Source organism: Nocardiopsis sp. N85 (assembly GCF_028882275.1).
Lineage (GTDB): Bacteria > Actinomycetota > Actinomycetes > Streptosporangiales > Streptosporangiaceae > Nocardiopsis > Nocardiopsis lambiniae.
This window is the reverse complement of the sequence record NZ_JARBUT010000030.1, coordinates 1-54,838: the sequence shown is the minus strand read 5'-3', so window position 1 is coordinate 54,838 and position 54,838 is coordinate 1. Positions and strand designations below refer to the sequence as shown.

General features: G+C 70.9%; 57 protein-coding genes and 2 pseudogenes (1 of these 59 cut by a window edge). 32 read left to right on the top strand and 27 right to left on the bottom strand.

Annotation, left to right across the window (positions count from 1 at the left end; translation table 11 throughout):
• A protein-coding gene (locus tag PWG71_RS27600) for a hypothetical protein (RefSeq protein ID WP_274812971.1) crosses the window boundary here: on the bottom strand, positions 1 to 415 show its 5' portion. Its footprint begins 350 nt before the window's first position; only the first 415 of its 765 coding nucleotides appear in the window; its start codon is at positions 413 to 415; its stop codon lies off the left edge, out of view.
• Between the two features lie 59 nt (positions 416 to 474).
• Between PWG71_RS27600 and PWG71_RS27595 the strand changes: the two genes are divergently transcribed.
• The 3 genes from PWG71_RS27595 to PWG71_RS27585 all read left to right on the top strand — a co-directional run bounded on the left by PWG71_RS27595 (position 475) and on the right by PWG71_RS27585 (position 3,491).
• The gene (locus tag PWG71_RS27595) at positions 475 to 1,260 is read left to right on the top strand and encodes an ABC transporter ATP-binding protein (protein WP_274812970.1); all 786 of its coding nucleotides are present in this window, start codon (positions 475 to 477) and stop codon (positions 1,258 to 1,260) included.
• 387 nt (positions 1,261 to 1,647) lie between these two features.
• On the top strand, positions 1,648 to 2,571 hold the full coding sequence (locus PWG71_RS27590; protein ID WP_274812969.1) for an SPFH domain-containing protein: 924 nt from the start codon (positions 1,648 to 1,650) through the stop codon (positions 2,569 to 2,571).
• 161 nt (positions 2,572 to 2,732) lie between these two features.
• A complete protein-coding gene (locus PWG71_RS27585; RefSeq protein WP_274812968.1) occupies positions 2,733 to 3,491 on the top strand; it encodes a sulfite exporter TauE/SafE family protein in 759 nt (252 codons plus the stop codon).
• Positions 3,492 to 3,581: 90 nt separating this feature from the next.
• Here PWG71_RS27585 and PWG71_RS27580 read toward each other — a convergent pair whose 3' ends face one another.
• The 3 genes from PWG71_RS27580 to PWG71_RS27570 form a co-directional block, all read right to left on the bottom strand.
• Positions 3,582 to 4,205 (bottom strand): HD domain-containing protein, encoded by a 624-nt coding sequence (locus PWG71_RS27580; protein ID WP_274812967.1) that lies wholly within the window; start codon positions 4,203 to 4,205, stop codon positions 3,582 to 3,584.
• 158 nt (positions 4,206 to 4,363) lie between these two features.
• Positions 4,364 to 5,392, bottom strand: coding sequence for an alpha/beta hydrolase family protein (locus PWG71_RS27575; protein WP_274812979.1), 1,029 nt, complete (start codon positions 5,390 to 5,392; stop codon positions 4,364 to 4,366).
• 41 nt (positions 5,393 to 5,433) lie between these two features.
• A complete protein-coding gene (locus PWG71_RS27570) occupies positions 5,434 to 6,024 on the bottom strand; it encodes a TetR/AcrR family transcriptional regulator (protein ID WP_274812966.1) in 591 nt (196 codons plus the stop codon).
• A gap of 325 nt (positions 6,025 to 6,349) precedes the next feature.
• Here PWG71_RS27570 and PWG71_RS27565 point away from each other — a divergent pair, with 325 nt between their 5' ends.
• Positions 6,350 to 7,837: an aldehyde dehydrogenase (NADP(+)) gene (locus tag PWG71_RS27565; protein ID WP_274812965.1), complete on the top strand. Its 1,488-nt coding sequence runs from the start codon at positions 6,350 to 6,352 to the stop codon at positions 7,835 to 7,837.
• A gap of 238 nt (positions 7,838 to 8,075) precedes the next feature.
• On the opposite strand, the gene PWG71_RS27560 is transcribed toward PWG71_RS27565, so the two are convergent.
• Positions 8,076 to 8,714: a hypothetical protein gene (locus PWG71_RS27560; protein WP_274812964.1), complete on the bottom strand. Its 639-nt coding sequence runs from the start codon at positions 8,712 to 8,714 to the stop codon at positions 8,076 to 8,078.
• Between the two features lie 95 nt (positions 8,715 to 8,809).
• Between PWG71_RS27560 and add the strand changes: the two genes are divergently transcribed.
• The gene (gene add / locus PWG71_RS27555; protein ID WP_274812963.1) at positions 8,810 to 9,865 is read left to right on the top strand and encodes an adenosine deaminase; all 1,056 of its coding nucleotides are present in this window, start codon (positions 8,810 to 8,812) and stop codon (positions 9,863 to 9,865) included.
• A gap of 76 nt (positions 9,866 to 9,941) precedes the next feature.
• On the opposite strand, the gene PWG71_RS27550 is transcribed toward add, so the two are convergent.
• Entirely contained in the window at positions 9,942 to 11,066 is a 1,125-nt protein-coding gene (locus PWG71_RS27550) for a CapA family protein (RefSeq protein ID WP_274812962.1), read from the bottom strand.
• A gap of 878 nt (positions 11,067 to 11,944) precedes the next feature.
• Between PWG71_RS27550 and PWG71_RS27545 the strand changes: the two genes are divergently transcribed.
• The 3 genes from PWG71_RS27545 (at position 11,945) to PWG71_RS27535 (ending at position 14,856) form a co-directional block, all read left to right on the top strand.
• Entirely contained in the window at positions 11,945 to 13,000 is a 1,056-nt protein-coding gene (locus tag PWG71_RS27545; protein ID WP_274812961.1) for a chaplin, read from the top strand.
• A gap of 161 nt (positions 13,001 to 13,161) precedes the next feature.
• Positions 13,162 to 13,998 (top strand): SURF1 family cytochrome oxidase biogenesis protein, encoded by an 837-nt coding sequence (locus PWG71_RS27540; protein ID WP_274812960.1) that lies wholly within the window; start codon positions 13,162 to 13,164, stop codon positions 13,996 to 13,998.
• A gap of 63 nt (positions 13,999 to 14,061) precedes the next feature.
• Positions 14,062 to 14,856, top strand: coding sequence for a class I SAM-dependent methyltransferase (locus PWG71_RS27535; protein ID WP_446725108.1), 795 nt, complete (start codon positions 14,062 to 14,064; stop codon positions 14,854 to 14,856).
• On the opposite strand, the gene PWG71_RS27530 is transcribed toward PWG71_RS27535, so the two are convergent.
• The gene (locus PWG71_RS27530; protein ID WP_274812958.1) at positions 14,846 to 15,406 is read right to left on the bottom strand and encodes an RNA 2'-phosphotransferase; all 561 of its coding nucleotides are present in this window, start codon (positions 15,404 to 15,406) and stop codon (positions 14,846 to 14,848) included. The genes PWG71_RS27535 and PWG71_RS27530 overlap by 11 nt on opposite strands.
• A gap of 109 nt (positions 15,407 to 15,515) precedes the next feature.
• Here PWG71_RS27530 and PWG71_RS27525 point away from each other — a divergent pair, with 109 nt between their 5' ends.
• On the top strand, positions 15,516 to 16,319 hold the full coding sequence (locus PWG71_RS27525; protein ID WP_274812957.1) for a TIGR02452 family protein: 804 nt from the start codon (positions 15,516 to 15,518) through the stop codon (positions 16,317 to 16,319).
• A 158-nt stretch (positions 16,320 to 16,477) separates the two neighbouring features.
• Here the strand turns inward: PWG71_RS27525 and PWG71_RS27520 are convergent, their stop codons facing one another.
• A complete protein-coding gene (locus PWG71_RS27520; protein WP_274812955.1) occupies positions 16,478 to 17,128 on the bottom strand; it encodes a MerR family transcriptional regulator in 651 nt (216 codons plus the stop codon).
• A 101-nt stretch (positions 17,129 to 17,229) separates the two neighbouring features.
• Here PWG71_RS27520 and PWG71_RS27515 point away from each other — a divergent pair, with 101 nt between their 5' ends.
• Positions 17,230 to 18,189, top strand: coding sequence for a hypothetical protein (locus tag PWG71_RS27515; protein ID WP_274812954.1), 960 nt, complete (start codon positions 17,230 to 17,232; stop codon positions 18,187 to 18,189).
• Between the two features lie 26 nt (positions 18,190 to 18,215).
• Entirely contained in the window at positions 18,216 to 18,467 is a 252-nt protein-coding gene (locus tag PWG71_RS27510) for a Smr/MutS family protein (protein WP_274812953.1), read from the top strand.
• A gap of 9 nt (positions 18,468 to 18,476) precedes the next feature.
• On the opposite strand, the gene PWG71_RS27505 is transcribed toward PWG71_RS27510, so the two are convergent.
• A complete protein-coding gene (locus PWG71_RS27505; RefSeq protein ID WP_274812952.1) occupies positions 18,477 to 18,911 on the bottom strand; it encodes a DUF5946 family protein in 435 nt (144 codons plus the stop codon).
• Positions 18,912 to 18,960: 49 nt separating this feature from the next.
• Here PWG71_RS27505 and PWG71_RS27500 point away from each other — a divergent pair, with 49 nt between their 5' ends.
• The 4 genes and pseudogenes from PWG71_RS27500 to PWG71_RS27485 all read left to right on the top strand — a co-directional run.
• Complete coding sequence (locus PWG71_RS27500; protein ID WP_274812951.1) at positions 18,961 to 19,197, top strand: antitoxin of toxin-antitoxin stability system; 237 nt, start codon at positions 18,961 to 18,963, stop codon at positions 19,195 to 19,197.
• Complete coding sequence (locus tag PWG71_RS27495) at positions 19,194 to 19,490, top strand: type II toxin-antitoxin system RelE family toxin (protein WP_342456010.1); 297 nt, start codon at positions 19,194 to 19,196, stop codon at positions 19,488 to 19,490. Before PWG71_RS27500 ends, PWG71_RS27495 begins: the two co-directional genes overlap by 4 nt.
• A 48-nt stretch (positions 19,491 to 19,538) precedes the next feature.
• Positions 19,539 to 19,868 carry a plasmid mobilization protein gene (locus PWG71_RS27490; protein WP_274812950.1) on the top strand — a complete coding sequence of 110 codons (330 nt, stop codon included), beginning with the start codon at positions 19,539 to 19,541 and terminating at the stop codon, positions 19,866 to 19,868.
• Positions 19,865 to 20,056: pseudogene (locus PWG71_RS27485) on the top strand (hypothetical protein); the annotation flags it as partial. The gene PWG71_RS27490 and the pseudogene PWG71_RS27485, both read left to right, overlap by 4 nt.
• A gap of 164 nt (positions 20,057 to 20,220) precedes the next feature.
• Here the strand turns inward: PWG71_RS27485 and PWG71_RS27480 are convergent.
• Together PWG71_RS27480 and PWG71_RS27475 are read right to left on the bottom strand one after the other, a co-directional pair.
• A complete protein-coding gene (locus PWG71_RS27480; RefSeq protein WP_274812949.1) occupies positions 20,221 to 20,481 on the bottom strand; it encodes a Txe/YoeB family addiction module toxin in 261 nt (86 codons plus the stop codon).
• Positions 20,478 to 20,729, bottom strand: a complete 252-nt coding sequence (locus PWG71_RS27475) for a type II toxin-antitoxin system Phd/YefM family antitoxin (protein ID WP_274812948.1) — start codon at positions 20,727 to 20,729, stop codon at positions 20,478 to 20,480. The genes PWG71_RS27480 and PWG71_RS27475 overlap by 4 nt, the downstream gene beginning before the upstream one ends.
• A gap of 317 nt (positions 20,730 to 21,046) precedes the next feature.
• On the opposite strand from PWG71_RS27475, the gene PWG71_RS27470 reads away from it, so the two are divergent.
• Positions 21,047 to 21,844: a VOC family protein gene (locus PWG71_RS27470; RefSeq protein ID WP_274812947.1), complete on the top strand. Its 798-nt coding sequence runs from the start codon at positions 21,047 to 21,049 to the stop codon at positions 21,842 to 21,844.
• A gap of 52 nt (positions 21,845 to 21,896) precedes the next feature.
• Here the strand turns inward: PWG71_RS27470 and PWG71_RS27465 are convergent, their stop codons facing one another.
• The 4 genes and pseudogenes from PWG71_RS27465 to PWG71_RS27450 form a co-directional block, all read right to left on the bottom strand.
• Positions 21,897 to 23,468 carry a long-chain-fatty-acid--CoA ligase gene (locus PWG71_RS27465; protein ID WP_274812946.1) on the bottom strand — a complete coding sequence of 524 codons (1,572 nt, stop codon included), beginning with the start codon at positions 23,466 to 23,468 and terminating at the stop codon, positions 21,897 to 21,899.
• A 38-nt stretch (positions 23,469 to 23,506) separates the two neighbouring features.
• A complete protein-coding gene (locus PWG71_RS27460) occupies positions 23,507 to 24,379 on the bottom strand; it encodes an amidohydrolase family protein (protein ID WP_274812945.1) in 873 nt (290 codons plus the stop codon).
• A gap of 61 nt (positions 24,380 to 24,440) precedes the next feature.
• Positions 24,441 to 24,680, bottom strand: a pseudogene (locus PWG71_RS27455) (hypothetical protein); the annotation flags it as partial.
• A gap of 40 nt (positions 24,681 to 24,720) precedes the next feature.
• Positions 24,721 to 25,206 carry an Lrp/AsnC family transcriptional regulator gene (locus PWG71_RS27450; RefSeq protein ID WP_274812943.1) on the bottom strand — a complete coding sequence of 162 codons (486 nt, stop codon included), beginning with the start codon at positions 25,204 to 25,206 and terminating at the stop codon, positions 24,721 to 24,723.
• Positions 25,207 to 25,397: 191 nt separating this feature from the next.
• Between PWG71_RS27450 and PWG71_RS27445 the strand changes: the two genes are divergently transcribed.
• Positions 25,398 to 26,678, top strand: coding sequence for an MFS transporter (locus PWG71_RS27445; RefSeq protein ID WP_274812942.1), 1,281 nt, complete (start codon positions 25,398 to 25,400; stop codon positions 26,676 to 26,678).
• A 524-nt stretch (positions 26,679 to 27,202) separates the two neighbouring features.
• Complete coding sequence (locus PWG71_RS27440; protein ID WP_274812941.1) at positions 27,203 to 28,543, top strand: MFS transporter; 1,341 nt, start codon at positions 27,203 to 27,205, stop codon at positions 28,541 to 28,543.
• 21 nt (positions 28,544 to 28,564) lie between these two features.
• On the opposite strand, the gene PWG71_RS27435 is transcribed toward PWG71_RS27440, so the two are convergent.
• From PWG71_RS27435 to PWG71_RS27415, 5 genes are all read right to left on the bottom strand, one after another.
• Positions 28,565 to 29,305 (bottom strand): anti-sigma factor, encoded by a 741-nt coding sequence (locus PWG71_RS27435; protein WP_274812940.1) that lies wholly within the window; start codon positions 29,303 to 29,305, stop codon positions 28,565 to 28,567.
• The gene (locus PWG71_RS27430) at positions 29,302 to 29,913 is read right to left on the bottom strand and encodes a sigma-70 family RNA polymerase sigma factor (protein ID WP_274812939.1); all 612 of its coding nucleotides are present in this window, start codon (positions 29,911 to 29,913) and stop codon (positions 29,302 to 29,304) included. The genes PWG71_RS27435 and PWG71_RS27430 overlap by 4 nt, the downstream gene beginning before the upstream one ends.
• Positions 29,914 to 30,024: 111 nt before the next feature.
• On the bottom strand, positions 30,025 to 30,663 hold the full coding sequence (locus tag PWG71_RS27425) for a fasciclin domain-containing protein (RefSeq protein WP_274812937.1): 639 nt from the start codon (positions 30,661 to 30,663) through the stop codon (positions 30,025 to 30,027).
• Positions 30,664 to 30,723: 60 nt separating this feature from the next.
• The gene (locus PWG71_RS27420; protein WP_274812977.1) at positions 30,724 to 32,295 is read right to left on the bottom strand and encodes a molybdopterin-dependent oxidoreductase; all 1,572 of its coding nucleotides are present in this window, start codon (positions 32,293 to 32,295) and stop codon (positions 30,724 to 30,726) included.
• Positions 32,283 to 32,582, bottom strand: a complete 300-nt coding sequence (locus tag PWG71_RS27415; RefSeq protein ID WP_274812936.1) for a hypothetical protein — start codon at positions 32,580 to 32,582, stop codon at positions 32,283 to 32,285. The genes PWG71_RS27420 and PWG71_RS27415 overlap by 13 nt, the downstream gene beginning before the upstream one ends.
• 270 nt (positions 32,583 to 32,852) lie before the next feature.
• Here PWG71_RS27415 and PWG71_RS27410 point away from each other — a divergent pair, with 270 nt between their 5' ends.
• From PWG71_RS27410 to PWG71_RS27395, 4 genes are all read left to right on the top strand, one after another.
• Entirely contained in the window at positions 32,853 to 34,454 is a 1,602-nt protein-coding gene (locus tag PWG71_RS27410) for an OmpA family protein (protein ID WP_274812935.1), read from the top strand.
• 179 nt (positions 34,455 to 34,633) lie between these two features.
• Complete coding sequence (locus PWG71_RS27405; protein WP_274812934.1) at positions 34,634 to 34,975, top strand: hypothetical protein; 342 nt, start codon at positions 34,634 to 34,636, stop codon at positions 34,973 to 34,975.
• A gap of 33 nt (positions 34,976 to 35,008) precedes the next feature.
• Positions 35,009 to 37,621, top strand: a complete 2,613-nt coding sequence (locus PWG71_RS27400) for a TPR repeat region-containing protein (protein WP_274812933.1) — start codon at positions 35,009 to 35,011, stop codon at positions 37,619 to 37,621.
• A gap of 160 nt (positions 37,622 to 37,781) precedes the next feature.
• Positions 37,782 to 38,153, top strand: a complete 372-nt coding sequence (locus PWG71_RS27395) for a hypothetical protein (RefSeq protein WP_274812931.1) — start codon at positions 37,782 to 37,784, stop codon at positions 38,151 to 38,153.
• 71 nt (positions 38,154 to 38,224) lie between these two features.
• Here PWG71_RS27395 and PWG71_RS27390 read toward each other — a convergent pair whose 3' ends face one another.
• From PWG71_RS27390 to PWG71_RS27365, 5 genes are all read right to left on the bottom strand, one after another.
• The gene (locus tag PWG71_RS27390; RefSeq protein ID WP_274812930.1) at positions 38,225 to 38,395 is read right to left on the bottom strand and encodes a hypothetical protein; all 171 of its coding nucleotides are present in this window, start codon (positions 38,393 to 38,395) and stop codon (positions 38,225 to 38,227) included.
• Between the two features lie 325 nt (positions 38,396 to 38,720).
• Positions 38,721 to 39,341: a hypothetical protein gene (locus PWG71_RS27385; protein ID WP_274812929.1), complete on the bottom strand. Its 621-nt coding sequence runs from the start codon at positions 39,339 to 39,341 to the stop codon at positions 38,721 to 38,723.
• A gap of 81 nt (positions 39,342 to 39,422) precedes the next feature.
• Entirely contained in the window at positions 39,423 to 39,692 is a 270-nt protein-coding gene (locus PWG71_RS27380; RefSeq protein WP_274812928.1) for a hypothetical protein, read from the bottom strand.
• 1,341 nt (positions 39,693 to 41,033) lie between these two features.
• Positions 41,034 to 41,150, bottom strand: coding sequence for a DUF397 domain-containing protein (locus PWG71_RS27370; protein ID WP_446725107.1), 117 nt, complete (start codon positions 41,148 to 41,150; stop codon positions 41,034 to 41,036).
• Entirely contained in the window at positions 41,119 to 42,000 is an 882-nt protein-coding gene (locus PWG71_RS27365; RefSeq protein ID WP_274812927.1) for a helix-turn-helix domain-containing protein, read from the bottom strand. The genes PWG71_RS27370 and PWG71_RS27365 overlap by 32 nt, the downstream gene beginning before the upstream one ends.
• 284 nt (positions 42,001 to 42,284) lie before the next feature.
• Between PWG71_RS27365 and PWG71_RS27360 the strand changes: the two genes are divergently transcribed.
• From PWG71_RS27360 to PWG71_RS27350, 3 genes are read left to right on the top strand one after another with little or no spacing between them, the layout of a single operon-like run.
• Positions 42,285 to 42,857 (top strand): ATP-binding protein, encoded by a 573-nt coding sequence (locus PWG71_RS27360; RefSeq protein ID WP_274812926.1) that lies wholly within the window; start codon positions 42,285 to 42,287, stop codon positions 42,855 to 42,857.
• 8 nt (positions 42,858 to 42,865) lie between these two features.
• Positions 42,866 to 43,396, top strand: a complete 531-nt coding sequence (locus PWG71_RS27355; RefSeq protein ID WP_274812925.1) for a hypothetical protein — start codon at positions 42,866 to 42,868, stop codon at positions 43,394 to 43,396.
• Positions 43,393 to 43,647 carry a hypothetical protein gene (locus PWG71_RS27350; protein ID WP_274812924.1) on the top strand — a complete coding sequence of 85 codons (255 nt, stop codon included), beginning with the start codon at positions 43,393 to 43,395 and terminating at the stop codon, positions 43,645 to 43,647. Before PWG71_RS27355 ends, PWG71_RS27350 begins: the two co-directional genes overlap by 4 nt.
• 127 nt (positions 43,648 to 43,774) lie before the next feature.
• Here the strand turns inward: PWG71_RS27350 and PWG71_RS27345 are convergent, their stop codons facing one another.
• The gene (locus PWG71_RS27345; protein WP_274812923.1) at positions 43,775 to 44,602 is read right to left on the bottom strand and encodes an alpha/beta fold hydrolase; all 828 of its coding nucleotides are present in this window, start codon (positions 44,600 to 44,602) and stop codon (positions 43,775 to 43,777) included.
• Between the two features lie 359 nt (positions 44,603 to 44,961).
• On the opposite strand from PWG71_RS27345, the gene PWG71_RS27340 reads away from it, so the two are divergent.
• The 4 genes from PWG71_RS27340 (at position 44,962) to PWG71_RS27325 (ending at position 50,103) form a co-directional block, all read left to right on the top strand.
• Positions 44,962 to 46,152 carry a Cmx/CmrA family chloramphenicol efflux MFS transporter gene (locus PWG71_RS27340; protein WP_274812922.1) on the top strand — a complete coding sequence of 397 codons (1,191 nt, stop codon included), beginning with the start codon at positions 44,962 to 44,964 and terminating at the stop codon, positions 46,150 to 46,152.
• A 428-nt stretch (positions 46,153 to 46,580) separates the two neighbouring features.
• Positions 46,581 to 47,684, top strand: coding sequence for a winged helix DNA-binding domain-containing protein (locus PWG71_RS27335; protein ID WP_274812921.1), 1,104 nt, complete (start codon positions 46,581 to 46,583; stop codon positions 47,682 to 47,684).
• Positions 47,685 to 47,780: 96 nt separating this feature from the next.
• On the top strand, positions 47,781 to 49,370 hold the full coding sequence (locus PWG71_RS27330) for a hypothetical protein (RefSeq protein ID WP_274812920.1): 1,590 nt from the start codon (positions 47,781 to 47,783) through the stop codon (positions 49,368 to 49,370).
• A 175-nt stretch (positions 49,371 to 49,545) separates the two neighbouring features.
• Positions 49,546 to 50,103 (top strand): hypothetical protein, encoded by a 558-nt coding sequence (locus PWG71_RS27325; RefSeq protein ID WP_274812919.1) that lies wholly within the window; start codon positions 49,546 to 49,548, stop codon positions 50,101 to 50,103.
• A 240-nt stretch (positions 50,104 to 50,343) separates the two neighbouring features.
• Here PWG71_RS27325 and PWG71_RS27320 read toward each other — a convergent pair whose 3' ends face one another.
• Complete coding sequence (locus PWG71_RS27320) at positions 50,344 to 51,042, bottom strand: DUF998 domain-containing protein (protein ID WP_274812918.1); 699 nt, start codon at positions 51,040 to 51,042, stop codon at positions 50,344 to 50,346.
• A gap of 116 nt (positions 51,043 to 51,158) precedes the next feature.
• On the opposite strand from PWG71_RS27320, the gene PWG71_RS27315 reads away from it, so the two are divergent.
• The 3 genes from PWG71_RS27315 (at position 51,159) to PWG71_RS27305 (ending at position 54,428) form a co-directional block, all read left to right on the top strand.
• Complete coding sequence (locus tag PWG71_RS27315; protein ID WP_274812917.1) at positions 51,159 to 51,830, top strand: TetR/AcrR family transcriptional regulator; 672 nt, start codon at positions 51,159 to 51,161, stop codon at positions 51,828 to 51,830.
• Positions 51,831 to 52,156: 326 nt separating this feature from the next.
• Positions 52,157 to 53,563 (top strand): dihydrolipoyl dehydrogenase, encoded by a 1,407-nt coding sequence (gene lpdA, locus PWG71_RS27310; RefSeq protein ID WP_274812916.1) that lies wholly within the window; start codon positions 52,157 to 52,159, stop codon positions 53,561 to 53,563.
• Between the two features lie 166 nt (positions 53,564 to 53,729).
• A complete protein-coding gene (locus PWG71_RS27305) occupies positions 53,730 to 54,428 on the top strand; it encodes a hypothetical protein (protein ID WP_274812915.1) in 699 nt (232 codons plus the stop codon).
• The last annotated feature ends 410 nt before the right edge of the window (positions 54,429 to 54,838 follow it).

Sequence of the window (54,838 nt, the reverse complement as noted above, 5' to 3'; positions counted from 1 at the left end):
GGATCGTGTCGTTGGCCGGATACGGGGTCCAGGAGACCCCCACATAGGATGAGCCACGCCGGTCGGTCGTGGGGACCAGCCCCACCTGACGGTCGGCGAGTCGGAGCAGGACCCCTTCCCGCGCTTCCAACGCGGCCTGGTTGAACTCCCCGGGGCCGACCAGGCCGAGCGGATCCCCTTGCGCGGGCAGCGCCAACCGGAACATCGACGGTCCCCCGCCGGGAAGGCCACGAAGTCGTACCAGTGCGGTCCGCAGCGGTACGCCCTCCTCGAAGGGCAGGTCGCCCGGCGGTACCGTCCCGATGAGGCCGGGACCGTCGCGCCGTTCGACGGCGTCCACGGCGTCGTCAAGGCCGACGTGCCCGGACAGCCAGGCGTTGCCCCAGGCGACGAGTGAGGCGGACGTGGAGTGCATGGATCCAGGGTAGGTCGGGCCTGCGCCGGCTCGGGACGTGAGCGACGTGAGGGAGAACGATGGACGGTCGGGTTCTGGGCCTGGGCGGGGTCACCGTACGGCGGGGCGACTCGCTCCTGTTGAACGGTGTCGACTGGTCGGTGCTGGAGGGTGAGCGCTGGGTGGTCCTGGGCCCCAACGGCGCGGGTAAGACCACGTTGTTGAGCGTGGCCTTCAGCCAACTCCATCCGACCTCGGGAGAGGTGGAGATCCTGGGCGAGAGCCTGGGCAAGGTGGACGTGTTCGAGTTGCGACCGCTCATCGGTTACGCGGGCGCCGCGGTGGCCGGCCGTATTGAAGAGGGCACCCCCGTTCTGGACCTGGTGCTGAGCGCCGCCTACGGGTACCTGGGCCGGTTCCGTGAGGAGTACGGCGTCCCGGACCTGGGTCGGGCCCGGGCGCTGCTGGGGCACTGGGGCGTGGGGGACCTGGCCGACCGGGAGTTCCAGACCCTGTCGGAGGGCGAGCGCAAACGGGTGCTGATCGCCCGGGCGTTGATGTCCGACCCCGAGCTCCTGCTGTTGGACGAGCCGGCGGCCGGGCTGGACCTGGGCGGCCGTGAGGACCTGTTGCGCCGGTTGGGGGCGTTGGCCCGCAACGAGGCGGCGCCCGCTCTGGTGGTGGTGTCGCACCACGTCGAGGAGATCCCGGTGGGGTTCACGCACGCGTTGCTGCTGCGCGAAGGCGGTGTGGTCGTCGCGGGTCCGCTGGACGAGGTGATGACGGCCGAGAACCTGTCGGAGACGTTCGGGCTCCCCCTGAAGGTGGAGCGGGACGGCGAGCGTTGGAGTGCCCGAGCGGTCTGATCCCCTTCCCACCAGGACCTCCCCTTTCTCCCTCCCCGGCCGGCGGTGTCTCCGCCGGCCGTCGTCTTGTTCCCGCATCCGCCGCACACGCCCCTTGCCCGATTGTTCGGCCCTGGGCAAGGCGGGATAAGGGGCACGAAAACCGAGCCATCATATTGTCCTTAAATACTGTTTCTGTCCGGATATGGCTCGTCGGATGCGCATCGGGTAGCGTCTTCGGCGGTGAGCGGATCGCTCCATTTCGGCGCGCTTTATGATCATCGGGTGGGCGGGATCGTGCGGTGCGCGGTCCGCGCCCGCGTTGCCTGCCACCCCAGCCAGGAGATCCGGAGCTGCTCTGATGTCGATGTCGAATACCACCTCGGTGCGGAACAAAGGGGTGGTCGCATGACCATGATCCTCATCGTCGCGCTTTTCGTCGCCGTTCTCCTGCTCATCTTCTGGCGGAGTGTGCGCATCGTTCCGCACTCCATGCAGGACGTCGTCGAACGGTTCGGTAAGTTCCACCGCACCCTGGACTCGGGTTTCAACGTCGTCATTCCCGGTGTCGACCAGATCCGCGAGCGCATCGACCGCCGTGTCCAGGTGGTGAGCTTCCCCCCGCAGTCCGCGATCACCGAGGACAACCTCGCGGTGGAGGTCGACTCGGCGGTCTACATACGGGTCAGGGACGCCTACAAGGCCACGTACGAGGTCGCCAACTTCATCCAGGCGGTCGAGCAGCTCACCCTGGCGACGCTGCGCAACGTCATCGGCGGCATGAACCTGGAGGGCACGCTCACCTCCCGCGACCAGATCAACCGCGAGCTCAAGACGGTGCTGGACGAGGCCACCAGCGACTGGGGCATCGAGATCAGCCGCATCGAGCTCAAGGGCATCGAACCGCCGTCCTCCGTGCAGGAGGCGATGGAGATGCAGATGCGCGCGGACCGGGAGAAGCGCGCGCAACTGCTCAGCGCCGAGGGTGAGAAGCAGTCCGCGGTGCTGCGCGCCGAGGGTGAGCGCGCCGCGGCGGTGCTGCGCGCCCAAGGTCAGGCCGAGGCGCAGATGCTCACGGCCAGGGCCGACGCGGACGCCCAGACGCTGCGCGCCCGAGGTGAGGCCGACGCCATCCACATGGTGTTCAAGGCTTTGCACACCAGCCGGGTCGACCCGGAGGTGCTGGCCTACCAGTACCTCCAGAAGCTGCCGGAGATCGCCAAGGGGGACGCCAACAAGGTGTGGATCGTCCCCTCGGAGATGGGTCAGGCCCTCCAAGGGGTCGGCGCAGCCTTCCAGCGGTTGCGCGACGATGTCGTCCGGATGCCCTGAGGCCCCGCTCCGCTCGTTCCCGGCCCCGGTGCGCTCCCGCGTCCCGGGGCCTTCGCGTTCCCCGTTCCCACTCGGCCCCCAGGCGATGATCCGACCATCCGATCTCGTAGTCTGTTGTCGCCCTCGACGGTGGGGGAGTGGCGGAGCACGAAGGACGGACCATGGAACTCTGGCAGGCCGCGGTCGTTCTCCTCGCCGGAATCGCCGCCGGTGGGATCAACTCGATCGCCGGCTCGGGGACCCTCTTCACCTTCCCCGTACTCCTGGCCCTGGGATACCCGCCGATCACCGCCACCATCTCCAACAGCATCGGTCTGGCGCCGGGCAGTGTCAGCAGTGCGATCGCCTACCGTCGGGAACTGGTCGGCCAGCGCTCCCGGATACTCCGGTTGGGCACGATGTCCCTCTTCGGCGCTATCACCGGCGCCCTGCTGCTGATCTACCTGCCCGCCGGGGTGTTCGAATCGGTCGTGCCGTTCATGATCGGCGCGGCCTGCCTGCTCATCGTCCTCCAGCCCCGCATCACCCGCTGGGCCAGGTCGCGCAAGCCCGCCCGCGAGGACGGCGGCCCCCTGCTCCCGGTGGGCGCCTACCTGACGGGCACCTACGGCGGCTATTTCGCCGCCGCGCAGGGGATCATCCTCATGAGCGTCCTCGGAACGGCCCTGGACGAGGACCTTCAGCGGCTCAACGCCCTGAAGAACCTGCTCGCCGGCATCGTCAACGCCACGGCTGCCGTGTTCTACGTCGTGCTGGCCTCGCCGTCCTGGCCGGTGGTCGGCCTCATCGCGGTGGGCTCGATCGTCGGCGGATACCTGGGCGCCCGGTTCGGGCGCCGGCTGAGCGCGGCCGCGCTGCGCGTCGTCCTGGTCGTGGTGGGGCTGTCCGCCGCGATCCAGCTGCTCATGGGTCGGGTCTGACCGACCCGCGCCCCCGCGCGCGTCCGCGCCGGTGCGCTCTCCGTACCCGCCCTGCCGGGCGCGGTCCCACCGGCCCGGGGGCTCCCCGGCTCAGGTGCGGAAGTAGCCCCGCCGGTCGGCGTCGTCGATGAGCGCGGTCGCGTACGCCCCCAGCGCCTCGGACCCCTCGGCGATCGCCTTCACCTTCTCCATGACCTGGGCCCGGGTGATCCCGAACCGCACCCAGGTGCCGCCCTCGTTGTGCCAGTTGGCCAGCATCGGCGACAACCGGTTCACGGCCCGGGCGAAACGGGCCTCCGGGGTGGACCGGGTCTCGAACTCCTCCCACAGGGTCCGGGCCCGTTCGGCCTGGTCCTCGGGGAGCAGGGGGAAGATGCGGTCGGCGGCGGCGCGGTCGCGCGCGGCCCGGGTCGCGGAGTCGGTCTGGTCGAACAGGAAGGTGTCGCCCGCGTCGATCTCGACGATGTCGTGGAGCACCAGCATCTCGACGACCTTGTCGATGTCGGTGCCCTCGGGCGCGTATTCGGCGAAGGTCCGCGCGCTCAGCGCCAGATGCCAGGAGTGCTCGGCCGCGTTCTCCCTGCGGGATCCGTCCACCAGTAGGTTCTGCCGCAGGATGCGCTTGAGTTTGTCCACCTCCAGAAGGAAGCGGAGCTGTGCGCTCAACCGCTCGTTGTCGACCCCGCTGGCAAAGACCGGTGCCGGTTCCGTCACGTGGTTCGCCCTCCTGAAGGATGAGTCGAAACGGTCAGGCGGACCGCTGGGGTGCGGTCGCCCCTGGATGATCCCATGGAACGCGCACCGACTGTCGCGGTGGCGTCCGTTAAGGGGACGGCCGGAGATGCGGTGGGGTGCACACGGTGAACGCCGTGTCACGGCGACGGGACGAACGCCCGCGGGCTCCCCCCGGTGCTCCATCCGTCCCCGGCCCCGGCCCGGACCTGGGCGGAAGCGGTGACGTGCCGGTGGAACCATTCGGTCAGGGCGCGGTCGACGAGCACACCGGCGGGAGTGAGGGGGCCGGGCTCCAGTCCCGGCTCGGTGCCGATGGCGTGGGCCAGATCCGGGATCACGATGTGACGGAGCACATGGTTCGTCCCCTCGGGGGAGACGGGTACACCCTCTCGCCCGTCCCGCCCCCCTTCTCCTTCGGAGCCCTCGAATCCCCTGACGCCCCCGTGCCCGCCGCGCGCCTCGGAAGCCGCCGGTCCCGTGCCCAGGAACGCGGCGCGCAACGCCTCGTGCAGACCCCGCCCGTGCTCCGGCGGCACCACCTCGTCCCGGCCGCCGCTGACGACGAGCATCGGCGTGCGCCCACGGGCGACCTCTCCCGCACGGGCGATGAAGTCGAACCGTTCGCGGGCCGCGAGGGAGCGGTCGTTCCAGGCGTAGGGGGAGCCGTGGTGGCGTTCCCGGGCGGCGATGACCGGCGCCGGATCGGCGACCGGGTTCACGACGGCGGCCGCGCCGACCGCGAGGTCGCCCTCGGCGAGGGCCAGCAGGGCGGCCGTGGCTCCCGCGCCCACCCCCACCAGGCCGATCGGGCCGTCGGTGATGGGGAACCGGGTGCGCAGTTCGGCGACCAGGCGGGGCAGTTCGGCGGCGGCCTCCTCGACCACCGGGCCGAACAGCTCGACCAGGTAGTCCTGTTCGCCGCGTCGGCCGATCTCACGTACACCGCCCTCGGGCAGGCGGGCCCCGAACAGCGGCAACCCGGGGTAGACCCGCCATGCGGGCAGGGACGCCATGGGTACGGTCCCGGCCAGGGCCGACTCGCCGCGCGGCGGCTCGAACGCGTGCAGGCCCAGGACGAGTGGCGCGGGGTGGGGTCCGGTGGCGGGGGGCAGGGCCAGGAAGGGGATCCCCGCCGCGGTCCCGGTGACGGGGCCGGCGGTCCGCAAGGCCGTGGGGGCCGCCCCGGGGGCGGTGTCGTCTCTGTCGTCTACCACCGGGCCTCGCCTTCGGTGCGTCGGGAGAAGTCGGTGAGGTAACTGCTCACCACCCGCTTCGCCTCGTTGATGAGATCGGGATCGCCCTCGGGGTCGTCGCGGAACGCCAGTTTGAGCACCGCGTCGGCCGACTCGACGGCCACGTGGATCGCCCGGTCGAGTTCGTCGCTGTCGGGGACGCCCGACACGGACACGACGATCTTGCGCAGTCGGATCGAGATGACCCGGTTGTTGTCGGTGCCGCCGTTGAGCAGTCGCGGGTCGACGATGTCACCGAAGTGCAGGCTGCGAAAGCCCGGCACGTTGCGGTGCATGTCGATGTACTCGTCGACGATGGTGTCGACCGCCGCGGTCCAGTGCGTGAACGAGGTGCCGGCCAGCCGCTCGGTGATGCGGGCCCCGAACTGGTCGAGGAAACGCAGGCCGAGTGCCTGGGTGATGGCCTTCTTGTCCGGGAAGAACTGGTACACCGAACCGATGGCCACGCCCGCGCGCTCGGCGATCCGGGTGGTGGAGAGGTTGTCGTAGCCGACCTCGTCGAGGATCTCGGCACAGCAGTCCAGCATGCGCTGGACACGGAGCATGCTGCGTTGTTGGGCGGGGAGCCGACGGAGCGGTGCCTGGGCGAAGGCGAGCTCGTCCGCGGAGGCGCGGGTCGTCCCGCGGCTCTCGTGCGATGCGTGACCGGACCCGTTCTTGCCTGCGGGGGTCCTCCGCGACCGCGGGGGCGTTGAGCTTCGGGAATTAGTCGTCACCTCACCTATGATGCCGTTCCGGAATCACCTGGTTCCGGGGAAATTCCAGTTTCGTTCTGCGGATTCTTCCTTCCGCGTCACCGGTGAAGGTTCCGTCATGGGATGGTGGGAGCGTGCCCGAGGCCTCGAACCCATCCCTCTTGGAGGTTGAGCCATGACCACCGACACCCCCGAACCGACGATCGAGGACCGGCGGGACACCACGCCCGAGGAACTCGACGTCCTCATGGAGCGCGCGGCCGCTGCCGCGCCGCTGCTGGCGGCGCTCCCCCCGGCGGAACGCGCCCGACTGCTGCGGGCCGTCGCCGAGGCGCTGGACGCCGCCGCCGACGAACTCGTCCCCATCGCGCAGGCCGAGGCGCACTATCCGGAGGCCCGCTGCCGGGGTGAGCTGGGACGCACCACCTTCCAGTTGCGGCTGTTCGCCGACGTGCTGGAAGAGGGCTCCCACCTGGAGGCCATGATCGACCCCGCCGACCCGGACTGGGGCACCCCGCGTCCGGACGTGCGTCGTCTGCTGGTGCCGTTGGGTCCGGTGGTGGTGTTCGGGGCGAGCAACTTCCCGTTCGCCTTCGCCACCGCCGGCGGCGACACCGCGTCGGCCCTGGCCGCCGGCTGCCCGGTGATCGTCAAGGCCCATCCGGGGCATCTGCGCCTGGCCCGGCGCACCACCGAGATCGTCATCGACGCACTCGACGCGGCCGGCGCCCCGGAAGGGGTGTTCGGCCTGGTGGAGGGTGTCGAGGTGGGGCGCCTCGCGGTACTCCACCCGCTGACCCGGGCGGTCGGCTTCACCGGGTCGATCCCGGGCGGCCGCGCACTGTTCGACCTGGCGGTGTCGCGTCCGGACCCGATCCCGTTCTACGGCGAACTCGGCAGCGTGAACCCGGTCTTCGTGACCCGGGCGGCGATGGAGGCGCGCGGGGGGGACATCCTCTCGGGGTACGCCGACTCCGCGACCCTCGGAGCGGGACAGTTCTGCACCAAGCCGGGTGTGGTGTTCGTCCCGGAGGACGCCGCGTTGGACGCGCTCGTCACCGACTTCGCGGGGCGGGCGGCCGCGCCGCTGCTCAACGAGCGGGTGGCCGACGGGTTCGCCCGAGGGCTGGACACCCTGGCCGGCCACCCGGCCACGAAGGTCCTGGTCCAAGGGGCCGAGGGCGAGGACGGCGCCTGGTCGCCCTCGTTGTTGCGCACCGACCTGGACTCGCTGTTGGAGCACTCCGAGACCCTGTTGGAGGAGTGCTTCGGGCCGTGCACGCTCGTGGTGACCTACGCCGACGAGCGTCGGTTGCTGGAGGCGGCGGGCGTGCTCCACGGTCAGCTCACCGTCACCGTGCACGGTGAGGAGGACGACGCGATCGCGCCGGCGCTGCTGGCCCTGGGCGCGTCGTTGGCGGGCCGGGTCGTCTGGAACGGATGGCCGACGGGGGTGGCGGTCACCCACGCCATGACCCACGGTGGTCCGTACCCGGCGACGACCGCGCCGCTGCACACGTCGGTGGGGACCACGGCGATCCAGCGGTTCCTGCGTCCGGTGACCTACCAGTCGGTGCCGCAGTCGCTGCTGCCCGAGGCGCTGCGCGATGACAACCCGCTGGGTGTTCCGCGTCGTGTCGACGGCGCGGCTCCGACGGTCTGACCCACGTCGCCCCGGGCGCACCGTGCGCCCGGGGCGTCCTTCGGTCCCGCTCCACCGCACGCCGGCGAACCCGGAGGAGGGCGGACCCCCGCCGTGTCCATCGGCCCGTTCCCGGCCGACCGGGGCGGATACGGGGACGCGAGCGGCCGAACGAGGCGGAGCCGGCGGGGAACGTCCGGTCCCGGGCCCACCGCACCCGCGCGCGGTGGCTTCGCGAGCGGGGCCGGTCGCGGAGGGATCAGGCGGCGCCCCGGTCGTAGGCGGTGACGAACGCCCCGATACGGCGCCGCCGCCACAGGGCCGCCAGGAACGCGGCGCCCGTCAGCGCCGGGAGCGACAACAGCGGTAGGGCGTACGAGAGCATCTCGCCCGGCGGCAGGTTCGACAGCCACGGAACGTACCGGATCAGGAGCGTCCCGAACATCACCGTCACCACCCCGAAGACCACCCCGAGGAGGCCGGTGAGGTCGAAGGCCAAGAGCGACTCGGCCATCGCCCGCCCCAGTCGGTCGATCTCGGGGTCGCCGGACGGTTTCCCCTGCTTCCGCACGTGGCGCACGGCGATCGCCGGCCGCACCGGATCGGTGTCGTGCGGCAGGGGGTGGCTCCTCTCGGCTCGGTGCCCGGCCCGATGCGCTCGCCACAGCGCCGCGCACAACGACCAGGCGATCAGTAGGAACCCGGCGGTCGTGAACCAGTCCACGAGGGAACGTCCGGGCCAGAAGACGATGAGCAGCAGCACGCTGTAGATCGCCGTCAGGACGAACAGCGACACGAGCAGCGACACGAGCAGACGGGTGCGCGGCTCCGGGCGGGTCCGCATGAGGAGTGCGTGGCGGGCGATCAGCAACTGGACGCGGGTCGGCTGGGAGGCCATACTCCGAACGGTACCGGCACCTCCATCTGACGGGTAGGCGTGAGATCGTCCCGAAGCCCTTGGAGACCGGAGCCGGCCACCCGTAGTCTCGCGCCATGAACAGCCACCCGAACCCCGCCCCCGACGCCGTCGAGGCGCTGATCCGCGACCTTCCCAAGGTGGAGCTGCACGTCCACCTCGAAGGCTCCATGCCGGCCGAGACCCTGTTCGATCTGGCCCGTCGGCACGGGGTCGTGGAGATCCCCGGCACCCTCGACGAACTTCGCGACTGGTACGCCTTCACCGACTTCCCGCACTTCATCGAGGTGTACCTGGCGTCGGTCGGGACCCTGCGCGAGGAGGAGGACTTCGCCCTCCTCACCTCCACGGTCGCTCGGAGCCTGGCGGCCCAGAACGTCCGCTATGCCGAGCTGCACATCAGCCTCTACACCCACCTCATGCGCGGGGTGCCCGCCCGGGTGGTGTTCGACGGTGTGGAGGCGGCCCGCCGTGAGGCCGAACGCGAACACGGCATCCGGTTGCGCTGGATCCCCGACTTCCCCACCGACTTCGGGCCGGAGAGCGCCGAACGCACGATCGAGGCGGTGCTGCGCGACGCCCCGGTGAGCACGGTCGGGTTCGGTGTGGGCGGGACCGGGAGCACCCTCACCCCCTACGCCGACGTGTTCGGCCGGGCCCGCGCCGCCGGGCTGGCGAGCCTGCCGCACGCCGGTGAGCACGGGGGTCCCGAGCGGGTCCGTGAGGCCTTGGACCTGCTGGGGGCGGAGCGGATCGGCCACGGGATCGACTCCATGCGCGATGACGACCTGGTGGCGCGCCTGGTGGACGAGCGGATCCCCATCGACGTCAGCCCCACCTCCAACGTGTGCACGCGGGCGGTGGAGCGGATCGGGGAGCACCCGTTGCCGGCCATGCTCGACGCCGGGCTGCTGGTGACCCTGAACAGCGACGACCCCACCATGTTCGGCACGGACCTCACCAACGAGTACCGCACCGCCCATCACCTGGGCCTGTCCTCGGCGGATCTGGTGCGCCTGGCCTCCAACGGCGTTCGCGCCTCCTACCTGGGGGCGGCGCACCGGCACGCACTGCTCTCGGAGATCGCCGAGGTGGCCGCCCGGCACGGGGTCCCGGCCTCTGCCCTCGTCTGATCCGGAGCGCGTTCCGCGCCCGGACACGGGTCCGGTCGTCCACATCGGCTGAGGTGGACGACCGGAAGGGGTCCTGTCACGCGGGGGAGTCGGTCAGCGGCAGGCCGCACTCGTTGCGCATGTTCGTCCAGGTCCGGGTGGCGCTCTCGGCGGCCGCACCCTCGTAGGGGACGGGGACGCCGCCCTGGATCTGGGCGGGCAGCCAGTCGGCCTGGGTGACCGAGCCCTGGTCGAAGGTCAGGGTGAGCACGCCGGTCTCGGCGGTGGGGCCGTTGAAGTTGTAGAACACGAAGTTGCTCAGCCCGTAGTGCACGTAGGAGTCACCGAGGAAGCCGCCGGGGGAGAGCACGTGCGCGTGCCCGCCGACCACGGCCGCCGCGCCGGCGTCCACCAGTTCCTGGGCGAGGGTGGGCGCGTGCGGCAGCGGGCAGTGCGCACCCTCCAGGCCCCAGTGCAGGAACACCACGACGTTGTCGTACTCGGCGGCGGCCTCGGCGACGGCGTCGATCATGTGCTGCTTCATCTCGCCCTTGGTGGAGGCCATCCCGGGCTTGCCCTCACCGGGGGTCCACTCGGCCATGAGGTGGTCGTCGAGCACGTCGGTGGCGCCGAACATGGCGACGGTCTGCCCGTTGACCTCGGCGATGTGGGGCGCGTACGCCTCCTCGATGTCGAGTCCGCCGCCGACCAGGGCCACCTCGGAGGCGGCACCGTTGTCGAGGGTGTCCATGAGTCCGTCGACGCCGTAGTCCATGCCGTGGTTGTTGGCGATGGTGGCCACGTCCACGCCGGCCGCCTCCAGGGCGTCGAGGGCGCTGGAGGGCGCACGGAAGAGGTACTGCTTTCCGGGGGCCGGGGTGCCGCCCTCGGTGATCGCGGTCTCCAGGTTGATCATGGCCAGGTCCGCGGCGGACAGGTGCTCGGAGATCGGGTCGAGCGCGGTCTCCGGGTTCTCCAGGCGCGGGCGCAGCATGCCCTCGAACATCACGTCACCGCCGAAGGCGATGGTGAAGGGGTCGGAGGCGGCCTCGGGCTCGCCGCTCGGAGAGGGGGGAGTGGAGGACTCGCCGCCGGCCCCGGACGCCCCCTGGAGCCGTTCCGGGTCGTCGTCGGCCGAGGAACAGGCGGCGACGAGCACGAGGGCGAGCGTCGCGGCTCCGATCGGCAGGGCCGTGCGCGTGCGGGTGGGTACGGATTGCATGCATGCTCCAGGAGGGGCGGGGGAAACGGGGGCATGTCCTGGGAGTCAGGACGCGCGTCGCACGTCTCCGGTTGGCCGGTGCGTGCGAATGCCGGGTATCCCGTTCCATCCGCCACCGACGATCACTGATCGTATTCGAATTATCGCCATGCGTGTTCTCTTGCCGAGTATCAAGGTGATCGGATCCGAGTGCGGGGTGATCCGTCGGCTCAGGGTACGCGCTCTTGACTAGGGCTTTTGTCATGCTTTGCGCAGTTTGTCATGCGGGTGACCTCGGAGGGTGCGGGGGTTTCGGAGCCTCGGGTCTTCGGGGCGGTCCGCGTGCGGCCGTGTCCTCCCGGGGTGCGGCGGAGGCGCCGACCTTCCTTTTTCCGGCTTTTCTGACGAAAGGTATATCGGGCGCATTCATTGGAATTCACCGCGCAGGGGTTGTGGCGCCTTGGGGTGTCCTGAAAACGAATCAACGAAGTTGCTTAGTCGTTTGGCCGGTGGGGTTTACTCCTAACTTTTTCTGGCGCGAAAAACACGGAGAGTGCTCAATTGATATCTTTGTGTTGTCGTGCTTAATTCTTTGAACAGCGACTATTCCCCAAAGTCGCAAGCTGATCACACAGAGTGCTTGTGGTGGAGATAAACATTTCCGGAAAGCGCTTGTGCTCGCTCTCCGTCTTGCTAACGTTTCGGTCCGTCGCCGGTCAGCGAAGAACGGAACCGCGATACCCGTGGGTCACTCCGCCGTTCCATCGCTCTCACACGGTGTCGGACCCGCACCGCCGTCCCGGCGGGACCGCGCACACCAGCGGACCGGTCCCGGGGCACGGCTCAACGCCACGACCGGCGTGATTCCCCAGGCTTCCTGCGTCGAAAGGCCGCACCAGATGCGCAACACACTCCGTTACTCCTTCGCCACGGCGATCGCCGCCGGCCTCGCCTTCGTCCCGGCCGCCGCAGCCTTCGCCGACGCCACCACCAGCGGTTCGGGAGGTGTCGGCTCGGGCAACCAGATCATCGTCCCCGTCGACATCGAGGCCGGCCTGTGCGGCAACTCGCTCGCCGTCCTGGGCATATCCAAGGCCACGTGCACCCAGGTCTCCAAGGTCCTCTACGAGACCAGCGGCAAGGGCGGCGCCTCCACCGACGGTTCGGGCGGCGTGGCCTCCGGCAACCAGATCATCGTCCCCGTCGACGCCGCGATCGACGCCTGCGGTAACGCCGTGGCCGTCGGGGGCGTCTCCAAGGCCGAATGCCTTGAGGTCGTCGAGGTCCTGGAAGAGGAGTCCGCCAACGGCACCTACTCCACCGACGGTTCGGGCGGCGTGGCCTCCGGCAACCAGATCATCGTCCCCGTCGACGCCGCCATCAACATCTGCGGTAACTCGGTGGCGATCCTCGGCGGTGCCAGCTCCAAGTGCACCACCATCATCAACATCATCCAGGCCGCTCCGGAGAACGAGGGTTCCCCCGAGGCGACCACCGACGGTTCCGGTGGCGTTGCCTCCGGCAACCAGGTCGTGGTCCCCGTCGACGTCGCCACCGACATCTGCGGTAACGCCGTCGGCGTGCTCGGCCTGGCCGAGGCCTCCTGCCTGGAGGTCATCTCCGAGAAGCCCGGTGAGCCGGGGAAGCCGGAGGAGCCCGGGGAGGAGACCCCCGAGACCCCCGAGAAGCCGGAGGAGCCGGGCGGCGAGAAGCCCGAGAAGCCCGAGGAGCCCCGTGAAGAGGACGAGCACGAGGGCGATGGCGGTGAGGGCGACGGCGGCAAGGGCGACGACAAGCCGGCCCCGCCCCAGCAGGCCGGCTCCGAGCTTCCCCTCACCGGTGGCGCCCTGACCGGTCTGGTCGCCGCGGGCATCGCCGCCGTCGGCGCCGGTGGCGCGGGTCTGTACTTCGCCCGCAAGCGCAAGGCCGCCCTCGCCACCGCCGGCGAGGAGTAGGACCGCCGCCCGCGCCGCGCGCGGGAACGGACACCCACCGCGGGGCCGCCGACACGATGTCGGCGGCCCCGCCGTCGGTCCTGGCGCGGTGACGCAAGAGCGGACCGGTCTGTGGGCGGGGCGGTGCGAGGTGCTCGAAGACGTCTCATACCCTCGAAGACGTGCGCAGAGTCCTGTTCTCCCAACGCATGCTGGCGTTCCACGCGCTGGTCCTCGTCATCGTGCCCACCTTCATCTGGCTGGGCTTCTGGCAGGTGGACCGCTGGGGGACGCGCAGCGACGCCGTCGCCCTCCAGCAGGGCAACCTGGCCGCCGAACCCGTGCCGGTCGCCGAACTCACCGAGGTCGGCTCCGACGTGGCGCCCGCCGACCGGTGGCGCACCGTCGAGGCCGTCGGGACCTGGGACACCGGGCACCAGATCCTGCTGCGCAACCGCGACGGCTCCGGTGGGGTCGGCTTCCACGTGCTGACCCCGCTGGTCACCGAGGAAGGGCCCGCGGTCCTGGTCAACCGGGGCTGGATCCCCCGAGGCGAGACCGCCCTGGACGTGCCCGAGGTGCCGCCCGCGCCCACCGGCACGGTCGAGGTGGGCGGCCGTCTCCACTTCTCCGAGACCGAGGAGAACTCCGGGCGGCGCAACCGCGACGATCTGCCTGAGGGGCAGCTGCTCATGGTCGACGTGCCCGCCATCGCCGAGTCACTGCCCTATCCGGTCTACGGCGGCTACGTCGAGCTCACCGCCCAGGACCCACTGCCCGACGCCGCCCCCGAGCGCATCGAGGTGCGTGAACTGGACTCCGGGATGAGCCTGTCCTACGCCGTCCAGTGGTGGGTGTTCACCCTCGTCGCCATCGGCGGCTGGATCTTCCTCATACGACGGGAACTGCGCGACGCCCGTGAGGCCGAGAGCGCCGGGGACACCGCTGACGGGGGCCCGGCCGAGCACACGGAGGGCGCCGGGGACACCGGTGACCGCCCGCGCGAAGACGTCCACTGACGTCCGCGCCGACCCACGAGGGGACACGTGCACGAACACGACGACTATCCGGTGCCGGGACGGATGGAGCGGCGCGCCGTCGACGCCCGTGAGAGCGTCCGCGCGGGACGCCTGTGGTGGGACGGCGCCGCCGACGCCTACCAGGCCGACCACGGCGACTTCCTCGGCGATGTCGACTTCGTGTGGTGTCCCGAGGGGCTGACGGAGGCCGACATCGGTCTCCTGGGCGATCTCGACGCCCTGCGCGAGCGCCGCGTCCTGGAGGTCGGCGGGGGAGCGGGCCAGTGCGGGCGTTGGCTGCGCGCCCGGGGAGTGCGCGAGGTCGTGTCCTTCGACCTGTCGTTCCGCCAGCTCCAGCACGCCCTGCGCATCGACGAGGAGTCGGGGACGCGTCTGCCCACCGTCCAGGCCGACGCCCAACGGCTGCCGTTCTCCGACGCCGCCTTCGACGTGGTGTTCTCCTCGTTCGGGGCGTTCCCGTTCGTGCCCTCGGCCGACGACGCCCTGGCCGAGTCGGCCCGGGTGCTGCGCTCGGGCGGGCTGCTGGTCTTCTCGGTGACCCACCCCGTCCGGTGGAGCTTTCCCGACGACCCCACCGAGCACGGGTTCACCGTCCACCAGTCCTACTTCGACCGGCGCGCCTACGTGGAGGAGGACGACCACGGCAACGCGATCTACGTGGAGCATCACCGGACGGTCGGGGACTGGGTGCGGGGGATCGCCCGGGCCGGCCTGGTCCTGCGCGACCTGACGGAGCCCGAATGGCCGGAGGGGCACGACCGGGTGTGGGGCGGCTGGGGTCCGGTGCGCGGCCGGATGATCCCCGGGACCGCGATCTTCAGCGCCGTCAAGCCGTGACGGGTGCGGTCCCGCTCAGGTACCCGGGTGGGACGGCGGCCACCAGCCACACCCCGTTCCCCGTCACCCGGAACCCGTGACCGTCCCTGTGCATGCGACCCGCGGCGACGGCGAGCACCACCGGCCTGCCCCGGCGGGCGCCCACCCTGGCGGCGGTCCCGGTGTCGGGTGCCAGGTGGACGTCGTGCCGGTTCATGGGTCGCAGCCCTTCGGCGGTGATGGCGGGCATGAAACGGCCGACGGTCCCGTGGTAGAGGGTCTCGGGCGGTTCGGTCGGGACGAGGCCCGGGTCGACGCTGACGGAGTGGCCCTGCCGGGCGCGGATGCGGGTGCCGTCCGCGCTGAACTCGAACCGCTTCTTGTCGTTGCCGGCGACGACCTCCTCCAGCTCCTCCCGGCCGAGTCGGACGTCCGCCCGGCGCAGGCCCCGGAGCAGGTCGTCCACCGGCGTCCACCCCCGGGGGTCCAGGCGCACCCCGACCCGGTCGGGGTCGTGGCGCAGCACACGCGCGATGTACCTGGAGGCGCGCACGAGTCTCTTCTGATCCATGTACCGCATCCTCGTCGGCGGGACCGCGTCGGTCCACGGTTTTTCCAGTGGACCGGGGGGACACGCGCGCATTAGCCTGCCGTGTCCGTCGTACGGAGTGGGAGGGCCTGTGTCACAGCGTTTGCGCGGCATCTGGGCGGAGACGAAGAGCATGTTCGAGGCGGAGCGGTACCGGGTCGGCGCGCTGCCGGTCGACCTGTCCGCCGACCTGGCGGCGATGCGGGAGGGCACCCGGCACCACCTTCCGGAGGACATCGCCGCGCTGCCCGCGCCCGTCCCACGGCACGACACCCGGTTCGAGGTGACGGGTGAGAGCACCCTGGCCGCGCTGTTGCGCCTGGCGGGGGAGGGTGAGGTGGCGGCGCTCAACTTCGCGTCGGCCCGCAACCCGGGCGGCGGCGTCGCCAACGGGGCGCGCGCCCAGGAGGAGAGTCTGGCCCGGTCGAGCGCCCTGTACGCGTCGTTGACCCGATGCCCCGAGTTCTACGCGCACCACCGGGCGGAGCGGTCCCTGCTCTACAGCGACCGGGTGATCTGGTCTCCCCGGGTGCCGGTGCTGTGCGACGACCGGGGCGAGCGGCTGTCGGAGCCGCCGGCGGTCGGGTTCCTCACCTGCGCGGCGCCCAACCGGAGGATGATCGAGCGCGACGGTGCCGAGGAGGAGGCCCGGACGATCCCCGGGGTGTTGACCGCGCGGGCCCGGGGCGTGCTGGCGGTGGCCGCCCACCACGGGGTGGACGTGCTGGTGCTGGGCGCGTGGGGGTGCGGTGTGTTCGGCAACCGGCCGGAGGAGGTCGCGTCGGTTTTCGCGGAGCACCTGCGCGGTGGATTCGCGGGGGTGTTCGAGCGGGTGGTGTTCGCGGTCCTGGACCGGGACGAGCGGGTGCGCGCGGCCTTCACCGACCGCTTCTGAGGGTCGGGGCGCGTTCCGCGGACACCCGTCCCGCCGTGCGACGCCCCGGCACGCCCGCCCGCCGCCCGCCACCCGCCACCGCCCGACGGCCGCAGGTCACGGACGGCCCGTGGCCGACGGCGTTCCTCTCGCGACGGGCGGCATCCGCGCGACACGCCTCAGTCCTCCCGCGCGGAGCGGTGTTCGTCCTCGTCGAGGTACCGCTTCGCGGACTCGTCGATCTGGGCGAGGCGACGCAGGACCGTGAACAGGGTGTCGCCGAGCACGGTCTTGGCGGCGGCGGCCTCCAGCACCTCCTCCGACGTGGGCAGGTCGCCGACGCGGTCCAGGTCGACCCGGGCGACCTGCTCGATGGCGGCGGCGTAGCGGTCCAGGGAGGCGTCGTCGACGGGGTGCCCGGCCTCGCGGTGACCGGCGAGGACGACGGCCAGGGCGTCCATGGCGGGGTGGTCCTCGTAGAAGAACCAGCCCTGACGGGCGACGAACGCCAGCGCGCGTTCACGGTCCTCCTCCTCGGGTTCGATGTCGGTTCCGACCAGGGGGATCCGGCGCATGACGAGGCCGAGCTTGGTGTGCAGGCCCAGCCCGGGCTCGGCGACCTCGGCGAGGACCTCGCGAACGGTGGTGATCGGCAGCCCGCCGACGGTGACGAGGGCCCTGATCAGGCGTAGCCGGTGCACGTGCTCCGCGCCGTATCTGGCCTGGTTGCGCCCGGTGGGTTCACCTCGGGGGAGGATGCCCTCCCGCAGGTAGTACTTGATCGTCGGGATGGGGACCCCGGCCCGTTCGCTGAGTTCGGCGATGCGCATGACGGACATCCTCTCCTGTTCTCTCTTGCGAAATCCACATAGATACTAGATAGTTCTAGTATCCACTATGGATAGTGTTGCTACCCATGAGAGAGGGTGTCATGAATCCCCCGACCACCGTGCGCGCCATCATCGATCTGCACCGGCCGCTGACCCTGACCGCGCTCCTGGGCCTTGCCCTCCTGCTGGTCTCCGTCACCGGCCTCGTCGTCGACGACCGGATCATCAACGGCGACCCCGCCTGGCTCAAGCCCACCAAGTTCGCGATCTCGGCCATCGTCTACAACCTGACCCTCGCCTGGCTGCTGTCCCTCGTCACCCGAAGGCGCCGCACCGCCTGGTGGCTGGGCACCGTCGTCGCCGTCATGCTCACCGGCGAACTCGTCGCCATCACCCTCCAGGTCGTGCGCGGCCGGGTCAGCCACTTCAACAACGCCACCTTCTTCGACACCGCCGTCTACGGCCTGATGGCGGTCATGATCATGACCGTGTGGCTCGTGACCCTCGCCATCGGCGTGCTCCTGCTCGTCCAGCGGCTCGGCGAACGCTCCATCACCGTGGCCATCCGGGCGGGCACCGCGATCGCCCTCGCCGGGATGGCGGTCGCCTTCCTCATGACCATGCCGACGGCCGAACAGATGGTCACCCTGCGCGAGGGCGATGCCTCCGACGTCATCGGTGCCCACACCGTCGGCCTTCCCGACGGCGGACCCGGGCTGCCCCTGGTCGGTTGGAGCACGGTCGCCGGAGACCTGCGCGTCGCCCACTTCGTCGGCCTGCACGGACTCCAGGTGATCATCCTGTTCGCCCTGCTGCTGACCGTCCTGGCCGGCCGGTACCCGCGCCTGACCTCCGACGCCCTGCGCACCCGGCTGGTCCTGGTCGTCTCCGGCTCCTACGCCGGCCTGGTCGTCCTGCTCACCTGGCAGGCCCTGCGCGGTCAGTCGGTCGTCCGGCCCGACGGCCTCACCCTGGCCGTCGCCGGGGCCCTGGCGGTCGCCACGGTCCTGGGGGTCCGGTGGGCCCTGCGCCTGCGCGAACGCGAGCGCGAACACGTATGATCCCGGGTGATCGGACGGAGGCGGCCATGCGGCTCAAGCTCGACCTGCACGACATCTTCAACAAGGGCCGGGACATCGACCGGGCCTTGGAGGACATCATCGCCGAGGCCGAGCGCACCGGCGCCAAGACCGTGGAGATCATCCCGGGCAAGGGGTCGGGCCAGCTCAAGAAGCGCGTACTGCGGTTCCTCGACCGCAAGGACGTCAAGGCCCGCTACCACCGCGTCGAGAAGGACTCCAAGAACTTCGGCCGCCTGTTCGTCCACTTCAAACACTGATCCGGCAGGTCAGGCGGACCAGGCGGCCAGGGTGGCCTCTGCCCAGGCGCGGACGCGTTCGGTGTGGCCCTCGGCGGGGAAACCGCCGTCCACGGCGACCTCGGCGACGGTGAACGTGAACCCGCTGGGGACGTTTGTCCGGGGAGCAGCGGGTGCGCCGTGCTCTCGTCGGCGGACCCGGTGGGAGTTGGCGCGGCGGGCGCGCTCAGTGAGTTTGCGGGAGGCCTCGGCCCCGTCCTCGACGTGGGTCCGCAGCAGTTCCAGCGGAAAGGCGTGTGTGCCCTCAGCCAGGGAGGCCGGGTGCTGGAGGCGGTAACAGGCGACGGCGACGCCGTGCAGCGGGCCCCACGGTTCCTGACGGGAGTGGTCCAGCGCCAGCAGCCGCTGGAACAACTCCTCGCAAGGGGTGCCGCTCACCGCTCCGCACCGCGCACACGTGTCCATGCCGCGATACTCGCGCACGCGGCCCGGGAGGGCGAGCCGTTTTCTGTGGATGCGGGAGGCTCGTGACCACTTCTCCCAGAGGGTGAACAGAGCCGCCTTCGGTGATGAGATCACCTACGTCACCCGTGGACGCAACCATGAGCGGGTCGCCGCAATCGTTTCGATCGGCCTGGTCGAGGCGTACGAAGGACTCCTCGACCAGCGGGACGGCGGCATCGCCCGCCAGCGACTGGAGGAGATTCGCTCCGGTGACGCCGAGGACGTCGCCAGGGAGCTCGGCCTGTGACCGAAGACCGATCACATCCCTACGAGGTCGTGTTCGACGGCCGGGCGAGCAAGGAGCCCGCCAAGCTGGGCGAACCCGTGGCCCGTCGCGTGTACTCGGCCGTGATGGGGTCGGCGAGGGAACCTCGACCCGACGAATGCCGTCCGCTCACCGGCTACCCGGGGCCGTGGCGCATTCGAGTGGGCGACCACCGGGTCGTGTACGCGACTGATGACGGTCGGCTCGTGGTGGTGGCCTTGCGCGTCGCCCCCGCCGCTAGGTCTACCGCAAACGTTGAGCCTGCCCCTGGCTGATCGGTCGGAATCATCGACGGATCGTAATACGGGTATGACTCTGGTGTCATGGCTAGAGTGCGCATCAGTATCAGTCTCGAAGCCGAGGACGCCGAGCGGATCCGGGAGCACGCGGATCGTGCGGGCATGGACGTGTCGTCCTATCTGGTCAACGCCGCGATCCGGCAGATGGCCGAGGTCGAGGCGGCCGAAGCGCAGTTCGCGGGTCTCGACGCGCTGATCGCGGACGCCGAGGGGCGTGCCGAGCACTACGGGCCCGTGGACGAGGCGGGCGAGGAATCCCTGAGCGAGGACGAGCGCCGTGAGGTGGACGAGGCGATGCGCCTGGTCCACGGCGTCGGGGAGACCCATGAGTCTCATCGGGGAGAGGTGGCGTGAGCACCCGTACCCCCGTCTACGACACGGGGATGCTCATCGCCTTGGCGGCGCGCAAGGCCAAGGCGGTACAGATGCACCGCGGACTCACCCGGTCCCCGCACCGCCCCGTGGTCCCCGGCCCCGTCCTCGCCCAGGTGTGGCGTCCGGACCCGGCGACCGTTCACGTCATGGGCGCGATCCTGAAGGAGCGCTCCGGGGGACATCGCCGCCTACGTAGACGCGATCGGTGCCGACTACGTGCACGTGGTAGCGGTATGAGCCCCCTGGCCCGGTCTCGCTGTTGACGGAAGTGTGGTCGTTGGACGAATCCTGGCCGCCTCTTCGTCCATTTCGAACACTGACAGGGTCACCCTCACTTCCCGTAGCGGTACCTACAGGAAGCGATGCGGATCTCGTCCTCGGCCAGCTTGTACACGAGTCGGTGCTCGTCGGTGATGCGGCGTGACCAGTAACCCTGAAAACCGTGTCGCAGCGGCTCCGGCTTTCCGATGCCCTCGTTGCCGTTGCGGGTGATGTCCTTGATCAGTGTGTTGATGCGCTTGAGTATCTTCCGGTCCTGGCCCTGCCACCAGACGTAGTCCTCCCAGGCGCTCTCCGCCCAGACCAGCCTCACTCGCTCAGCCCTCGCTCGATTCCACGGTCGGACTCGAGTTCCTCGATCGCAGTCACCAGACGTCGGGCGTTCTCGGGACTGCGGAGGAGGTAAGCGGTCTCCCTCAGGGTCTCGTACTCGGACAACGCCATCATCACCACCGGCTCGCGCCCTGCTCTGGTGATGACGATCTCTTCCCGGTCGTCGACCACGGAGTCGAGCGCGGCGGCGTAGTTGGCACGGGACTCGGAGTAGGTCATGGTCTTCATGCCTCGGCCTTTCGTGATGCGCCTGAACTCGTATCTATTGTACAAGAAGTTGTACGTTCCGGCTGGGTTCCTTCGATTCTCCGGATGCTTCTTCGGCACGTGCATCGCGGTGAGAACCTCGGTCCCCTCTTCGTCCGTTTCCGTCGCCGACGCATCCGGGCCGACGCCTCCGTGGAGGGGGCTGCGGCATCGGCGGTCCGAATCCGTGTTCGATGGGTTGCGGTGTGTTGTGAGAGACTTTGCCGCTTCCAGCCCCGGGAGGCGAGAACGGCGCCCCGGACTCGGGAATGATGTGGGTCCATGAGGAGGCGCCTTCGATGATCACGACCGACTTCCTGCCCGGATCTCCCTGCTGGGTCGAGGTGTCCTCTCCCGATGTCGATGCCTCCGCGACCTTCTACCGGCGGGTCTTCGGCTGGGAGGCGATCTCCGAGGGAGGCCCCGAGGCGGCCGGCTACCTGTCCCTCAAGCTCGCCGGCGACATCGTCGCCGGACTGTGCCCCACCATCAGTGAGAGCGAACGTCCCGGCTGGACGGTGTTCTTCCACGACCCCGACGTGGACGGCACGGCGGTGGCCGTGGAACGCCTCGGCGGAACCGTGCTGATCGAACCGTTCGACGTCCTGCACCTGGGCCGCACCGCCCAGTTCTTCGACCCGCAGGGCGCCCGGTTCGCGGTGTGGCACCCGGCCGCCTTCCCCGGCGTGCAGCGCACCGACGCCCCCGGGTCCCTGTGCCGGGTCGAACTCTGGACACCCGACGGTCCCGGCTCGGTGGACTTCTACGGGGAACTGTTCCGGTGGTCCTACACCGACTTCGACCTGCCGGGCGAGTCCGGCCACTACCGTGTCGTCACCCCCGCCGGCGCGGACAGGGACCGGGACCAGGGCGGCGTCATGGCCCTGCTCCCCGAACAGGTCGACGACGCCGAGGGCTCCGCCGCCTGGAACCCCGTCTTCATGGTCGCCGACGCCGACACCGCCGTGGGAGGCGTTCGCGCCGGCGGCGGTCAGGTGTACATGGGACCCGAGGACACCCCCGGCGTGGGCCGCGTCGCGGCCTGCGCCGACCCCTTCGGAGCCGGGTTCGTCCTGCTGGCACCGCCGCGGGAGTGAACCCGGGGGTGTCCTCCGCCCCCTGAAGAGCGGGGGCGGAGGGCCCGCCCCCCTACTGTCGGGAGACCGCCGAGGCACCGCCGCGCAGGACGAACTTCTGGATCTTGCCGGTGGCCGTCTTCGGCAGGCTCTCCACGAACTCCACCCCGGTGGGCGCCTTGAAGTGCGCCAGGTGGTCCCGGGCGAAGTCGATGATCTCCCGCTCGGTGGCCCGCTCCCCCTCGCGGAGCACCACCGCGGCCCGGGGCGACTCGCCCCACTTCTCGTGCGGGACCCCGAACACCGCGACCTCCAGCACCGCCGGATGGCGCAGGAGAGCGCCCTCCACCTCGACGGAGGAGATGTTCTCCCCGCCGGAGATGATGACGTCCTTGAGCCGGTCCTGGATCTCCACGTACCCGTCGGGGTGCACGACGGCCGCGTCGCCGCTGTGGAACCACCCGTCTCCCATGGCCCGCTCGGTGGCCTCGGGATCGTCGTAGTACCCCTTCATCACGACGTTGCCGCGCACCGTGATCTCACCGGTGGTCCTGCCGTCCCAGGGCACCTCCTCTCCGTCGTCGCCCACCACCCTCAGCTCGCCGGAGGTGATGAGCTCGACGCCCTGCCGGGCCTTGATCGCCGCCCGCTCCCGTGCGGGCAGGCCCGCGTGTTCGGCGCGCGGTTCGCAGACGGTGATGAAGGGGGCGGTCTCCGTCAGGCCGTAGACGTGCGTGACCGTCCACCCGAAGTCGTCCTCCAGACGTTCGATGGTGGCCGCGGCGGGGGAGGCGCCCGCGGTGAACACGCGGACGCCCGGCGGCACCTCGCCCCGGACCTCGGCCGGGGCGTTGGCCAGCATGATGAGCACGGTGGGCGCGGCGCACAGCCACCGCACGTCCTCGACCCTGATGAGCTCGTACACCGCCGCCGGGTCCATGACCGGCAGGCACACGTGGACTCCGGCGGCCGCCGTCACCGTCCAGGTGAACGTCCACCCGTTGGCGTGGAACATCGGCAGGGTCCACAGGTAGGACTCACCGACGTCGATGCGCCCGTACAGCAGGGTGCCCACCGAGTTCACGTAGGCGTTGCGGTGGGTGATCATCACACCTTTGGGCCGGGCGGTCGTCCCGGAGGTGTAGTTGATGGTCAGCAGGGAGTGCTCTTCGATCTCGGGGCGCTCGAACGCCGGGGACGCCTCCGCGAGCAACTCCTCGTAGTCCTCCCATCCCGGTCGGGACCCCTCCAGGGCGATGAACCGCTCCACCCCGGGCAGCCGGTCGCGCACGTCGTCCACGGTCTCCAGCCGGTCGGCGTGCACGCACAGGATCCTGGCGCCGGAGTGGTTCACGATGTAGACGAAGTCCTCGGCGGTCAGCCGGAAGTTCACCGGGACGAGTACCGCCCCGAGCTGCGGCACCGCGTAGAACGACTCCAGTTGGGCGTGCGTGTTGGGGGCGATGTAGGCGACCCGGTCGCCCGGTGTCACCCCCATGCCCTGGAGCACCGACGACCAGCGGTCGCAGCGGTCGAAGAACTCCTCGTAGGTCAGTCGAAGGTCGCGGTCGACCACCGCGAGCCGGTCGGGATGGAGCCGGCGGGTCCGGCGGGCGAACTCCAGTGGGGTGAGCGCGAGTTCCATCGGGGCCTTTCTCTCTGCGTCGGGCGTCCTCGGGTGTCTCACAGATCGAACAGGCGGGCGGCGTTGCCGTACAGGACACCGCGCAACCAGTCGTCGCCCAGGTCGAGGTGGACCAGGGCGTCGAGCTGTTCGAGGTAGGGGTAGGGGATGTTCGGGTAGTCCGTGCCGAGCAGGATCCGGTCGGCCAGGTCCTTGAGCCGGGGCAGGTCGTCCACGGGGAAGGGCGCCCGACGTTCCGTGAACCGGGTGAAGACCATGGTCGTGTCCAGGTGGACGTTGGGATGGCGTTCGGCGAGGTCGAGGAAGGCCGTGTACTCGGGCGACCCGGCATGGGCGATGATCGCGGTCAGCCGGGTGTGGCGGCGCAGCACCTCGGAGAAGGGCCCGGGGCCGGTGTGCTCTCCGGGCAGGGGGCCGGAACCGCAGTGCACCACCACGGGGACCCCGGCGTCGGCAAGAGCGCCCCAGGCCTCGTCGAGCAGCGGGTCGCGGGGGTCGTACCCGCCGACCTGGACGTGGGCCTTGAAGACGCGCGCGCCCGCCGCGATGGCGGCGGGCACGTAGTCCCGGGCCTCGGGCTCGGGGTAGAGGGTGGCGCCGTGCAGGCAGTCGGGGTGGGCGGCGGCGAACCCGGTGGCCCAGTCGTTGAGCCAGACGGCCATTCCGGGACGGTGCGGGTAGAACAGCGAGGTGTAGCGCACCACGCCGAACTCCCGCAGCCGGGCGACCCGGGCCGCCTCGTCGTCCCGGTAGGTGATGGGCCAGTACCCGCCGAGGGCGTCGAAATAGGCCCAGACCTTGCGGAGCACGTTGCCGGGCATGAAATGGGTGTGCACGTCCACCAGCCCGGGCAGGTCCAGACCCTGCCACAGACGGCGGACGGCGATGGACTCCGTTGAGACGTCGGTCACACGGACACGATACGAGGGGGACCGGGAGCCGACCAGCCGGGGGCGGGCCGCGATCGCGGGATCACAGCGTCAGGAGCACGACCCCGGCGACGACGACCCCGGCGACGACGAGCGCGGAGGCGGCGAGCGCGGAGGCGGCGATCCGCACCGCCCCGAACCGTTCCCCGAACAGCAGGGTCCCCGAGAGGGCGGCGGACACGATGCTCGTCTCGCGCAGCGCGGCGATCCCGGCGAGCGCGCCGTCCAGTCGCGCCCACAGCACGATCCCGTAGGCGCCGGCGCTGATCGCGCCCCCGACCAACGCCCGGGATCACCGCCGGTCCCGGGCGTTCACGACGGGGTCAGGGACGGCGTCGTTCCCGGGCGTTGGTCGGGGCGATGCGGTCGTTGCGCAGGTGCTCGTAGACGATCGACGCCCGTACGTCGGCGACCTCGGGGCGTTCGGTCAGTTTGTCGATGACGAACGCGTAGAGGCTGTTGTTGTCCGGCAGCGCCACGTGGATGAGGAAGTCCTCGCTGCCGGAGGTCACGAACACCGACAGGGTGTCCGGCAGTGAGCGCACCCAGTCCCGGAACGCCTCGATGTTGTGCCGGGAGGGCTTGACGACGCTCACCGTGATGAGCGCCTGTACCGGTCGGCCGATGAGTTCCAGGTCCACGTCCAGCAATGCGCCACGGATCACACCTTTTTCTCGCAGCGCGCGGGTCCGATCCAGCGTCGTCGTGGGCGATGCGCCCACCGCCGCGGCCACGTCGCGGTTGGTCTTCCGTGCGTCCGACTGGAGTTCGGCCAGGATCGCCGTATCAAGTTCGTCGAGATCAGCCATGCGCACATGATATCCGTATTAAATACGGAAAGTTGTGTATACACCCGGGTTATGCTTAACATTTGAGCGAAAAGGTCGTATTTGGCTCGCCCGAGAAGTGATCCTTCGAGGGCAGGCGATGTCGCTCGCCGGTCGACCGGGCATCGGTGCAACGCCGCACCACCGCTGAACAAGGGACGTCCGTCGCCGCTATGACACCTTCGACGATGACGGCCATCGCCGACCGACCGTCGGCACGGCCCGCCCCGGCACCCACCACCCAACGCCGGGGCCGCATCCTCGCCCTCGTGGCCATCGCCTGCGCCGCGCTCAACCTGCGCCTGGTGGTCACCTCGCTGTCGCCTCTGCTCACCACGATCTCCGCCGAGTTCGGGTTCAGCGCCACCGTCGTCGGTGTCCTCGGGACACTGCCGTTGGTCGCCTTCGCCGTGTTCGGACTGGTCACCCCCTTGATCATGCGCCGGATCGGCCCCGAGGCCACCGTCGTGCTGAGCATGGCCCTCACCGCCGCGGGGCAGGCGCTGCGCGCCTTCGCGCCCGGGACCGGCACCCTGCTGCTGCTCACCGCCGTGGCGCTCACCGGCGCCGCCCTCGGCAACGTCGTCCTACCGCCGCTCATCAAGCGGTACTTCCCGGACCGCCTGGCCGCGCTGAGCACCGTCCAGATGGTCGCGATCCACATCGGCGCGCTGTTCCCGCCGCTGGTGGCCGTGCCCCTCGCCCAGCTCCTGGGCTGGCGGGTCGCCCTCGGCTCGTGGGCGCTCGTCGCCCTCGTCGCCGGGATGCTCTGGGTCGCGCAGTGGTCGTCTCCGGGCGCCCGCCGTGCCGACCGCGCCGCCGGCGCCGATCAGGGACCGCCCCTGGCCCGGCCGCTGTACCGGGTGGGCATGGCCTGGCGCATGGCCGCGCTGTTCGGCCTGGTCACCTGGAACGTCTTCACCCTGTTCACCTGGTTGCCGGCCCTTCTCACCGACGCGGGGCACACCTCGGCCTACGCCGGGACCATGGTGTCCCTCATGGTCGGTGTGAGTCTGCTGTTCGGCCTGGTCGCGCCGACCGTCACCGCCCGGGCCGCGAACACGTTCCCGATCGTCGCCCTCGGGGTGGCCGGATACGCCGTCGGCTATCTGGGCCTGGCCCTGGGGCCGGCACACCTGGCCCCCTTGTGGACCTGCTTCCTGGGCGCGGGCACCAGCCTGTTCGTGGTCGTCATGACCATGATCAACACCCGCGCCACGACGGCCCGGGGCTCGGCCGCGCTCTCCGGTTTCGTCCAGGGGGTGGGCAGCGGTATCGCCCTGGGCGGCCCCCTGCTGTTCGGCCTCTTCGCCGAGCTGACCGGTGGATGGGCGCCGTCCTACCTGCTCGTCGCGGGCGGCTCGCTCGTCGGGGCGATCCTGATGGCCTACCTGGAACGCACCCCGTGGACGATCGAGGCGGCGGCCGCCGGCCACCGTCCCGCCCGAGGGTGACACACGCGCGACCACCGCGCGGGGTTCTCACCGAGGAACCCCGCGCGGCTCTCCTTTCTCCTCGCCTCTCACCGGTCGCGCGGATTTCACGTGCATCTGCATTCTCATGAGCCTTTTCCGCACCAGGTGAACGGCGTTCCCGTGCGCCGGTCAAGAGTCCATGGGTGGTTTTTCGGTGTTCCCGTGGCCGGACGTGGCCAGGCGCTCGAACCCCCGCTCGGAAGGGCTCGGGAGACGGTGAATCCGGCCCGGGAGGGCTTTCCCCACCTGCGATGGGAAGGTTTCCGACATGAATCTCTGATGTATGTGATGTATGCCAACAAAGACGTTTAATGTGGATAACGCGCGCATAATGGCGGCATGAGAACCTCACCCCCCGGCCAGACCCCCGGGAGACTCCGCTGACCCCGGAGAGAGCGTGCGTCCGTCGACCGACGGGCGGCCCCGCACACGCACTTCGAGTCGACCAGGCCGACATCGTGACGCCCCCGGTACCCGTGGGCCCCTCAGGGGAGTCGATCACCATGACGGCGGACCAACCCCGTCTCCACCCGACCGCCGACGGTCGGCGGCCCTCCACGGCCGACGTGCTCCGCGCTCCCGACACGCTCGGCCCGCTTCCGCTCACCGACGTGGGCGACCCGCCTCCGCTCATCCGCAACCGCGACTTCCAGGCCCTGTGGAGCAGCCGTTTCTTCGCCGGACTCGGCAAGGAGAGCGGGGAGGTCGCCTATCCGCTGCTCTGCCTGATGCTCGCCGGCTCCGCCTCCCAAGCGGGCGTCATCGGCGCCGCCCAGGTGGTCACCACCATGCTCGCCGCCGTGGTCGGCGGTTCGCTCGCCGATCGTTCCAACCGGCGGGTCGTCCTCCTGTTCTGCGACGTCGGCCGACTGGTCCTGCTCGGTGTGTTCGGGGTCGTGCTGCTCAGCGGCGACATCACCTTCCCCATCATCATCACCGTCGCGGTGTGCTCCTCGGCGCTCATGGGCGTCTCCAACCCCGTGGCCATGGCCGCCATCAAACAGCTGGTGCCCGCGCCCCAGGTGTCCACCGCCTCCGCCCAGAACCAGATCCGGTTCTTCAGCACCAGCGCCCTGGGCGCGCCGGTCGCCGGGTTCCTGTTCGGCTTGGGCCGGGCCTTCCCGTTCCTGGCCGAGGCCGTGACCTACCTGGTGTCGGCGGTCCTCGTGCTGTGCATCCGGCGCCCCATGCAGGCGGCGGGATATCGCACCCGGGAGCCCTGGACGCTGCGCGGCACGGTCGGCGGATTCGTGTTCCTGGCCCGGCACCCCCTCCTGCGGCCGATGCTGATGTGGATCGTCGGGTTCAACGTGGCCTTCACCCACACGGGAGCCTTCCTGGCCCTCATCGCCACCGCCGAGAGCCAGGGCGCCGGCCACTTCCAGATCGGCCTCACCGTGTCCCTCGCGGGAACCGGCGGGCTCGTCGGCGCACTGGTGGCGGGTCCGATCATCAAGTGGGTGCGTCCCTCGTCGACGTTCCTGGCCGCCGCCTGGTCGGCCCCGGTCTGCGCGCTGGCGCTGGTGATCGCCCCCAACCTGCTGTCCCTGGGGCTTCTCGTGGGCTGTGTGTTCGCGATCGTGCCGTGCGTCAACGCCGTGTTCTACGGCTACATCGCGGCGTCGGTCACCGACGAGTACCAGGGGCGGGTCCTGGGCGCGGTCATGTTCATGTGCCTGGTCTCCCAGCCCATCGGCATCCTCGGGGTGGGCCTGGTGTTCGACGCCGCCGGACCCACCTGGGTGTTCCTGTCGATGGCCGTGGTGTCGGCGCTGGCCGCGCTGTTCAGCCTCTCCCCGGTGATGCGGGACCTGCCCCGGCCCGAGGACGTCGTCGTCTCCTGACCGGGCCGGGCCCCGCGGGGCTCACCCCTGGATGGGCATCGCCATGATCGGCTCGGAGGTGGGCTGCTCGGAGCCGCCCAGCGGCTCCACGGTCACCGCGACCCCCTGGGTGTCGGCGCCCTCCGGGGCGGCCGGGATCGGCGCGACCACACCCTGCTCGTCCACCGGCAGCACACCGGCCGAGTACACGGTTCCGTCGACGCGGGTGAACCACAGCTGGTAGTCCTCGTCCCTCAACGGCTCCAGTCCGTGACCGCTGAACACCAGGCTGCCGTGGGCCTCGGAGTACACCGCCGCCACGAACACGCCCTCCATGGGCTCGGCGGTGGTGTACTCCGCCGCCGGGTCCGACAGCACCGCCGCGACCATGCGTTCGTTCTCCTGGAGGGTCTCGATGTGCCGGGCCTGATCCCACGAGACCGCGCCCAGCGCCACCGCCACGGCCAGGCAGGCCGCGATCGCCCAGGTCGAGCCGCGTGTCCACCAGCGGCGGTCCGGTTCGGCCAGGCGGACCGGCGGAGGCGCCAACTGGCGGGTGCGGGACACCTCGGACAGCACCCGGGCGCGCAGACCCGGCGGTGGGACGGCCGCCGCGGTCGTCCCCAGCCTCGCCGCGGTCTCGGCGAATCCGCGCACCTCCTGCACGCACGAGTCGCACCGGGCCAGATGGTCCTCGAAGCGGACGGTCTCCTCCGGTGGCAGCGCGTTGAGGGCGTAGGCCCCCGACAACGTGTGCGGGTCCTGTCGCAGTCGCCGGCTCACCACTCCACCCCCAGGCAGTCGCGCAGTCGGATCAACCCGTCGCGCATCCGCGTCTTGACCGTGCCCAGCGGAGTGGACAACAGCCTGGCCACCTCACGGTAGGTGTAACCGCCGTAGTAGGCCAGACGTACCGACTGTTCCTGTAGATCGGTGAGGGTGTCCAGACAACGACGCACCCGCTCCCGTTCCAAGCGGTCGGTGACCTCTTCGGCCACCTCGTCGTAGGGGCGGCTCACCTCGGCCGCCGCGGCCCGGACCTCTCGGTCCGAACCGACCTGCTCGGAGCGGACCCGGTCCACGGCGCGACGGTGGGCGAGCGTCATCAGCCATGCCCGCGGCGTTCCCCGCCGCGCGTCGTACCGACAGGCCGTACGCCACACCTCCACCATCACCTCCTGGGTCACCTCCTCCGACTGGGCCGGGTCGCGCAGGACCCGGCGCACCAGCCCGTACACCGATGGAGCGACCAGGTCGTAGACCTCTCCGAACGCGGCCTCGTCACCGCGCGCCACCCGGCTCAGCAGATCCGCGAGCGCCCGTTCGGGCGCCGGGCCCGGCACCGGTTCCGACGCCCGGGGACCCTGCGGTCGTGCCGCGTCCCGATCCATCCGGTTCCTCCCTGATGCGGTCGCGGGCCGCGCCGTTCGGCGCGGCCCCTTTCCCGTGTGGAACCCGGGCGGTCCGGCCCCGAGTCGCGGGCCGCCCGGGGGTTCGGTCGACTACTCGGGCATCAGCACGGTGTCGACGATGTACACGGTGGCGTTGGCGGTCTGCACGTTGCCGCACACGACCTCCGAGTCGCCGTTGACGGTGAACTCCTCACCGGCCCCCTCGGTGGTGACGTCACCGCCCTGGAGCGAGGCGAACGTGCCGTCCTCCAGAGCGTCGGGGGCCTGCCGGCCCTCCACCACGTGGTAGGTGAGCACCTCGGTGAGCTGCTCCTTGTCGGCCAGCAGCGCCTGGAGGTCCTCCTCCGGGATCTTCGCGAAGGCGTCGTCGGTGGGCGCGAACACCGTGATGTCCTCGGCCGAGTTGAGCGTGTCGCCCAGGTCGGCCTCGGTCACCGCGGTCACCAGCGTGGACAGCAGCGGGTTGTTGGAGGCCGCGGTGGCCACCGGCTCCTGGGCCATGCCCTCGAAGCTGCCCGCGCCGTCCTCGGGGACGGACGCGCAACCCGGGCCGAAGTTCTCGCCCGCGGTCTCCGTCATCCCCGCACCGCCGTCGTCCATGCCCTGATCGGTCGCCTCTTCGCTGGCCGCGCCCTCGGTGGGCTCGGTCTCCTCCGCCATGCTGCCGCAAGCGCTCAGACCCAGGGCCAGGAACGCGGCGGTGCCGGCGAGAATGCTCTTGCGAATCATCTTTCTCTCCTTTGACTCTTCTTCTCGTGGAAATCGTGGAAATCGGAGTGAGGTCGTGTGTCAGGTGGCCGTGAACGCGATGCGGTGCCGGCCCGTGGCCCCGCTCGGGATCGGTTCGGCGCGTTCGGCCGTCTGTACGCGGCCGGTGGCGTCCGTCGCGCGCACCTCGACGTCGTGGCGTCCCGGTTCGACGGTGACCTCGGTCACCCACTGGACCCAGGTGTCGATGCCGGGCACCCGGGCCAACTCGGCCGTGACCCAGGACCCGTCGTCCACGCGGACCTCGACGGCGTCGACGCCCCGGTGCTGGGCCCAGGCCACTCCGGCCAGCACCACCTCGCCGGCGGGGACCCGGGACAGCGGCGCGGGAACGTCGACGCGCGACATGGTGTGGATCGGGGCTTCGACCGCCCAGCCGCGTTCGGCCCAGTAGGCCACGTCGTCGGCGAAGCGGGTGAGCCGGATGTCGGTGATCCACTTGGTGGCGCTGACGAAGCCGTACAGGCCGGGGACGATGGTGCGGGCGGGGAACCCGTGCCGGTGGGGGAGCGGTTCGCCGTTCATGCCGACGGCGAGGAGGGCGTCGCGGCCGTCCATGACGACCTCGGTGGGGGTGCCGCAGGTCCAGCCGTCGTGCGAGGTGGCCAGGATCTGGTCGGCGTCGGCGTGGACCCCGGCGCGGCGCAGCAGGTCGGCCAGGGGGTATCCGAGCCAGCGGGCGTTGCCGATGAGGTCGCCGCCGACCTGATTGGAGACGCAGGCGAGGGTGATGTCGGCTTCTCGCAGAGGAAGGTCGAGAAGCTCGGCCATGTCGATCTCGAAGGGGCGGTCGACCAGTCCGTGCACCCGCAACCGCCATCGGGCGGCGTCCGGGCGGGGGACGGTCAGGGCGGTGTCGATGCGGTAGAAGTCCCGGTTCGGGGTCGTGAACGGGGTCAGTCCGGGCACCTTCAGGTCGGTGCCCCTCGGCAGCGGCGGCAACGGGACGGCCGGTTCCGGCAGCACCAACGCCGCGCGGGAGCTCGCGCCCGCACCGAAACCGGAGATCACCCGGGACAGCACTCCGGCCGTCCCTGCGGCGGCCGCCACGGCCAGCGCGGTGAGCACGAACCGGCGCCGCCCCGGTCCCGAGACCGTCTCGACCCCCGCGGGGGCGGTCTCGTCCGGGACGGCGCGCAGCAGCAGCGCCAGGCACAGGGCTCCGACGGCCGCGGCGGCGAGAACGGGGATCACGGTCCTCGTGTCCCCGCCGCGGCCGATGAACACCGCGGCGACACCGGCCGCGGCGAACACCCCCAGACCCGCGTACGCCCAGAGCGGCCGCCGCAGCGCGACCACTCCGAGTACGCCTCCCACAACCAGTAGGACGATGACGATCCCCGAGAGCAGCACGACCTTGTCGGCCGTCCCGAAGAGCGCGATCGCCAGCTCTGCCAAGGCCTGGGGGGTGCTGTCGACGACGGCGTCGCCGACCGCGACCACGGGGGACGCCGTTCCCACGAGAGCGGCGACCAGTTCGCCGGCGGCCGCGCAGGCCACCACGGTCACCGTTCCCGCGCACGCTCCGAGGAGGAGCCGCCCTCTCTTGCGGTTCCGCCCGGTGCGCTGCGTTTTCGTGGTCACACCGGGTATTCGGAGCCGGTCCCGGGGCGGATGGGTCCCGGATCGGATTTTTTTTTCGGGGAACCCCACTCGGCGGTGAACCGCAGGTGGTGCCACCCCTCGGCGTCCTCGGGAACGGTGTCGACGGGGTCCGGGGGCCGGGTGAGACCGGTGGCGTTCGTGGCGCGCACCTCCGCTGCGTGCATGCCGGGTTCGACGGCGACCTCGGTCACCCACTGGACCCGGGTGTCGATGCCGGGCACCCGGGCCGCCTCGGTGGGGGACCCGTGCTCGTGGGGGAGCGGCTCGCCGTTCACGCCGACGGCACCGGCGGTGGCACGGCGGCCGTCGGCTCGGCGACGCCCGGCGCGGCGGCCACCGTCGCCAGACCCGACGGCGGTCCGACGAGGCGGTGGGGAGGAGAGGGAAGGGGGCCGGTGGAGAGAAAGGAAAGGATCGTCCTTCGCCGAGTCGAGCGCCGGACCCCATGGACTTTCCGCCCGTTGTGGGGCACCGCGGTCGGTTCGACTCCCAGAGTGCTGGAGGATGTTCCCCGTACGTCTCCCCAACGATCGGAGTTCCCCCACATGGTGCGGAAGACGCCCCTCGCCGCGGCCGCGCTGATGGTCTCGGGCAGCCTCCTGCTCAGTGGCTGCACGATCACCGCGGACATATCGGACTGGTGGTCCGAGACGTTCGGGAACGCGTCCGGCCCTCCGGATGTCGAAGAGGAGTTCCCGTACGTACGTGAGGGCCGCATCTTCCAGGACACCGGGCAGGACGCCGAGATGCGCTTCGCCATCACCGGCCTGGAGCGCACCGACGAGTACACCGTCATGTACTACGAGATCACCTATCTCGACGATTTCGCCGGCCCCAACCGGAATCTGAGCATGGCCCACACCCTCGTCGACCCCCTCACCGGCCGCGTCTACCGGCAGTACCTCGACGGGGACGGCCTCAAGTACGGGTCCGAGAGCCCCAACCAGGACGGTCTCTATCCCGTCCACGACGGCGTCACCAACGAGTACGTCCGCTACTTCCCCCGGATCCCGGACGAGGTCGCCCAGGTGACCTTCGTCGGCAGCGGCCTCGGCGCCATGACGGGCATCCCCGTCCAGGACGTCGAGGAGGAGCGTTCCGACCCGGACACCCCCAACGGGGCCGACCACCTCTCCCTCGACAACCCCCCGCCGCGCGGTGAGAACCTCACCTTCGTCAACCGGCGCCCCGACGAGAACGCCGTCGCCGACGAGGGGTGGGTGCAGAGCTTCGTCGACTCCGAGATCGCCTCCACCACCCGTGACGGCGACCGCGAGATCATCTCCCTGCACTCCGACGTCATGTTCGAGTTCGACCGCTCCGACCTGACCCCGGAGGCGGAGGAGGTCGTCCGCCGGGCCGCCACCACCCTCGCGAACAACGTCGATCCGGACGAGCCGACCATCACGATCATCGGTCACACCGACGGCATCGGCGACGACGCCTACAACGACCGCCTGTCGGTGCAGCGCGCCGAGAGCGTGCGCGACCTGCTCGCCGAGGAGATCGGCACGGGCTTCGCACTGGAGGTCGAGGGCCGCGGCAAGAAGGAGCCCGTCGCCCGTGAGGGCGGCCCGGACGACGAACAGGCCCGGGCTCGGAACCGGCGCGTGGAGTTCTCGTACATCTTCGACGACACCGTCGAGGCGACGGAGGAAGAGGAGTACGACGAGGACGGCCTGGACACCGCCCAGCGCAACGTCACCTGGCCGGCCCCCTACGACGACGACCCGGGTTCGGTGGTGGCCGAGAGCGAACAGGACGGCATCCGGCTGGAGGTCTACCCGCTGCGTCGCGACGGCGCCTACGTGATCGGCACGGTCGCGTTCACGAACATCACCGACGAGCCGCTGATCCCCGAAATGGGCGGCTCCGACGTGGTCGCCGGTGGCCCGGAGCAGTTCGGCAAGGGCACGCTGGGCGGCTTCCAGCTGTTCGAGCCGGAGAGCGGCCTGGTGCGGTACGTGGCGCAGATGGACTTCGGCGACGGGCGTTACAGCAGCTTCGCCGAAGAGGTCCACGTCCTTCAGCCGGACAACACGTACAACCTGGTCGCGGTGTTCCCGGCCCCGGCCGCGAGCGTGGAGGAGCTGACCCTGCGCGCCGGCCCGTTCGGGGAGTTCGAGGAGATCCCGGTCCAGTACTAGGGGTACCGGACCGGGCCACGGGGGCCGTCGGCGTCACGCCGACGGCCCCCGTTCGCGTTCACGGCGTCCCGGACGAGGGATCACGAAGAGGTAACCATGCGTGAAACCCTCAACTGTTACCTTTTCCCCGCGATCTACGTATGACGGTGGTCCCGTTCCGACGAAGGTGGTGATCCGCGATGAGCGGTGGAACCGGTGTGAATCCGAACGAGGCGCGTCAGGGCGGTGAGGACGCGGAGGCACTGGCCACGGCCATGGCGGGTCTGGCCGACGCCTTCGACCTGACCGTCGACGACGCGATCCGGGTCGCCGGCGAGGAGGACGTCGAGGCCGGGTGGCGGTCCTTCCGGGAACGCCACCTCCAAGGGTTCGTGGACGTGCAGGGGCACGGTCTCCAGTTGGCCGACAACATCCAGGCGGGGGCGAGCGAGATCGCCCTCAACGACCTGGAGAGCGCCGACGAACTCTCCGGCGCGACCCAGGACGTGCCCCCCGGCCTGGGCAACGTCAACTTCTACTGACCCCCCCACCCCGCTCCCCGATGAGGAACCCCCGTGGCTTCTTTCGACCTCTCCCTCAGCCTGCGCACCATCGACGCCGTACCCGCCCTGGTCCGGGCGCGTTCCACCGACTTCGAGGAACTCAACGGGCGGGTGCTCGGTGACTCCGAGAACCTCCAGGCGAGCCTGGACGGGGCCGCCGGGCAGTTCACGAGCATCCTGGCCTGGGACATCGGCACTCTGTCCGCCGAGGACCGACAGCTGTGGGTGGACACCGCCGTCGCCCTCACCTACGCGGCCATGGTCAGCGACATGTGGGCCGATCACGTCGAGGAGTTCCGGGACGGTCGGGACGAGCTGATGGAGGAGTGGCGCACGGCCGTCACCGACCGGGAGGGTCGGGTGCCGGGCAAGTACGCCTCCAGTCTCATCACGTCGACCTTCCCCGAACGCGAGTGGTACTTCTGGGCCGAGGAGAACACCTGCCGCGACCTCTACGACGAACTCGTCGACAAGCGGGAGAACATCCAGGGCCGCTTCGACACCCTGTGGAACACCTACCAGGAGCACGTCGAGGAGATCGGCGACATGCTGGAGGAGGGCCCGACCAAGGCCAACGTGCAGAAGCTCATCGACGGCGGGCAGGCCAACTGGGCGTTCTACAACCTCGACCCGAACAAGTACACGATGCTGGTCGACCAGAACGAGTTGACCGAGGAGAACGCCCAGGAGTGGTCCACGGAGCTGGCCGCCTACTGGTCGGGTGACAAGCCGCTGGACGACCGTTACCACGAGCTGATGCTCGTGATGGCCATGATCGGCACCAACGCCAAGCAGGCCCAGAACACGGGGAGCGGCTTCCGCTCCGAGGAGATCGACTTCCTGGAGGCCTTCTACACGAACCTGGAGATGGAGGGCGGCGGCCACCACACGGGCGTCCTGTCCGTTCCGGCGTGGATGGAGGGCGACCACATGAGCGGCGAGGAACGCGCCCACGCCCTCGGCGTGCTCGGCGACGGACTCCTCACCCTCTCCGACGAGGACCTGGGCGGCGGCTACGACCTATTGCCCCAGAGCGTGCGCCGGGCGGCGGAGGGCCCCTTCCTCCACCTGCCGGGTGAGAACGAGATGCCCTACCACCTCGTCTCCTACCAGGAGGACGCGCGGGCCCTGTCGCAACTGCTCCGCTACACCGACGACGAGCTCCAGGGCGGCGACGCCTTCTCCACCAACCTCACCCTGGGCGCCGGCGCGTACATGCACTACTGGGGCGCGGAGGGCGAGGACGGCTGGGTGGTGTCGGAGGAGCTGGCCCCGCTGGTGGAGGTCGGCACCCGCAACGAGGACGCCAACCACTACATCCTCACCGGCGAGTACCCGAACGGGAAGACGGAGATCCCGGGTCTGCCGGAGCTCGCCCCGCACGAGCGCACCAACGCCGTCGAGGGCATCCTCACCTACGAGTGGCACGACGACGGCGCCACCGCGCGCGGACTCGTCGACTGGATGGCCGAGGACGCCCTCAGCGAGGACGACGAGGTACGGGAGCGCGCGGGCACGGCGTTCGCCGGGTTCATGGAGACCATCACCGAGCCGGAGATGTACGAGCAGCTCATCAACACGGGCGTGCACGTCACCGAAGGCGACAACGAGTACGAGGACGCGGTGTTCACCCAGTTCAACACCGAACTGGGACTCGGACTCGTGGACGTGTTCGATGCCAATATCTACAGCTTCGCCACCAGCGACGTCTGGGAGTCGGAGAACCTTCCCGTCGAGGGGGTGGGCGCGTTCGACCCGGAAAGCGGGACCGCGCGCCTGGGCGCGGAGGAACGCGCTCGGTTCATGCACTATCTGATGGGCGGTGACGAGTCCGCCGCGCGGCTGATCCAGTCGGTCGACGTCTACCAACAGATCGAGACGGCGGCGTTCCTGGAGAACGGGCGCCCCGAGGACAACGCGCGCGGCCTGGGCACGTTGCAGGGCCTGCTGGAGGAGGCCACCGGTCGCGACGCCCAGGACCGCAAGGAGGACCTGGGGGACCAGGTCGACCGGGACAAGGCGATCGCCGAGTTCTTCGTCGGCGAGGCGACGGGACTGTCGAAGAAGATCCCGCTCATCGGCACTGCGGTGTCCAAGGGCATGGCCCTGGGCGGGGACGGCATCGTCGACGCGATCATCGACGGCGACTACGAGGTGGTCCCCCGGGGCGCCACGTACAGCGGCGAGATCAACCGGGTGCGGAACTTCGAGGTGGAGGCGCTGGAGTACGTCGCGCACAACGACCCCTCGAAGTTCAACGAGGTCCGGTACAACGGGGACTTCCAGGATCTGATCGAGGGTGGGGTGGTCACCGTGCGGCAGGACGGCAGGGTGCTCGACGCCGAGGACATCACGGACGACTTCACCTTCGATTCCGACGTCACGGTCTCGGTGGAGAAGAACTCGGACAACTGGAACGAGGGCTTCCGGCAGGACGGCGGAAGGTGGTCCATGGACGCCTCCATGGGCAACGTCATCGGCGACGTGCCCTTCACGACCAGCGACGGGCGGACGTACCCGGGTGACACCCGGGTCGGTCAGTTCACCGGAGAGTTCGACCGCGCGTACGAAGACGTGCGGTCGTACTTCGACCCGGACCAGAGGGGCGACGACGATGGCGAGTGATGACCTGTGGGGTCGGGGCGGCACACGCGGTGCCGTCCGGAGCGCGTGCGCCCTGCCGGCACTGCTGTTGCTGGTCGCATGCGGGGGTGGGATTCCGGAGGACGAGGAGCCGGAGCCGGTCGACAGGACCGGTGTCTCCTTTTTCTGGATGGAGCGTGAGGTGAGCGTCCGGACCCTGGATCGGATGTTCGTCGAGACCGGTTCGGAGGAGGTACTGGGCGATACCGACGAGTGGTCGCGGGGGATCCTGCTGGAGTCGAAGGTGGTCCGCCCCGTTGAGGGTGGTGAGGGGCACGAGGTCGTCCTGGACAAGGACCGGTGGGACATCGACGCCGTCAACCGTCTGAGTCGTCTGGACGCCGCGTTGAACGGGGCGCTGTGGCCGAACGAGGTGACCTGGTGCGGGGACCCGGTGGACGGTGAGGCGTTCGTGGACGCCTACACGGAGGAGTTCGAGGGCGTCTTCGACACGACCGAGGAGTACGAGGCGAGCGTCGCCGACTACGTCGACTGCGGGGACGGGCGACCGTGAACCGTGGACGGCCCCGGCGTTCGTGAGAGCACCGGGGCCGGTTCGTCCGCAGGGACGGGGCGACGGGCGGGTCAGAGGTCGGGCGAGGCCAGGGAGAGGCGGACGAGCGGGTCGCGACCGCGTTCGGCGCTGCGCGGCTCGGACAGCACCTCGTAGTGGTCGGCGACGATCCGGGGCCGTGACGTGAACGTGCGCTTTCCGCCCAGGGCGGCGTAGCCCATCGCGGCGAGCGCCGTGCTCACCGCCACAGCCGCGAACAGGCCGACGATCCCAGATGGTGCGATCGGGGAGACACGCCTCGTCTGAGCCGCGCTTCTGAGCCGCGCTTCTCCGGATGCGGCCCCGGCGGTGCGGGTTCCGCGCGGTCTTCGGGACGGCCGTGACCGGGTGGCCGCACTCGGGGGTGGCGATGACGAACCCGTGCGCGGCCACCGGTGCGGTGGTCCGCGAGGTCTCGTCCTTGACAGCGGCCTTGCACGAGGTGTTGTTCCCTGAGTTGAGTCTTCCTGGCTCAATCCTGAACGAAGGGGGGGAACGGTGGCTCCGACCCGGGTGATCGTGTGCGGGTCAGGCGGTCGGGGCGTGCCCCTGGGCGGTGACGGCGGCGAGCACGGCGTCGGCGGTCCGCCCGGTGCCGCGGGAGCCGTCGACGGACGGTTCGGCGAGGTGGAGCCGGTCGATCTCGACGCGCATGAGTTCCTGGAAGCGGAGCGTGCGGGCGAGGAACGCGTCGATGAGCCGTCGCTCCTCCGGGGCGGCCCCCGCGTGGTCCGAGCCCGCGTACACGCGGCGGCGCAGGAGGTCTCCCGGGGCGGTGAGCCATACGGCCCCGGTGCTCGGGGTGGCGAGCCCGGCGACCCGGGGCGGCCACAGGGCCGATCCCTCCAGCACCAGGCCGGGGCCGTCGCCGAGGGCGTGCGCGGCGACGGTCTCCTCGATGCGCGGCCAGAGGCGTTCGTAGTGGGCGAGGACGGAGTCGATGAGGTCGTCGAGGGGGAGCGTGCCGTAGTGCTCGGCGACGTGCGGGGGCACCTCCCGTTCGGGTGTCCGCCAGGGCCGCCCGGGGTGCCGGGCGAGGAGATCGGTGCGGGCATGCGAGAAGCCGAGCCGCTCGGCGAGCAGCCGGGCGATGGTGGACTTTCCGGTGTGCGAGGTACCGCCGATGAGGATCACCCGTATGTCGCGCATACCTCCGACCGTAGCGACCGCACTCCATGCGCGGGGCGCCGTCGGCGAGGTGCGGGGCGGTCGCCCGCCCCGCACCTCGGTTCACAGCATCGGCGGCACCACCGGGCAGCCCCACTTCGACTGCGTCGCGGCCACGTGTTCCGCCCACCGGAGCCGGTTCGCGGCTTCATGGTCGACCTGTGGCCCCACCACCACGGCCGGCACGTCGCGCCCGCCATCGCGCGGTGACACCACCACATGGGGGAGCCGTTCCCCGGTGCCCGGGGCGGTGGGTTCCGGCGGGGTCACGAGGGCCTCGGTGTGGTCGGGAACCGGGTGTCCGAGAGCCTCACGCAGCAGTGTCGGAACCATGTCCGGCCGATTCAGGATCAGGGGAGCGGCATCGCGAGGGATGGATTCGGCATGTGACTCCTTTGGCGGGTGCGGGTGCGGGTGCGTGCGGGAGGGGCGACGGGCACGGGGCCGGGCGGCACGGGGGAGGACGTCCGGCGCCGCGACCGACCGGTCCTCTGGGTGGGCGGCGGGGAGGGGGAACGCCGCTCGGGCGCGGTGGACCGAGCGGTTTCGGGGGAGGATCCGGGAGATGTCCCCAGGCTGTGGACAACCCTCCGGAGGGGCCCGCCCTCGGCGGTGGTGAACTCCGGGCGTCCTCCCACACCCGCACCTGCCGGGCCCCGCGGGCCTCGCGCCGGGCGACCCACACGCGTACCGCGTCCCTCAGGTCGCCGAGGTCGGTGGCGACCTCGCGCAGACTCGGCACGGTCTCCGGAACCCGGGGCGGGCTGGCCACGAGCAGGTCGCCCCCCGGGGCCGGGCGCGGCCCACCGGGTCGGGCGGGCGTGGGCCTCGGCCTGGGCGTGGTCGTCCCCCTCCCGGCCGAACCGACGGCGCTCGTGGTCCGCGTGGTACGGGCGTACCAGGGACGGCTCGGAGGCGTCGAAGATCGCCTCGGGCGCGGGTGACGGCAGTCGTGGGACGGCTCGCCGAGAGGCCCGGGGACGGGGAGCGGTGGTGCGCCGGGGCGGCGGCGTAGCGACGGACGCGGGCCGCCCCTCGGCGGAAGAGGTGGAGCCGGGGGGTTCGACGGTGGCGGTCACGGGGAGGGGAGAACAGCGCTCCGACCATGCGCAGGGCACGGGTGAGGAGCGCGGCGTTAGACTGGCGCACGCCGGCAGCCCTTGCGGTTAAAGGGTTCGTGTTGCCGGCCACGACCTCGGGCGCTCGATGGGCGTCGCGAGGTCTCTGCTTTGCCGGTACCTATGAACGTGGTTTCGGTAGAAGCGTATAGCCGTCCGGGGGGTGGATGTCGACCGATCTCCGAGAACCGCCGAGGGGATGTTCGGAACGGCGTTGTCGCAGGTCAGGGGGGTATCCCTTATTGTCCGGACTTAATGTGCATCGGTTGGTGTATGGCCGGAATGCGCTTCGGGGATACGGGTGAACGAAAACGGCCGACCGGGGGTGTGCCGGTCGGCCGTTGATCGGGATCGAAACCTTGGAGGCCCGAACCCTCAGGCTGCGGAGGAGCGCGGTCCAGGCGTCAGGGTCATGGTCGAGGTGTCCCAGGGGGTGGTTCCGGGTGTCACGGACAAGGACGAGAGAGGCCCCTCGGCCACCTCCACGCGACTGCCTTCGCCGGCGCTGTGGCCGCTCATATGTCGGTTTCCTCCATGGCGATCCTCTGGCGCGGGCTCAGGCGTGGTGCTTCACGCCCCGAACGAAGGACGCCCACGCCCTGGCGGAGTAATCGATGTGTCCGAGGGGACGGTTCTGGGTGTCACGGACCAGAACGCTCCGCCCTTCGGCCACCTCCACGCAGCTGCCTTGCGCCGCGCTGTAGCTGCTCTTGTGCCACAGGAGCTCGCCGCGCTCGTGCTTGCTCTTCAATGCTCTCCCTGACCTTCCTGACAAATTCAACGCTCGCCCCCATGGGTAGTGCCTCGGCTTGCAGCAGACCGAAGATGGTCATGCACTTCTGCACGGTCTCTTGGTCATCGATGAGCACTTCGCCGCTTGCATACTCGGCGGAGGCCAGCGGCGGATTGTCGGGAAAGGTGTAGATCCGGAACGGGCCAGCGGCGCCGGGGTGATACAGGGTCCTCGGGGGTGTGACCTGGAAGCGGATCTTGCCTTCCCCGACAAGTTGCAACACCCAATCGAGTTGGGCGATTTGGGTGGTTTCGTCACCCATGATGAGGTCTAGGACGAACGCCTCTACCACGACAGACACTAGCGGAGGATGGTCCCTCTCAAGTATCTCTTGCCTCTTTTTTCTCGCCAGCACCATCTCTTCCACCTCGTCGGTGGTGGCCCACGGTGCGGTGTGCTGGATCGTGGTTCGGGCGTACTCGGGGGTCTGAATCAGTCCGGGGAAGATCTGGGACTGGTACTCCCGAAGCTCGGTTGATTGTTGCTCCAGCTTCGGGACCTTTTTGTACCAGGGTGGGATGGTTCCAGAGGCCTGGTTTCTCTCCCATGCCCGGAGCAGCTGACCGTTGGCGTTCAACGCCCGGTCGAGCTTGGACGCCTGGTCCTCGCTCATGCCCCTCTTGCCGTTCTCCCAAGCGGAGACGTGCGCGGCAACCACGCTGGCGTAAGGCGCGAGCTCCGCCTGGGTCAGCTTGGCCTTGCTGCGGAGGGCCTTGAGTTCCTTGCCCACCCTGGCCCATTCGGGCTTGCGGCGATCCGTCATTCGTCACCTGTTCAACCAAGGGGGGAAACCGGAGAGAACCACGATGCAACGGCTTCTCAACCGCTCGCAACCGATTCACCGAAATGTTGTCCCTGTGGTTGATTCGCTGGTGTTTCCGTGAAGTCCTGCCCCAAGGTGTTGTCACGAAGCCGCACGGTAACCGAAGCCGAAAGGGTCTTTGGACCCCTCACGTTCGGGCCGAGTGGTTCGCGGCGTCGTCGGACAGCGAGGCGGAAGGCGGAAGAACACGGATGGGATCGGTGACCCGCATGGACCCCCGTCGAGAACGACCGGAGACGGCCGACGACGACATCGGGGGGGTGGCGCCCCGACCGCCCTGTCCCGAGATGTCCAGGCCGGTGCCGCTGCCCCGGCGCACCATCGAGGCGCGGGACCGGGCCGCGATCATCGTGGACGTCGGGACCGGGGAGCTCGGGCACTCGCTCACACTGCCGGGCACCCCGGAACAGACCGCGGTCCTGCGTCGGTACATGGCGGCGCTCGCGCTCCTGCCCGCCGCGAAGAGCGACGTACTCCAAGGTCTGGTCAGTGAGCTGTTCACCAACGCCGTCCGACACTCGCGCAGTGGACTGCCGGGCGGCGAGGTCGTCGCGACACTGCACCGGCTGCGGGGACGGGTACAGGTCCGGGTGACCGACCAGGGGCCCTACGGCGACGTTCCCGGGACCCCGCACGTGCGCGAGCAGGACCTGGAACGCGAAGGCGGGTTCGGGATGAGGTTGGTCGCCATGCAGGCGGACAGGTGGGGGACCCTGTCCGAGGGCGGGCGGACCACGGTCTGGTTCGAGCTGGATCGAGGGTGACGCGGGCGATGGGGTGGAACAGCGCCGACGACGGCGAACAGTACGGGGCGGCGCGGCGGCTCGACGCCGAGGCGGGGCCGTGGTGGACGGTGATGTGGGCCCCGGCGCTCCGGGCGTACGTGGCGTTCTACCGGGGGAGGGAAGCGGTCCGTTGGCAGAGCGCGCCCACCCCGGAGGGGCTCGTGGAACGGTTGAGGGAGGCGGAACGCGGAATCGGTCGTGACGGGACGACGCCGCGGCTTCCGGTGTCCCGAAGCGGGAGCGGCGGCGCGCACCGACGGGCGCCGAAGGAGGAGAGCGGTCACATCGCCCAGGGGGGCGTCCCGGCGCGCCGGGCGTTGACCGTCCGCCTGCGCGGACCGCGGGCGGGCACCCGAACGGTGGCGGTCCCGGGCGAGGAGACGGCGGACGGCTACTGGACCTGCCCGGCGCAGGCGTGTTCGTGGACGTCGGTCAATCCGATGTCGCACCCGTGTCCGGTGGGGTCCTCCGTGCGTGAGGAGGCGAGAGACGTCCCGGTGGGAGGTCCGACGTGGTGAGAACCGATCCGGCCTCGGTGTACGAGGCACTGCTCATGTCGCACGAGGGACGGCGGGACACGGGCGCGCGGACGACCGGCTGGGAGTGGCCGACCGCGCAGCCGACCCTGTGCGAGGTGATCGCGTCCCTGGAGATGGTCTACGACCTCGCCGAAGGTACGGCCGAGGACGCCGAGGCGATCCTCTACCTGGTGCGCACGCTGCGCACCCTCCGCGCTCTCACCCCCGACCCCCACTCCGCCCACCACTGATCCCCGAGCGTCCACCCCGTTCTCACGGCGTTGGCCTCCGAGAAGAGCCGGGAGTGTGTCGGTGTGCGGTCGAGGTGTGTCGGTTCGTGGGTGCGTGCTCCTTCGGTGACGCGCGGCCGGGACGCGGTCACCCGGCGGATGGTCGGGGAGAGAGCCAGCGGCGGAGTTCGTCGGCGAGGGCGACCGGTGCGTCGAGCTGGATGAGGTGTCCGGCCCCGGGGACGAGCGACAGTGTGCTGTGCGGGATCGCCGCGTGCAGGCGGTGGGCGCGGTCGACGGGTATCCAGGTGTCCTCGGTGCCCCAGACGATGTGCACGGGGAACGACAGGTCGGCCAACCGTGGCTCCACCTGCTCGGTGAAGCGCTCGTCGGCCTGGGCGATCTGCCGGTAGAACGCCGCCTTCCCCTCCCCGCCGAGCCACGGGGCGGCGAGCGTGTCGAGGTCGTCGTCGCGCAGACCGCGATGGCCCGCACCGGAGATGTAGGCGCGCAGGGCGCCCTCGTGCACGGCGTCGGGGAGGAGCGCGAAGACCTCCGCGTTCTCCTTGACCAGGGTGAAGAACGGCGACCCCCAGGGCCGCAGCGCCACCACGTCCACCAGACACAGGGCGGAGTACCCGGCGCCGTGCAGGAGCGCGGCGCGCAACGCCACGGCGCCCCCGTAGTCGTGGGCGATGACACGTGGGCGGTCCAGCCCCCAGTGGTCCAGGAGCGCCGCGAACGCCTCACCCTGCACGCCCAGGTCGACGGGGTGTTCCGGGTCCTTCGAGGAGGCGCCGTAACCGGGCATGTCCCACAGGTGGACGGTGAAGTCCCGGGCCAGCGCGTCGGCGAAGGGCGACCACAGCCGGGAGGACCACGGCGTGCCGTGGCACAGGACCACGGGCGGCCCCTCGCCCCGCCTGCCCCACGCGATCCTTCGTCCCCGCCACTCGAACACCTCGTCCACGTTCATGCCCTCAGCTTGCCGGAGAACGGAGACGCGAGGCCGTTGTCCACAGGTCTCTTTCGGAGCGGGGACCGGGGCGGTGGCGTGTCCCCGGCCGGTCGTCGACCGTTCCACGGCCGATGCCGGACCCTTGGCGGGAAACGGGTGGACACCGCTCCGGGGTCGGCCGGTAGGTTCGGTGCCGTGTCATCTCCCGAAGCGTCCAGACGTGTGCCGCCGGTCCTCCGGTGGCACGCGACGCCGTCGACCTGACGTCGGCCGAGGATTCCCGGCCCCCGTGGCGGGGCCTCCCTCCCATGCGTCCGTGAACGTCGGTGGTGCCGTGCGCACGTGTTCCGTTCACACGACGCTCTCGGGAGACACCCGTGCCTTTCCTGCTGTACATGCTCGCCGTCGCGGTGTTCGCGCAGGGCACGTCGGAGTTCATGCTCGCCGGCCTGCTGCCCGCGATCTCCGACGACCTGGGCGTATCCATTCCGCGGGCGGGTCTGCTGACCTCGTCCTTCGCCGTCGGCATGGTGATCGGCGCCCCCGCCATGGCCGTACTGGGCCGTCGGTGGCCGCCGCGCTGGACCCTCACCGCGTTCCTCGGCCTGTTCATCGCCGCCCACGTCGTGGGCGGCCTCACCGACGACTTCGCCGTCCTCATGGCCACCCGGGTCGTCGCGGCCCTGGCCAACGCCGGATTCCTGGCGGTCGCGCTGTCCACGGTCGCCGCCGTCGTCCCCGCCGACCTGCGGGCCCGCGCGCTGGCCGTGGTGCTCGGCGGCACCACCCTGGCGTTGATCGCCGGTGTGCCGCTGGGGGCCGCCCTGGGCGCCGGGTGCGGCTGGCGTACGACGCTGTGGGCCGTCGCCGTGCTCTCGGTCCCCGCACTCGTCGCCGTGGCCGTGGCCACCCCGACCCGGCTCGGCGGTGACACCGGTCCCGGCCGTCCCCGTGCGCTGGGCGCGGAGTTCGGGGTGCTCGCGAGCCGACCGCTCCGGATCGTCCTGCTGCTCGCCGTGCTCGTCAACGGGGCGACGTTCTGTGTGTTCACCTATCTGGCGCCGCTGGTCACCGACACGGCCGGACTCGACCCGGCCGCGGTGCCGGTCGTGCTGGCGCTCTTCGGCGTCGGCGCCTTCGCGGGCGTCCAGGTGTCGGGCCGTTTCGCGGACCGGCACTGGCGGACCCTGCTCGTATGGGGAGGGGGCGGGCTGTTCCTCGGCTGGGGCCTGCTCGCCGTCGGGGCGGCGCACCCGTTCGCCGTCGTGGTGTGCGCCCCGATCCAGGGGGCGTTGTCGTTCGCGGTGGGCGGCACCCTGATCGCGCGCGTCATGGCGCACGCGACGGGCGCGCCCACCCTGGGCGGCTCGTTCGCGACGGCGGCCCTGAACCTGGGCGCGCTCGTGGGCCCGGTCCTCGGGGGGATCGCCTACGCCGGACCGGGGGCGCGCGGTCCGGTCCTCGCGGCGGTGGTCCTCGTGCTCGCCGCCCTGGCGGTGGGGGCGGGCCACACCCGGGTCGGCACCCGTGCCCCGGACGTGTCCGCACCCGAAGACCAGCGAGGTTGACCCTGGACGGCCCGGCCCGGCGACCGCCGGGCCGGGCCCTACCGGACCTCCCGAGGCGATCGCGGGGGCCTCCGTCAAAGGTTCCGTCGACGGAGTGCGCGGCCGCCCCGACTGCTCCCCGGGACCGAGTGCTGTCGGGGGCGGCCGGGGGCGGTCTCGTCCGCCCTCACCGGCGTGGAACCCATCGCGCGGTCTCCTCACCGCGTGGCGTCCGGCCGGTCCGTTCCTTCGGCCGGCCCGTGGCGTGGGGTCCACCGGTTCGCCACGCGGGGAACGGGCCTGGGGACACGGGTAGGGGGCGTGGGGACATGCGTCCACGGTGCGGGTAGGGGACGTGGGGGCCCTTCGTCCGTGAGACGAGGAATGTCGGGGTCGACCGGTACAGTGCCGGGGAACCCCCGTTGCCGAGTCCGTCGAGGGAGCCAGCCATGGCCGGGACCGTCCTCAGCACCCGCGCGCTGAATCGGGCCACGCTCGACCGCCAGCTCCTCCTCGCCCGCACGGACCGTTCCGTCGAGGACGTGGTCACCCACCTGGTCGGCCTCCAGGCCCAGACCACCCACACCTGGTACCTCGGCCTGGAGAACCGCATCGACGGCCTGGACCCCCACGCCGTCGGCCGGATGCTCACCGACGGCGACCTGGTGCGGATCACCCTCATGCGCGGCACCATCCACCTCGTCACCCCTCAGGACTGCCGGATCCTGCGTCCCACCGTGCAACCCGCCATCGATCGCGGTTTCTCGGGCAGCAACCACGGCCAGGCCACCCGTGGCATGGACCTCGACGCCATCGCCCGCGCCGGGTACGAACTCCTCCTCACCCGCCCGATGACCCCCCGGGAACTCGGTGAACGTCTGGAGGACCGCTGGCCCGGGGTGAACGGCGACCATCTGGCCCAGGCGGTCAAGGACCGGCTCCCGCTGGTGCAGATCCCCCCGCGCGGAGTGTGGGGCGCCAACGGTTCGCCCGCGTTCGCGCCCGCCGAGACCTGGACCGGGTCGGCCATGGACGCCGACGCCGACCCCGAGGCGCTGGTGTTGCGCTACCTGGCGGCGTTCGGGCCCGCGAGTGTCAAGGACGTCCAGGCCTGGTCCTCGCTCACCAGGCTCAAGCAGGTCTTCGAGGGCCTGCGCGATCGGCTGGTGGAACTGCGGGCGGAGGACGGCACCGTGCTGTTCGACCTGCCCGAGGCCCCCCGGCCCGGCGAGGACGTCACCGCTCCGGTGCGGTTCCTCTACGACTTCGACAACGTGCTGCGCGGCCACTTCGACCGCAGCCGGGTCCTGCCCGACGAGTACCGATCCCGTCTCGCCTCCCGCAACGGCATGCCACCGGCGACGGTGCTCGTGGACGGATTCGTGCGCGCCGCCTGGAAGGTCGTGCGCGGCAAGGGCGCCGTCCCCCACATGGAGGTGACCCCGTTCGCGCCGATCAACGGCGCCGACCGGGACGCCGTCGTCGCCGAGGGCGAGCGCACCCTGGCCTTCCTGGAACCCGGGGGACACGGGGTCCGATTCGCCGAGGTCTGACTCCTCCCCATCCGCGCCTATCGTTCATCAGTGCCCTGATGTGGACGTATGCATCCGGACCACGGACAATACGGGTGTATATGGAAGGATTCTCGGGTGACTGAAGAGTTCCGTGCCGCGTTCCAACGCGTGCTCGACACCGCGGCCGAACAGGCGCCCGGGTTCTCCGGGGCCGTGCACGACGTCTTCCGGCTCTCCTCGCAGGTGCCGGAGGAGGAGCTGGGCTCCGCCATGGAGGCGCTGGCCCCGGTGCTGGCCGACTGCGAATCCGTGGCGGGCATCGCCGCCGACCTCGCGGTCCTGGCCGGTGCCCTGGTGGAGGCCGGCGCCCCCGCCGGACAGGTGGGTCTGGAGGTGCTGCGCCAACTCGGCAGTTACGGTCAGGCCGCGGTCGCGTTCATGCACGCCTGGGAGAAGACCGGCGGCGGCACACCGCCGTCCCCCCTCGAAGTCGGCGAGGCGGAGGAGGAACGGGTCGAGGAGGTCCTGGGCGAGAACGCGCCCCTGGCCACCGTGGGCTGGTGGACCTCCCTGCGGTACGGGCTCGCCGCCAAGGCCATGCTCGGTGACTCCCGGGTCCGGGCGGCCGTGCGCTCCGACGCCGGCGCCCTGGAAGGGCTCGGCCAGATCGTGCACGCGCTGTCCACCCGTCTGCCCGAGTTCATCGAGGTCGGGGAACTCCTGCGGATGGCCGAGGCGGAGATGGTCCTGGTGCTGGACCGGTCCTCCTGGCGGGGGTTCCGGGTCCGCTTCGACGGCATCGGCGACAACTTCCAGCTGCACACCCTGTTGGCCGACGCCCTCATCGGCAAGGAAGGGCGCAGGCTCGCCGGCGACCGTCCCGACCCCAGGTGGACGGCGGCCTGTCTGGACGCCCAGCCGGACCCGTTGGCCGACGTCGTGCGCGGCGAGTGGGACCTGGTCGGCGGTGACGGGACGTGGGTCGGCAACGAGGCGTGCCCCGCCGACATCCCCTTCGTGGACGGGGAGCGGGTGCTGGTCCTGGAACCGCAGACGCTCACCCACTCGTGGCGGGCGGGACGCCGTCACCCCCAGATCCCCGGCGGTCTGACGATCCTTGAGGAACTGCACCCGGACGAGGCCACCGCCTGGTGGTCGCGCATGCATCCGGCCGGTTCGGTGCGCCACCCGTTGGCGCCCGAGATCGACCACGGCGACACCGGGTCGCACCGGCCGCCCCGCCACTTCGGTGTGGCGGCGCACTTCGAGGAGGTCGACTCGGGGCCGATGTCGTCCACGTTCTCGGCCTTGGACGCGGAGACGGCCGCCGCCGAGGAGACGGATCCGGAGGGCGGCGCCGAGTCGTGGGCGGAGGCCTACCCGCGCGAGGCCGTGGGGTGGGTCGACGAGCCCGCGTCCGAGCCCGAACCGTGGCCTCTCCCGGCGTCGTCCGAGCCGTGGTCGTCCCCGTCGACCCCCGAATCCGGACTCGAACCCGAGCCGTGGACCGCGCAGCCGTCCTCCGGATCGTGGCCGGTCCGGTCGTCCTCCGACCCGTGGGCCGCCGAGCCGGCACCGGAACCCCGGGGCTGCCTGCCGCCCGACGACGGTCGCCCGCCCGGCGCCCATCTGATGCCACCGCTCCCGCCGGGGGTGTCGGAGAGTTGGGCGTGGGCGCCCGAGTGGAAGTGGCCGCCGCCGCCCGCAACGGATTCGTCGGCCTGACCGACCCGCCCGACCGCCCGGCCCTCCGTGCCGGGCGGCGCGGAACCATCCGCGGTCGGCTCAGGGGCTCCGTCCCCCGGGCGCCCCCGGCCCGCGCGGGTGGGACCGGTGACCGACCCCCGGGGCGCGTTCCGACACGTCCCACATCCCCCGTCCCCCCTTCCAGGAGCCCCCGGTGCCCGACCCCGTCATCGCCTCCGACCCGGAGAGCGCAAACACCCCCGCCCCCCGGGCACGGCCGAACCCGTGGCCGGCGCGCGTCGCCCTCATCGCCGCGGCCGGTCTGGTCGTGGGCGGTGTCGCCTACGCCGGGGTGGGGATCGCCGACGCGCTCACCCCCGCGACCACCTCCCCGGACGCCTCCGCCGCCGAGACCGCGCGGGACCCCGGTGAGCGGCGCACCACCTCCCTGGTCGCCGACCCCGCCGAGGAGACCTCACAGGAGACGGCCGCCGACCCCGCGCCCGGGGGCGAGGCGGACCCGCCGGTCGGTGGTGGCGGGACGAACGGCGCGTCCGCCGACGGCACCGTCCCGACGGGCGCCGCGAACGGGGGCACGGGCGGCACGGGGGAGGACCCGCGCAAGGAGATCCTCCACGGCATCCTCACCACCCCGCAGGAACGCCCGCCCCTGCACAACCTGTGCGATCAGGCCTGCGTCGACGCGGAACGGGAACGCCTGGAGGCGGATGTCGAACCGGTGGTCGTCGAGTTCGACGTCGAGGACCACTGAGCCGAACTCGACGGCACCCCCAGGGCACCCCACCTGGAACATCCCGCTCCGGGAGTGGGCCGCGCCCGGACGTCGTCGTGTTCGGCCCGGTCCGCGCCCCGCCGCAGGTCGTCGCTCCCGGGGAACCCGGTCCCCGCTCCGCGCGGCGGCCGGCCACCGGGAGGACCGACGACGCCGAGAAGCCCCACGGTCTCCCCGTGGGGTGATCCTTCGCCGGTGGCCGGTGGTCGGCCCTCCGGGTCAGGACGCCGGTGCGCGGCGGTGGGCGTCGGGGTGGGGCACCGTCCGGTAGACGGTCACCGAGAACAGCGCCAACCACGTCCACCCGGTGAGCACGGCCAGCCACAGCCCGGCCACCCCGCCCGGCACCATGGCCAGGGCGGCGCCGACGATGAACCCGCCCGCGATCAGCACGGCGGCGGCGATCGATCCGATGGCCGGTCCGCGTCGCTCGGTGGCGCGGGCCCATACCGCCCCGGCCACGGCCGCCCCCGCCAAGGCGAGGAACCCCACCGCGCCCATGACCAGGTGGGCGATCCCGCTCACGCCGGGGGTCTCCGGCGCGGTCGCCCCGACAGGGAAACCCGCCATCGGGTCGGGGACGAAGACCCCGCTGAGCAGCACGCACACACCGTAGACGGTCAGCAGGAGGGCCGTGGCGCGTGCGCCGCGCGCGGTCCCCAGGGCCCTTCGTACACCCAGCGCCGCGACGCAGACCATCAGCCCGGACAGGACCAGATTGGTGATCTGGATCCACCCGGTGCCGCCCAGCGTGAGCAGGCTCAGCGGGTGCCGGGTGACGTCGAAGCCCTCGCGCAGCAGGGCGTGCACCAACCCGACGACCAGGTAGAAGGGCCCGACGAGCACGCCGTATCCGAGAAGGGAACGGGTCACGGCGGCCCCGCGGTCGAAGCCGGTGCCGGTGGATTCTGTGGCCATGATCGTCCTTCGGTCGGCGGGGTGCTCGGGGATTCCGGACGGATTTATTGCACTCTTCAGTGCACTATTGCACTGAAGAGTGCAATAAGGCAAGGATGGAAGTTAAGGTGATCCCCATGAAAGCCACGGACCCCACGGCCACCGGAGACCGGCGCCTCGACCCGCGCATCGCCCGTTCCCGGGAGGCCATCCTGGCCGCCGCGGCGGACCTGTTCTACGCCGACGGCTACGCGCACACCAGCATCGAGGACATCGCCGCGCGCGCCGGGGTCGCCAAGCGCACCGTCTACAACGTCTTCGCCGACAAGGAGACGCTCTTCCGCAGTCTGCTCACCACGTCCATCGACACCGCCACCGGGTTCGCCCGGCGGGCCGCGGACGAACTCGAACACGCCGGCACCCCCGAAGCCGCCCGCGATGCCCTGCTCACGGTCGGTCGACGGCTGGCCGCCACCGTCGCCGACGGACGGATCGTCCCCCTGCGCCGACTGGTCATCACCGAGGCGAGCCGGTTCCCCGATCTGGCCGCGCAGTACTACGCCGCCGCACCCGAGCCGGTCATGGCCTCCCTCGCGCGGAGCCTGGAGCGCTTCCACCGGCTCGGCTGGGTCCACGCCCCCGATCCGTCCCGGGCCGCGGAACACTTCGCGTTCCTCGTCCTGGGGCTCACCCTGGACTCCGCGCTCTTCGACCCGGAGGGCCGGGCGGGCGACCCCGAGGAGATCGACCACCGGGCCGTCGACGGCGTGCACGCCTTCCTGCGCGCCTACGCCCCGCATCCCGCCTGAGGTCCCGACCCGCGTGGCGTCCCGCCTCCGTCCGGCCTCCCGCACTCCGCCCGAGGTCCCGCTCCACGTCCGGCGTCCCGCGCCCCGCCTGGCGTCCCGCACTCCGCCCGACTCCTCGCGCCGGGCCCTCACCCGCGACCGGGAGCGGCCCGGCGTCCCCCGGGGGACCGGTCGGAACGCGTTCGTGAACAGCCCGTTCGCGACGGAGGGACCGGAGGGTCGCCCACAGGGGGCACCGACCCGACTAGGCTGGCGTTCGGCAATCCGACATCCCGGCAGGCCGAACGCGCTGGGTGAGTCACGAGCACACTCAAGGAGATCCCGTCATGGGACAGCGACACTTCGATCTGGTGGTCCTCGGCGCCGGTCCGGGCGGCTACGTCGCCGCGATCCGGGCCGCTCAGCTCGGTCTCAAGACCGCCGTGATCGAGAAGAAGTACTGGGGCGGCGTCTGCCTCAACGTGGGCTGTATCCCCTCCAAGGCCCTGTTGCGCAACGCCGAGCTGGCGCACCTCTTCACCAACGAGGCCGACGTCTTCGGTATCAAGACCGAGGGCAAGGTCGAGTTCGACTACGGCAAGGCGTTCAGCCGCAGCCGTGAGGTCGCGGACGGCCGGGTCAAGGGCGTTCACTTCCTGATGAAGAAGAACAAGATCACCGAGATCGACGGGCACGGCACCTTCATCGACGACCACACCATCGAGGTCGCGGGTGAGGACGGCGCCGCTGAGACCGTCACCTTCGACAACGCGGTGATCGCCGCCGGTTCGTCCACCAGGCTGCTGCCCGGCACGGAGCTGTCGGAGCGGGTCGTCACCTACGAGGAGCAGATCCTCGAATCCGAACTCCCCAGCAGCGTCATCATCGCCGGCGCGGGTGCCATCGGTGTCGAGTTCGCCTACGTCATGGCCAACTACGGCGTGGACGTCACCATCGTCGAGTTCCTCGACCGCCTCGTCCCGCTGGAGGACCCGGAGATCTCCAAGGAGCTCGGCCGGGCCTACAAGAAGCTCGGTGTGAAGGTCCTGACCTCCACCCGCGTGGAGAGCGTCGAGGACACCGGGAACAACGTCAAGGTCACCGTCACCACCCCCGAGGGCGACGAGAAGGTCCTGGAGGCCGACAAGCTGCTCCAGGCCATCGGGTTCGCGCCCAACGTCGAGGGCTACGGCCTGGAGAAGACCGGCGTGGAGCTCACCGACCGGCGCGCCATCGCCATCGACGGCCGGGGTCGCACCAACGTGCCGCACATCTTCGCGATCGGCGACGTGACCGCCAAGCTCATGCTGGCGCACACCGCCGAGGCGATGGGCATCGTCGCGGTGGAGACGATCGCCGGGGCCGAGACCCAGGAGATCGACTACAAGTTCATCCCGCGCGCCACCTACTGCCAGCCGCAGGTCGCCAGCTTCGGCTACACCGAGGACGAGGCCCGCGAGGCCGGGTTCGACGTGCGGGTGGCCAAGTTCCCGTTCATGGCCAACGGCAAGGCGCACGGCCTCGGCGACAGCCGCGGGTTCGTCAAGGTCCTCTCCGACGCCGAGTACGGGGAGATCCTGGGCGCCCACATGGTCGGCCCCGACGTCACCGAGCTGCTGCCGGAGCTGACCCTGGCCCAGCAGTGGGACCTGACCGTTCACGAGGTGTCGCGCAACATCCACGCGCACCCGACGCTGAGCGAGGCCGTCAAGGAGGCCGTGCACGGCCTGTCCGGGCACATGATCAACTTCTAGCCGGACCACGGGCGGCACCCCGGCCGGGTGCCGCCCGTCCCGTTCCCGGGGCCGGGCCGACGCGGGTCCGGTGCCGGGCGGGCCCGGGAGTTGCTAAGTTTCCCTGTGTCCCCCGCCGGAAGCGTCCCCTTTCGTCCGGCGCCCTCCCGAAAACCGAAAGCCACCCATGCGACTGATCCCGTCTTCCCCCCTGTCGTGCCTGGGCACGGCCGTCGTCGCCGTCGTGATCGGCGGATTCGCGCTGGTCGGCTGCGACGTCGTCGATCTCGACGAGTTCGACACGGACTTCAGCCTCTTCTCCGGGGACGAGGAGGCCTCCCCGAGCCCGGGGGCGAGTGCGAGTCCGAGCCCGGGAGAGGAAGAGGGGGAACCGGAGGACACCGCGGAGTACGCGCTGCCGGAATCGTGTGCGGAGGCGGGCGCCGCGGAGGTCGTCGGAGACCTGGCCCCGGGGACCGTGCTCGCGGAGGACCGCCGCGAGGTCGACGGGTTCGCCGATGCCGAGCAGCTGACCTGCTCGTTCAGCGAGGGCACCGGGGCTCCGGGCGCGCCCACGTTCACCCTGGTGTTCACCCTCAACGTGGACCCGAGCCTGAGCCCCGACGTGGTGGCGGTGCCGGGTGCCGAGGAGGAGATGAACTGGGAGGTGGACATCGACGTGGACGTCGACACCTACCACACGGACGAGGCCGACTCCCTGGGCGGAGACCTCGAATACGTGGGCACGGTGGACGGGAGCACGCGCCACCTGTACCTGTCCCTGCCCGGCGAGCTGTACGTGACGGCGATCGCCTACGGCGAGGACGTGCCGCGCGAGGAACTGGAGCGCGTGGTGCTCCTGGCCGCTGAGCGGGTGCGCGGCTGACCGGGGGACCCGGACAACGGACAGGGGCCGTCGGCGTGGTGCCGGCGGCCCTCGTCGTGTCGGTGGGGCGGTCGCGTGGTGCCCGCGTTCGCGCCGGGCCGACACGGGAGGTCGTGGAGACCTCCGGAGGGGGAGCGCGGGTGGACCGGGGAGTCCTCCCCGTGGGCGGGGTGTCGCCGACCATCCGGATCTCCAGGGAGGGGCGGACGGTGACGGCCTCCGACGCCGGCCTCCGACGGCGGCGCGTTCATCGTCGGGTCCGAGGGTCGCGTAACCCCCTTCCGAACCCCGGCCCCACGCCGGCTCCAACGAGGAGGGGTCGTCTCGCCGGTGTCCGGTGAGACGACCCCCGCCCCGCGCTTCAACCCCTCAGCCCTGATCCAACAACCGAGCGCAACGGATCAACCCCA

Coding starts and splice junctions, on each gene's coding strand:
- add (WP_274812963.1), top strand. CDS start 8,810: ATGAACAGCCACCCGAACCCCGCCCCCGACGCCGTCGAGGCGCTGATC.
- PWG71_RS27475 (WP_274812948.1), bottom strand. CDS start 20,729: ATGAAGACCATGACCTACTCCGAGTCCCGTGCCAACTACGCCGCCGCG.
- PWG71_RS27445 (WP_274812942.1), top strand. CDS start 25,398: ATGACACCTTCGACGATGACGGCCATCGCCGACCGACCGTCGGCACGG.
- PWG71_RS27430 (WP_274812939.1), bottom strand. CDS start 29,913: ATGGATCGGGACGCGGCACGACCGCAGGGTCCCCGGGCGTCGGAACCG.
- PWG71_RS27355 (WP_274812925.1), top strand. CDS start 42,866: ATGGGGTGGAACAGCGCCGACGACGGCGAACAGTACGGGGCGGCGCGG.
- PWG71_RS27510 (WP_274812953.1), top strand. CDS start 18,216: ATGCGGCTCAAGCTCGACCTGCACGACATCTTCAACAAGGGCCGGGAC.
- PWG71_RS27505 (WP_274812952.1), bottom strand. CDS start 18,911: ATGGACACGTGTGCGCGGTGCGGAGCGGTGAGCGGCACCCCTTGCGAG.
- PWG71_RS27335 (WP_274812921.1), top strand. CDS start 46,581: ATGGCCGGGACCGTCCTCAGCACCCGCGCGCTGAATCGGGCCACGCTC.
- PWG71_RS27570 (WP_274812966.1), bottom strand. CDS start 6,024: ATGCTCCGTGTCCAGCGCATGCTGGACTGCTGTGCCGAGATCCTCGAC.
- PWG71_RS27535 (WP_446725108.1), top strand. CDS start 14,062: ATGGAGCGGCGCGCCGTCGACGCCCGTGAGAGCGTCCGCGCGGGACGC.
- PWG71_RS27500 (WP_274812951.1), top strand. CDS start 18,961: ATGCGGGAGGCTCGTGACCACTTCTCCCAGAGGGTGAACAGAGCCGCC.
- PWG71_RS27515 (WP_274812954.1), top strand. CDS start 17,230: ATGAATCCCCCGACCACCGTGCGCGCCATCATCGATCTGCACCGGCCG.
- PWG71_RS27440 (WP_274812941.1), top strand. CDS start 27,203: ATGACGGCGGACCAACCCCGTCTCCACCCGACCGCCGACGGTCGGCGG.
- PWG71_RS27450 (WP_274812943.1), bottom strand. CDS start 25,206: ATGGCTGATCTCGACGAACTTGATACGGCGATCCTGGCCGAACTCCAG.
- PWG71_RS27595 (WP_274812970.1), top strand. CDS start 475: ATGGACGGTCGGGTTCTGGGCCTGGGCGGGGTCACCGTACGGCGGGGC.
- PWG71_RS27465 (WP_274812946.1), bottom strand. CDS start 23,468: ATGGAACTCGCGCTCACCCCACTGGAGTTCGCCCGCCGGACCCGCCGG.
- PWG71_RS27545 (WP_274812961.1), top strand. CDS start 11,945: ATGCGCAACACACTCCGTTACTCCTTCGCCACGGCGATCGCCGCCGGC.
- PWG71_RS27470 (WP_274812947.1), top strand. CDS start 21,047: ATGATCACGACCGACTTCCTGCCCGGATCTCCCTGCTGGGTCGAGGTG.
- PWG71_RS27550 (WP_274812962.1), bottom strand. CDS start 11,066: ATGCAATCCGTACCCACCCGCACGCGCACGGCCCTGCCGATCGGAGCC.
- PWG71_RS27380 (WP_274812928.1), bottom strand. CDS start 39,692: ATGGTTCCGACACTGCTGCGTGAGGCTCTCGGACACCCGGTTCCCGAC.
- PWG71_RS27560 (WP_274812964.1), bottom strand. CDS start 8,714: ATGGCCTCCCAGCCGACCCGCGTCCAGTTGCTGATCGCCCGCCACGCA.
- PWG71_RS27405 (WP_274812934.1), top strand. CDS start 34,634: ATGAGCGGTGGAACCGGTGTGAATCCGAACGAGGCGCGTCAGGGCGGT.
- PWG71_RS27530 (WP_274812958.1), bottom strand. CDS start 15,406: ATGGATCAGAAGAGACTCGTGCGCGCCTCCAGGTACATCGCGCGTGTG.
- PWG71_RS27320 (WP_274812918.1), bottom strand. CDS start 51,042: ATGGCCACAGAATCCACCGGCACCGGCTTCGACCGCGGGGCCGCCGTG.
- PWG71_RS27345 (WP_274812923.1), bottom strand. CDS start 44,602: ATGAACGTGGACGAGGTGTTCGAGTGGCGGGGACGAAGGATCGCGTGG.
- PWG71_RS27385 (WP_274812929.1), bottom strand. CDS start 39,341: ATGCGCGACATACGGGTGATCCTCATCGGCGGTACCTCGCACACCGGA.
- lpdA (WP_274812916.1), top strand. CDS start 52,157: ATGGGACAGCGACACTTCGATCTGGTGGTCCTCGGCGCCGGTCCGGGC.
- PWG71_RS27425 (WP_274812937.1), bottom strand. CDS start 30,663: ATGATTCGCAAGAGCATTCTCGCCGGCACCGCCGCGTTCCTGGCCCTG.
- PWG71_RS27360 (WP_274812926.1), top strand. CDS start 42,285: ATGGGATCGGTGACCCGCATGGACCCCCGTCGAGAACGACCGGAGACG.
- PWG71_RS27305 (WP_274812915.1), top strand. CDS start 53,730: ATGCGACTGATCCCGTCTTCCCCCCTGTCGTGCCTGGGCACGGCCGTC.
- PWG71_RS27565 (WP_274812965.1), top strand. CDS start 6,350: ATGACCACCGACACCCCCGAACCGACGATCGAGGACCGGCGGGACACC.
- PWG71_RS27590 (WP_274812969.1), top strand. CDS start 1,648: ATGACCATGATCCTCATCGTCGCGCTTTTCGTCGCCGTTCTCCTGCTC.
- PWG71_RS27490 (WP_274812950.1), top strand. CDS start 19,539: ATGGCTAGAGTGCGCATCAGTATCAGTCTCGAAGCCGAGGACGCCGAG.
- PWG71_RS27315 (WP_274812917.1), top strand. CDS start 51,159: ATGAAAGCCACGGACCCCACGGCCACCGGAGACCGGCGCCTCGACCCG.
- PWG71_RS27410 (WP_274812935.1), top strand. CDS start 32,853: ATGGTGCGGAAGACGCCCCTCGCCGCGGCCGCGCTGATGGTCTCGGGC.
- PWG71_RS27585 (WP_274812968.1), top strand. CDS start 2,733: ATGGAACTCTGGCAGGCCGCGGTCGTTCTCCTCGCCGGAATCGCCGCC.
- PWG71_RS27520 (WP_274812955.1), bottom strand. CDS start 17,128: ATGCGCATCGCCGAACTCAGCGAACGGGCCGGGGTCCCCATCCCGACG.